Consider the following 55,284-nt stretch of genomic DNA (forward strand, 5'->3'; position numbering starts at 1 on the left):
GCTCGCGGCGCACGGCGCGTCCTGGCGGCCCAGCAGCAGCCCCTCCGGTCGCCGGGCGGCGGCCGGCGCGCAGGGTGGCGCGTCGGGGCGTAGGTACGCGGGGCGGGCGACGGGACCCGGTGCGCGCGGGACGGCGCCGGGCCGTCAGGCGGCCGCGAGCCGGCGGTCGAGAACGGCGAGAATCAGCTCCTCGATCCGGCGCGCCACCGCCCCGCTGTCGTCGTCGGGGCCGGCCAGCAGGTCGAAGGTCTCGAAGCTGGTCAGCATGAAGAGCAGTTCCACCAGCTCGTCGAGCTCGGCCTCGCCCACCTCAGCGTCGCGGTCGGCGAGCAGCCGGCCGAGCACCACCTGGAGTCCGCCGCGCCGCCGCTCGCCGCGGCTCTGCAGCGCGGTGTCGAGTTCCGGGTCGAGGATGCCCAGGCCGCGCAGCCGCCGCAGGGCGATCCGGCCGGAGGCGTAGAAGCCGGTGAGCACGTCGAGGACGGTGGAGAGCGCCTCCCGGCCGCTGGGCGCCATGAAGGCCGCGGGCATCCCGGCCATTCCGCCGCGCTGGGCCAGGTCGTCGAAGAGTGCCTCCAGCAGGCCGGTCTTCGAGTCGAACTGGTAGTAGACGGTCATCCGCGCCACTCCGGCGGTCTTGGCGACGGCGTCCATGCTGAACGAGGCCGGGCCCTTCTCCCCGGTCAGCAGCTCGCAGGCCGCCTCCAGAATGCGGGTGCGGGTCTGTTCGGCGGCTACCTGGCGTTGGCCGGCTCGGTACTGGCGTGGGCTCATGGGCTGTTGACGTCTCCTGAGGCGGGTGCTATGACATTCATTGTACACTCAGTCTATATAAAAATACGGGGGCAGGGAACGGTCCGGCACGGACCGTCTCCCGGGCCCGCCCCCGTGGAGGACCGGCGCCACTCCCACACACGACATCTCTCCACGCGGAGGCCACGATGAGGTATCGCCATGTGAGTGTGCCGAGGCTCGGCGGAGCCGAGGTCCTGCGGCTGTCCAGCGACGAGCTCCCGGCCCCGACCGTCGGTCAGGTCAGGGTCCGGGTGCTCGCCGCCGGTGTCTCCTACGGTGACATTCTGCTCCGTGCCGGCGTCATCCCCGGCGGACCCAAGCGCCCCTTCACCCCCGGATACGACCTGGTGGGGGTGGTGGACCAGGTCGGACCCGGCACCAGGGCCCCCGAGCCGGGCCAGCGGGTGGTGGCGCTGGTGCGCAGCGGCGGTTACGCGGAGTACGCGCTGGTCGCCGCCAACCGGCTGGTCGCGCTGCCCGACGGGGTCGATCCGGTGGAGGCCTCGGCGCTCGCCCTCAACTACTTCATCGCCCAGCAGATGCTGCACCGGGTGGCCGAGGTCCGGCGCGGCGGGACGGTGCTGGTGCACGGGGCGTCCGGCGGCGTCGGCACCGCCTTCCTGGAGCTGGCCGCGCTGGCCGGGGTCACCGTGTACGGCACCTGCTCCGCCGCCCGGGCCGAGCAGGTGCGCGCGCTCGGCGGGCACCCCGTCGACCGGGCCGGGGACTTCCTGCGGGTGGTGCGCGGACTGCCGGGCGGCGCGGTGGACGCGGTCTTCGACCCGATCGGCGGCCGGCACTTCCTGCGCTCGTACCAGGCGGTGCGGCGCGGCGGCGTGATGGTCGGCTTCGGCCAGAACGCCGCGCTGCGCGGCACCGACCAGCGGGACCTGCTGACCGGCGCCCAGGGGTTCCTGGGCGGCATCGTGCTGCCCAAGCTCATCCCGGACGGGAAGCGGACCCTGTTCTACAACGCCTGGAGCCTGGAGAAGTCCCATCCGGCCGCGTACCAGCAGGACCTCGCGACCGTGCTGGAGCTGCTCCAGAAGGGACAGGTCCACCCACGGGTGGGACGCACCATGCCGCTGGACGAGGCGGCGGACGCGCACCGCGCGATGGAGAGCGCGGCCGTGACCGGCAAGATCGTGCTCGTCACGGCCGCGGCGTAACCGGCCGCGACCCGGCGCGCGCCACCGGACGCGGGGCGTGCGCCGGCCGCCGTGCTTCCGTCCCCGGGGTACGGCACCGTGACCGGGGACGGGGCAGGAAAGGTTCCCAGCGTGTTGGGGATTCCCGACCCATGACGGTGGGACGGCCGGTCCGCAGGATGGCCGTAGCACCGCTTCCCCCCGCTGCCGTCCCGCCGGAGGTCCTCCGATGCGAACCGCCCTGCGCCGTGCCCACCGCCGTCTCCTGCTGCGCCGGTGGGCGCGACTGACCGGCCGCTACCTGGCGGACGGACTGATCTGGCTGGGGCTGGCGATGGGGGCGCTCGCCGCGCCCTCCGCCCTGCCGGGGGTGCGGAAACCGGAGGACGTGCTGCCCCCGCCGGGGGTGCCGGAGTGGCATCCGGAACGGGCCGGGGCGCGGCCCGCGCCGCTGACCCGGCACGAGGAGGAGCTGTGGGCGCACCTGCTGGAGCGCTGAGCGGCCCCCGGCTCCGGCGGCTCAGCTGCCGAGGCCGGCCCGCCGGGCCCGGACGGCCGCCTCGGCGCGGTCCGCGACCTGGAGCTTGCTGAAGATCCGGGAGAGGTAGTTGCGCACCGTCTTCATCGAGAGCCCGAACTCATTGGCGATGTGCGCGTTGTTGCGGCCGTCCGCGAGCATGGTGAGCACCGCCATCTCCCGGGGGGTGAGGTCGGGGAACGGTTCGCGCTCGGGGGCCGGCCGGCGGACCTGCGCCAGCAGGTGGGCGGCGGCCTCCGGGCCGAACAGCGCCCCGCCCTGGCTGACCGCGGTGATCGCCCGGCGGACGTCGTCCAGGCCGGCGCCCTTGACCAGGTAGCCCCGGGCACCGGCCCGGACCGCCGCGACGATGGAGTCGTCGTTGTCGTCGGCGGTCAGCATCACCACTGCGACCCGCGGGTGGCGGGCGAGCAGGGTCCGGGTCGCCTCGATGCCGTCGGTGCCGGGCATGCCGATGTCCATCAGCACCACGTCGGGTGCGAGCCGTTCGACGGCGGAGAGCACGTCGGCACCGTCGGTGGCCTCGCCGACCACCGTCAGTGAGTCGATCCGGTCCAGGAGTTGGCGTAATCCCGCCCGAAACAGCTCGTGGTCGTCGACGACCAGGATACGGAGGTTTCGAGGCACGACGGGGTCCATGGGGGCTCCTAGGGGAGGGTGAGGAAACGCGTGGAACGCGCGGAAGACCGGGGGTTGGCGCGGGTCGGTCGGGCACGGACTCCGCGACGGCCCCAGGACGGGGAGGAGGGGCCGGGGGGTGGGTCAGTCGAGCCGGCCGCTGTCGCCGGCCGGCGCCGCGTGCGGCAGTCGGATTCGGACCGCGGTGCCGTGCGGGGCCCGGGCCGCCACCGAGAAAACGCCGCCGAGTTCCTTGGTGCGGACGCACATGGACGGAAGTCCGATTCCGCGGACGGCGTCCGCGGAAATACCGATCCCGTCATCCTCGATCCACAGGTCGAGGCCGTTCCGGCCGACCGAGGCGGAGATCCGGCAGACCGACGCCCGCGCGTGCCGGGCGACATTGGCGACGGCCTCGCCGGAGATTTTCTTCAATTCGGTCTGGACGTCCTCCGAGAATTCGTCCAGGACGGTCGGCAGCTCGGTGACGAAGCGCAGCCGGCCGGCCCCGGCCTCCTCGAAGGCCCGGACCTGCCGGTCCAGGAACTGGCGCAGGGTGCCGGCGGACTCGACGGTCCTGGGCTCGGAGCGGTCGAGGTCCCGGATCACCCGGCGGACGTCGGCGATGGCGGTGCTGACGTCCTCCCGGGCCTGCGCCAGCAGGGCCGGGGCCTGCTCGACGCCGTCGTCGAGGTCGAGGCCGGCCAGCTCCATCCGCATGTGCAGCGCGGCCAGCCGGGGGGCCAGCGAATCGTGCAACTCCCGCCGGAGGCGGCGGCGTTCGTCGAGCCTGGCGGCGGCGTCCGGACAGCCGGACTCCGCGTCGGCGGCCAGGGCGGCGGCCGTGGCGGGGGCCGTCCGGCGCGGCTGGGCCGGCGGCAGACCGGCCGCTCCGAGGCCGGTGACCAGTCCGAGCAAGGTGCTCACGAGCCGGCCGATCCGGTCGGAGGTGTTCCGTTCACCGCGCGTAGTGAGCGCCGCCGCGCCGCCCGTGGCCAGGTTGGTCGGTCTTCGATCGGCCCTGCCGGAGGATTTTATTATCTGGTCCAGCATGGTTCCTGAGATCCCCCCGTCGCTCGCGTCTGACCCACTGTGCACGGGCGTTTCCTGGCGCGGGGAAATGGAATTCCTCGGGCATGTCCGAAAAACGGCACGGCGGACCCCGCACTATCGGTCCGTCGCGCGTTTCAATGCCGTGATCCCAATCCACCCGGGACAAGACCTTAGGCGCGCCGTTGCACAGGGCGCAAGGGTGGGAGAGCCGGGTGGGGGAGCGGGCCCTGACGGATTCGGACACTTGGTTGCACCCATGTGAGTGAGCACTTACCCTCATGGAGTCGGGCCACGAGCACGACCGGCGAACGAGGCGCGCGGCGCCCCGCCGGCGTCCCCCGGAGAGCCGAGGAGGCGACCCCATGGGCACATCCCGCACCACCGATCTGACGCTCGATCAGATCGCCGAGATCTACCGGACGATGAGCGTGATCCGGGCCTTCGAGGACCGCCTGCACGGCCTCGCGAAGAACCTCCCCGGCGCGGTCCACCTCTACAGCGGGCAGGAGGCCGTCGCCGCGGGCGTGTGCGCGGCCCTCGCCCCCGACGACTACCTCGCCAGCACCCACCGCGGCCACGGCCACGCGATCGCCAAGGGCTGCGACGTCGAGGCGATGATGAAGGAACTGCACGGCCGGCCCGACGGGCTCTGCGGCGGCAAGGGCGGCTCGATGCACATCGCGGACTTCGACCGCGGCATGCTCGGCGCCAACGGCCTGGCCGGCGGCGGCGTCCCGCTCGCCTGCGGCGCGGCGCTGATGGCGCGCCAGCAGGGCACCGGGCAGGTCGCGGTGGCCTTCACCGGCGACGGCGGCGCCAACCAGGGCGCCGTCCTGGAGAGCCTGGTGCTGGCCCGGATGCTCGACCTGCCGGTGATCTTCGCCGTCGAGAACAACGGCTACGCCCAGGCGACCCCCGCCGACCGGCACTTCTCCGGCACCGACATGGCCCAGCGCGCGGCCGGCTTCGGGATCCCCGGCGCGGTGGTCGACGGCTACGACGTGCTCGCCGTGCACGCCGCCACCACCGAGGCCGTGCGCCGCGCCCGGGCCGGCGAGGGCCCGACCGTGCTGGAGTTCCGGGCCGAGCGCTTCCACGGCCACATGGAGCTGTGGGACGACCAGTCCTACCGCCCGGGCGCCGACCCGGAGCGGCTGCGCAACGAGTCCGACCCGCTGCTGCTGCTCCGCTCCCGGATCGCCGACGGCACCGTGGCCGGGCCCGCCGCCTTCGAGCTGGACCGGCTCGACCGGGACGCCACCGCGCTCGTCGAGGCCGCCGTCGCGGCCGCCGCCGAGCCGTTCACGGCCGACCCGGGCAGCCTGCTCGACCACGTCTACACCCGCTGACCCGCCCCGGAGGAGGGATCCACGTGCGCACCATCACGTACCAGCAGGCGATCGGCGAGGCGCTGGCCCAGCAGATGCGCTTCGACCGCTCGGTGGTCCTCATGGGCGAGGACAGCACCAACGCCTGGGGCCCGACCAAGGGCCTGCACCGCGAGTTCCCGGACCGGGTGCTCGACATGCCGATCACCGAGGCCGCCTTCGTCGGCGCCGCGGTGGGCGCCGCCGCGACCGGTCTGCGCCCGGTGGTCGACCTGCTCTTCGTCGACTTCGCCACCGTCTGCTTCGACCAGATCGCCAACCAGGCCGCCAAGCTGCGCTACATGGCCGGCGGCCGGGTCTCGGTGCCGCTGGTGCTGCGCGCGATGTGGGGCACCGGCCTGCGCCGCGGCGCCCAGCACTCGCAGGCGCTGCACCCGCTCTTCGTGCACCTGCCCGGCCTCAAGGTGGTCGCGCCGTCCAGCCCGTACGACGCCAAGGGGCTGATGGCGCAGGCCCTGGTGGACGACGACCCGGTGCTGTTCCTGGAGCACAAGATGCTCTACTTCGTGCCCGGCGGCGTTCCCGAGGAGCCGTACGCGATCCCGTTCGGCTCGGCCAAGGTGGTCCGGCCCGGCACGGACTGCACGGTGGTCGCGATCGGCCGGATGGTCTCGGTCGCGCTCGCCGCCGCCGAGCAGCTCGCCGCCGAGGGCGTGCAGATCGAGGTGATCGACCCGCGGACGCTGTCCCCGCTGGACACCTCGACCATCTACGGCAGCGTGGAGCGGACCGGGCGGCTGGTCGTGGTGGACGAGGCCCACCCCCGCTGCAGCCTGGCCACCGACATCGCCGCCCAGGTCGCGCAGGACCGTTTCGCCGCGCTGCGCGGACCGGTCAGGATGGTCACCGGGCCGCACGCGCCGGTGCCGTTCAGCCCCGAGCTGGAGGACGCCTTCGCCCCCGGACCGTACCAGGTGGCGGCCGCCGTGCGCGCCACCGGGCTGGTGCGGAGCACCGCCTGAGCATCCGACCGACGACCGATCAGTTTCCGTACCGCTGTGCTGCCGGGCCCGGGTGCGGGCCCGCCGACCGAGGAGGAACCGAGTGACGTCCCAACCGTTCGTGAAGCAGCCCGACGAGGGCCGCGCCATCTGGCACGTGGGCGCGCTGCTCAAGTTCAAGGCGACCGGCGCCGAGACCAACGGGCAGTTCTGGCTCGCCGAGCAGCTGTCCCCGGCGGGCTACGCCTCGCCGGTCCACCTGCACACCCGCGAGGACGAGTTCTTCATCGTCCAGGAGGGTGAGATGGTGCTGCGGATCGGCGACGACGAGCACAAGGTCGGCCCCGGCGCGACCGTCTTCGCCCCGCGCGGCATCGCCCACCAGTACCGCGTGGAGACCGAGGGGACCCGGTTCCTGGTGCTGGGCACCCCGGCCGGGTTCGAGGAGTGGTTCTTCCAGACCGGCGAGCCGGCCACCAGCCTGGAACTGCCGCCGCCGCTCCAGGGCCCGCCGGACTTCGCCCGCCTGCTCGGCGCGCTGGAGCCGCTCGGCGTGCAGCTGGTCGGGCCGCCGCCCGGGCTGGGCGGGCCCGCCGGGCCGCCGCGCTGACCGGTGCCGCTGATCCCTTCGCCGGCCCCGCCGCCCTCCGCGGGCGGTGGGGCCGGCGTGCTGGTCGAAACCGGTGAGCGGGCACTCACCTGCACGCTATTCTTCGGGTACCCCTCCGCAGCCGCGGTCCGGTCAGGAACCGGCCGCCCCGTCCCCTCGGAGCCTTCATGAGTATGCGCGAGCAGATCGTCGACGCCGCAGAGCGGGTGATCCGGGACCTCGGCCTGGCCCGCTGCACCACCAAGGAGATCGCCGAGGTGGCGGGCTGCTCCGAGGGCACCATCTACCGGCACTTCCGCAGCAAGGAGGACGTCTTCCTGGCGGTCCTCGCCGAGCGGCTGCCCGGCCTGCTGCCGGTGCTGCGGGCGCTGCCGGAGGAGGTCACCAGCGAGGGCGAGGTGCGGGCGGCCCTGCAGCAGGTGGCCGAGGAGGCGCTCGCGTTCTACCGCGAGTCGATGCCGATGCTGCTGTCGGTCTTCGCCGAGCCCAAGCTGCTCGACCGCCACCGCGAGTGGATGCGGGCCAACAACGCGGGGCCGCACCGGGCCGCCGAGCTGCTGGCCGACTACCTGCGGCGGGCTCAGCGGGCCGATCTGGTCAGCCGGGACGCCGACCCGGTGGCGGCGGCCCAACTCCTGCTCGGAGCCTGCTACCTGGCCGCGTACGGGGGCGTCTTCGCCGCCCCGTCGGGCGGGTCGGAGGCGCTGCGCGAGGCCGAGGCCTTCGTCCGGCAGCTCTGGCGGACGCTGGCTCCGGCCGACCGGCCGGCGACGCCCGCGAGGAGCCGCGCCAAGGCCCGCTGAGCGGGCGAAGGACCAGCCCGCCGCCCGGTGAGCAGTACCGGGCGGCGGGCTCTCGCGTCCCGCCCCGAGCCCCGCGCGGGAGGCGAGCGGGGCGAATGGCAGGGGGCGGACGGCCTGTGCGGCCGTCCGCCCCCCTTGGTGCCCCGGTTCAGCCCTGGAGGCGCAGGACCTGGGCCGCCGCCGTGACCTGGCCGAGGTCCCCGGCGCACGGCATCAGCAGCAGCTCGTCGCAGCCCGCCTCGGTGTACTTGCCGACCAGCCCGCGCAGCTTGCCCGGGTTGTCGGCCGCGCCGCGCAGGATGTGGTCGACGAACGGCCCGGCGTCCCGGTAGTACGACCGCAGGTAGCCCTCGGTGTGCTTGCCGGCGTCCTCGCCGAGCGCGAAGTAGGCCAGCGCCACCAGCCGGGGCGCCTCCGTCCGCCCCTCCGCCGCCCACTGCTCGCGCAGCGCCTGGGCGCCCTGGGCGAACATCACCGGCCCGGTGCCGCCGCCGATCCAGCCGTCGGCCAGCCGGGCCGCCCGCCGCAGCGCGGCCGGCGAGTGCCCGCCCAGGATCAGCTCCGGCCCGTCCGTCCGGACCGGGGCCGGGCCGACCGCCGGCTCCCGGCCGGACTGCGCGTCGGCCCAGTGCCGGCGCAGCTCGACCACCTGGGTGCCCGTCCGGGCGCCCCGGCCGGTCTTCTCGACCTGGCCGACCTCGAAGTCGTCCTGGCGCGAGCCGACCGCCAGGCCGAGGGTCAGCCGACCGCCGGAGAGCCGGTCCACGGTGGCCGCCTGCTTGGCGAGCAGCGCGGTGTTGCTGCGCAGCGGCGAGATCAGGATGCTGGTCGCCAGACCGATCCGCTCGGTCACCGCCGCGGCCGCGGCGAGCGTGGTGAGCGGCTCCCAGCTGGTGTGCACCAGGCGGTCGATGGTGCCGAGCGTGGAGAACCCGGCCTCCTCGGCGAGCCGGGCCCAGGCGACCACGTCGGCGCCGGCCGCGCCGGCCAGCGAGGTCGGCAGTCCGATTCCGACCTTCATCTCACTCACCCTCGATCGGCTGGTCGTGACGGCGGGAGAGCACGTTCTCCATCGAGGCCAGCCGGAAGAAGGCCTGCGCGCCCTCCCGGCTGGTCATGTCGCGCGGAACGGCGAGGTGCTTCTCCAGCTCCCGCTCGAAGTCGCGGACGGCGGGCTGCTGGCTCATGTGCGCGGCCACCAGCGGCAGCGGGCCCTCGATCTCGATCACCCGGACGGCCAGCTCCTTGCCCACGAAGGCCTGGGTGCCGAGGAGCTTGCCGACCACCGTGCCGTCGGGCGTCTTGACGTCGAAGTCCGGGCGGCCGCTCTTGCGGAACAGCTCCTTGACGATGTCCTCGCTGCCCGGCAGCAGCGGGTAGTACAGCGCGTGCCACGTGCTCATGGTCGTCTCCTGACGGTTCGGGGCCGGGCTCGGCCCGTCGGTGGGTGCGGGGGACCGCGGGGCGGGTGCCGTCACTGGCTGGCGGTGACGCCGCCGTCGACGTACAGCACCTGGCCGCTGATGAAGCCGGCCCGCGGCGAGGCGAGGAAGGTGACGGCGTCCGCCACCTCGTGCAGCTCGGCGGTGCGGCCCAGCGGGATCCGGCCGAGCACCATCCGCATGAACTCCGGGTTGGCGGCGTTCTCCTGGACGAAGTCGGTGCGCACGAAGCCGGGGGCGACCGCGTTCACCGCGATCCCGTGCCGGCCCCATTCGGCGGCCAGCTGCTTGACCAGCAGGTCCAGGCCGGCCTTGCTGGCGCCGTACGCGCTGAAGCCGCGCCGGGCGCCGAACTTGCCGCGCACCGAGGAGAGGTGGACGATCCGGCCGCCGCCGGCCGCGATCATCGCCCGGCCGACCGACTGGGAGAGCCAGAAGGCGCCCAGCAGGTTGGTGTCGACGATGGTGCGCCAGTCCTCCTCGGAGATGGTCTCGGCGCCGACGGTGACCAGCGCGCTGGCGCAGTTCACCAGGACGTCGACGCCGCCCCAGTCGGCCGTCACCGCGTCCACCAGCCGCTCGACGTCGGCGCGGTCGGCGACGTCCACGGCGTACGGCGCGACGGTGCCGCCGCGGGCGGCCAGCGGGGCCAGCCGTTCGGCGGCCTCCTCGGCCTTCTTCAGCGAGCGGCCGGCGACGGCGACCTTGGCGCCCTGCGCGGCGAGGTCCTCGGCGACGGCGGCGCCGATGCTGCCGTAGCCGCCGACCAGCAGGACCCGGCTGCCGAGGAACTCCCGTTCGGCGGGGACGCGTTCGGGCGCGGGCCGGGGCGGGGCGCCGGCGCCGGGCGGGCCGCCGATCCCCGGGGGCGGGCCGCCGAGGCCCGGAGGCGGTCCGCCGAAGCCCTGGGGCGGACCGGCGACCCCGGGGGGCGGGCCGGCGCCCGGGCGTCCGCCGGGCGGGCCGGGCGGTTGGGTCGGTGCGGCTGCCGTCATGGCAGCACCTCCCTGTCGCGTGTCGGTGTATGCGGACGTTCTGATGGCGGTCGGGACCGCTCAGGCGGCGGGCAGGCCGAACAGCTCGGCGGCGTTGCCGTGCCGGATCCGGGCGACGGTGGCGGCGTCCAGGCCGAGGCCGTCCAGCCGGGCCAGCGAGGCGTCCAGCGGTGCGCTCATCGGCGGGGAGTCGGTGCCGAACATGACGTTGCCGGCCCCGAAGGCGTCGACGGCGGCGGCCACGGCCCGCAGGCTCGGGGTCGCGGTGTCGACGTACACCCGGCGCAGCGCCTCGGCGAGCGGCGGGACGGCGGGGCCCTGGGGCCCGGCCGTCCCCGGTCGGCCGGGACCGCCCGCACCGGGTCCGCCGACCCCCGGCGGCGGCCCGCCCGGAGCGCCGCCCGGAGCGCCGCCGGGAGCGCCGCCGGGGGCGCCGCCCGGCCGCCCGAAGGTGACCGGCATCCGCCGGGCCAGCTCCAGCCGCTCCAGCAGCAGCGGCAGCCCGCCGCCGCAGACCGGGGCGACGATCCGCAGCTCCGGGTACTTCTCCAGCCACCCGGCGAACAGCACCGCCGCCGTCCCGAGCGTGACGTCGCACGGCCGGGCGATCTGCTCGACCAGCCGCAGGTCGTCCAGCTCGCCGGCCCCGGCCGGCTCGGCCGGCGGGTGCAGCATCACCGGGGTGCGGTACTGCGCGGCCATCGCGAAGAAGGCGTCGGCCCGCAGGGTGTCCAGGAACCGGCCGGCGATGCTGGAGTTGACCATCAGCCCGACGAATTCTTCCTGCTCCAACCGCTTGGCGGCGGCGGCGAGTTCGGCGTCGGAGCCGAGCGGGTTGGTGTAGACGTAGCCGCGCAGCGCGGCGGGCCGGGCGCGGACCTGCTCGCCGAGCCAGTCGTGGAACCGTTCGAGGGTGTCCAGCGGCTGGCGGTAGTTGTCCAGGCCGGGCGTGCGCACCATGGTGCCCGCGCCGACGGGACTGCCGACCAGGGACATGGTGATCCCGGCCGCCGCCTTGAGCTCCACCATGCCGTCGACGTCGGCGAGGCTCGGCGGCATGGGGAAGCGGCGGAAGAGTTCGGGCGACGTGATGTGGCCGTGCACATCGATCGTCATCGGCTCGGCACCTCCTGGGACGGCCGCCGGCCGGTGGCGCGGCGGGGTGGTCACGGGCCTCGGACGCTCGGTGAGTGAGTGCCCGCTCGCACCGTAGGGCGCGTCCGGTGGGCGCGTCAACACGGCATGAGGAACGCCGGGTTGGTGCAACGAACGGGCTGGGAGAACGGCCCGGGACGGCCGGGACGCGGTCCGTGGGTGCCCGGGCGACGTCCCAGCCCGGTGGAGACGGATGCCTCCTGACACTGGGACCGCCCGGCGGCAAGGATGAGGCCGCGGGGCCGCCCCGGGGGCCGAGATGCCCCGGCCCCCGGGGTCCCGCCCTTCCGCATCGGGCGACCCCGCCCCGGTCCGCCGCGTTCCGTCGCGGCGGACGTCCCGCGATCCCGGATCGATTCGAGGAATCGATATGAAGGACTTGAAGAGCAACTCGGACGTCTGGCTGGTGACGTCGTCCAGCGTTCAGCTCGGCACGCTGTGGATCATGAAGACCTCGATCCTGCCGATGCTGAACTCGCTGCCCTACGACCGGTACGTCAACACCTGCCAGCTCATCGACATGCACGTGTTCCACCCGATCGCCTTCTGGAACGGCCTCGCCACCGCCGCCGTCGGCGCCACCAAGGCCGTCCGGACGGAGAGCAAGGTGGCCAAGGTGCTGTACGCGGCCGGCACCGTCGGCATGGCGACCGTCGCGGTCGCCTCCGAGGGCGTCAACCGCCCGATCTGGCGCCAGATCGAGCGCTGGAGCCCGTACCGGGACAGCGACGCCGCGTGGCGCGGCAAGCGCCGCCGCTGGCACCTGGCGCACGAGACCCGGACCATGGGCGCGATCGGCGCCGCGGCCTGTTTCGTGCTCGCCTCGCTGCTCTGAGCCGCGCCCCCGCCTCTCCTCCGTCCGTCCCCGGACCCGCCCCGGCCGTGTGCCGGCCGGGCCGTCCGCCGAGCAAAGGACTGTCATGACCTCGTCCATCGAGAGCGCGGTGGAGGCCAACAAGGCCCTCATCCGCGACCTGACCGAGCGGGCCTTCAACGACGGCGACCTCTCCGCCATCGGCGACCGCTTCGCCGAGGACTACGTGGTGCACGCCCCCGGCCTGCCCCCGATGCCGCCCGGCCCGGACTCCTTCCGCCAGGCCGTGCTGCTGTGGCGCAACGCCTTCCCGGACGTCCACGTGACCGTCGAGGACGTGGCCGGCGACGGCGACCGCGTCTACGCCCGCTTCACCACCCGCGGCACCCACCAGGGGCAGCTGTTCGACATCCCGCCCACCGGCAAGCCGGTCACCGTGCACGAGATGTCGTGCCACCGGGTCGTCGACGGCCGGGTCGTCGAGTCCTGGATCGGCGACAACGTGCCCCGGATCCTGCTCGACATCGGCGCCATCCAGCCGGTCGGCCGCCCGCGGCACTGAGCAGTCCAGCCACCCGAACCAGCCCGAGGGGAGCCCGCATGCACCGCACCCTGATCATCGCCCGGATGCTGCCCGGCGCGGAGGGCGACGTCGCCCGCGTCTTCGGCGAGTCGGACGAGACCGAACTGCCCCGGCTCGCCGGCGTCACGCACCGCTCGCTGTACCTGCTCGGCGACGCCTACGTCCACCTGCTGGAGACCGACGACCCGGGCCCGGCGGCGGTCGAGGCCGCCCGCCGGCACCCGGAGTTCGCCCGGGTCAGCGAACGGCTCACCCCGTTCATCTCCCCCTACCTGCCCACCTGGCGTTCGCCGCAGGACGCGGTCGCCCGGTGCTTCTACAGCTGGGAGCCCGGCGCCGGCGGTCGGTGAGCCCGCCCTCCGCCGCCGGCCACGGCCGACCCGGGGCCCGTTCACCCCGGCCGGCCGTGCGGCCCAGGAGCAGTCCCCAACACCGGAGAAAAGAGGCAGCACCATGACCGACCACCAGGCCGGCGGGACGACCACCGTCGTCACCGCGGAGGAGATCGAGAGCGTCCTCATCACCAGCGCCGGCGCGGCGCCGGACGTCTTCGACGGCTCCCGGCACGTCCCCCTGGAGGAGCTCGGCCTCGACTCGCTGGCCGTGCTGGAGCTGGAGGCGGTGATCGCCGACCGCTACGGCCTGAAGGTCCCGGACGGCGCCGTCGCCCTCAGCGTCGACCAGATCGTCGCCGAGCTGCAGTCCGCCGGGGCGGTGGGCTGAGCGATGGCCGGGCACACCGAGAACAGCATCGTCATCCAGGCCCCGCTCAAGCTCGTCTGGGACGTCACCAACGACGTCGCCGGCTGGCCGGAGCTGTTCACCGAGTACGCCTCCGCCGAGATCGTCGAGCGGCGCGGCGAGACCGTCCGGTTCCGGCTCACCATGCACCCGGACGAGGAGGGCCGGATCTGGAGCTGGGTCAGCGACCGCACCGTCAACGCCGCCGACCGCACCGTCCACGCCCACCGGGTGGAGACCGGGCCCTTCGCCTACATGCAGATCCACTGGCGCTACGAGGAGCTGCCCGGCGGCGGCACCCGGATGACCTGGATCCAGGACTTCGCGATGAAGCCCACCGCCCCGGTCGACGACCAGGGCATGACCGACCGGCTGAACACCAACTCGCCCATTCAGCTGGAGGTCATCAAGAGCAAGGTCGAGGCCCTCGCCGCCGGCCCCGACGCCGCCGACCCCAGCACCGCCGAGAAGGAGTGAGCGCCGTGGCCGCCAGGAACATCCGCATCATCGCCGTCGACGACGTCCCCGCCAACCGCAAGCGCGGCGGCGAGACCCGCGCGGTGCTGTCGCCCGGCACGGTCGGCTCGACCTCCGGCTTCATGGGGATCGCCCGGCTCCAGCCGGGGGAGCGGATCAGCGAGCACTACCACCCGTACAGCGAGGAGTTCCTGCTCCTCATCCGCGGTGAGCTGACCCTCGACCTCGACGACAAGCCCTTCGAGCTGTTCGCCGGCCAGGGCCTGGTCATCCCCAAGGACGTCCGGCACCGGCTGCGCAACACCGGCTCCGAGGAGGCCTTCGCGGTCTTCCACCTCGGCCCGCTGGCGCCGTCCCCCGAGCTCGGCCACGTCGACACCGAGGACGGCCCGGGGACCACGGCGGACGCCCACATCGTGCTGGGGGAGCGATGACCGCCTTCCCCGCCACGGGCGCCCGCCGGGTGGTGGTCACCGGGATCGGCGTGGTGGCGCCCGGCGGCACCACCCGGGAGACCTTCTGGGACCTGATCACCTCGGGCCGCACCGCGACCCGCCGGATCTCCGCCTTCGACGCCTCGGCGTTCCGCTCGCAGATCGCCGCCGAGGCCGACTTCGACGGCGCCGCCGCCGGGCTCACCCCGCTGGAGCTGCGCCGCGCCGACCGCTATGTGCAGTTCGCGCTCGCCGCCTCCCAGGAGGCCGTGCTGGACGCCGGCCTGGAGCTCGACGAGCGCACCCGGGAGGCCACCGGCGTGGTGCTCGGCTCGGCGGTCGGCGGCACCATCGTGCTGGAGGACGAGTTCGTCGTCGCCAGCGACTCCGGCCGCAACTGGCTGGTCGACCCGGACGTCACCAGCCCGTTCCTCTACCAGGGCCTGATCCCCAGCAGCCTGGCCGCCGACGTGGCGGTGCGGCACGGGGCGCACGGCCCGGCGGTGGTCGTCTCCACCGGCTGCACCTCCGGCATCGACGCCATCGGCCACGCCTACCAGCTGCTGCTGGACGGCGAGGCCGAGGTGATGATCACCGGGGCCTCGGACTCGCCGATCTCGCCGGTCACCGTCGCCTCCTTCGACGCCATCAAGGCCACCACCCCGGACAACGACGACCCGGAGCACGCCTCCCGGCCGTTCGACCGGGACCGGCACGGCTTCGTGCTCGGCGAGGGCTGCGCGGTGCTCGTCCTGGAGGAGCTGGAGCACGCCCGCCGGCGCGGCGCCCGGATCTACTGCGAGGTGGTCGGCTACGCCAACCGCGGCAACGCCTTCCACATGACCGGTCTGCGCCCGGACGGCCTGGAGATGTCCGAGGCCATCAACGACACCCTGCGCCAGGCCCGGTTCAACCCCGAGGACGTCCGCTACATCAGCGCCCACGGCTCCGGGACCCGGCAGAACGACCGGCACGAGACCGGCGCCTTCAAGCGCTCGCTCGGCCACGCCGCCTACGGGGTGCCGATCAGCTCGATCAAGTCGATGGTCGGCCACTCGCTGGGCGCGATCGGCGCGATCGAGATGGCCGCCTGCGCGCTGGCCGTCGAGCGCGGCGTCGTCCCGCCGACCGCCAACTGGCAGAACCGCGACCCGGAGTGCGACCTCGACTACACGCCCAACACCGCCCGCGAGGTGCGGGTGGAGGCGGCGCTCTCGGTCGGCAGCGGCTTCGGCGGATTCCAGTCCGCGATGCTCTTCGCCAAGCTGGGGAGGGGCCGATGAGCGCACGGCGCGCCGTCATCACCGGCATCGGCGTGGTCGCGCCGAGCGGCATCGGCAGCGAGGCGCACTGGAAGACGGTCTGCGGCGGCGAGAGCCGGATCGGTCCGATCACGCTCTTCGACGCCACCCCGTACGAGACCACGCTGGCCGGCGAGGTCCCGGACTTCGACGTCAACCGGTACGTCGAGCGCCGGCTCCAGGTGCAGACCGACCGCTGGACCCACCTCGCCTACGCGGCGGCCGAACTGGCCCTCGGTGAAGCGGAGTTGGACCCGTCCACGGTCGAGCCCTACAAGTTCTCGGTGGCCCTGGCCAGCTCCTCCGGCGGCAACCAGTTCGGCCAGCGCGAGCTCCAGCGGCTCTGGCAGCCGGACACCTCGCGGACCGTCGGCGCCTACCAGTCCATCGCCTGGTTCTACGCCGCGACCGTCGGGCAGCTGGCCATCCGGCACCAGGCCAAGGGCCCGTCCAGCGTCCTCGTCTCGGAGGGCGCCGGCGGCCTGGACTCGCTGGCGCACGCCGCCCGGCTGGTCCGCCGGGGCGCCGACGTGGTGCTCGCCGGCGGCACCGAGGCACCGCTCGGCCCGTACGCGCTCGCCTGCCAGCAGCGCAGCGGCCGGCTGTACACCGGCACCGACCCGGCCGCCGCCTACCTGCCGTTCGACGAGCGGGCCGGCGGCTACGTGCCCGGCGAGGGCGGCGCGGTGTTCGTCGTCGAGGACCTGGAGCACGCGCTCGCCCGCGGCGCCCGGATCCGCGCCGAGATCGCCGGCTGGGCCGCCACCCAGGACGCCGTCGCCGCCGGCCGCACCGCCACCGGCTCGGTCCGCCAGTACGCCCGCGCGCTCGGCACCGCGGTCGAACGGGCCGGCCTCACTCCGGGGGACGTCGACGTCGCCTTCCCGGACGCGGTGGGCGTGCCCGGCTACGACCGCACCGAGGCCGAGGCGCTGCGCGCGGTCTTCGGCCCGGACGGACCGGCCGCCGTCACCACCCAGAAGCCGCTCACCGGCCGGCTCTACCAGGGCGGCAGCGCCCTGGACGCGGCCACCGCCGTGCTCGCCATGGACTACGGCCTGATCCCGCCGTCGGCGGGCCCGGCCCGTCCGGCGGACGGCTGCGACCTGCCCTTCGTCCGCGAGGAGCAGGCCGCCGAGGTGCGCACCGCGCTGATCGGCGCCCGCGGCTTCGACGGCTTCAACAGCGCCGTCCTGCTGCGCGCCCACGCCTGATCCCGATCACCCACCGACCCGGAAGGAGACCGCCATGCCGGTCGTCGAGGGCGCGGCACAGGGCCGCGTGCTCTTCCTCATCACCGTGAAGGAGGAGCGCCGGGAGGACTTCCTCACGGCGTACGAGCAGATCCGCCACCTGGTCGCCGAGGGCGTCCCCGGTCACCTGCGCGACCAGGTCTGCCAGTCCTCCACCGACCCGGAGCAGTGGCTGATCACCAGTGAGTGGCGCTCGCTGGACGACTTCGTCGCCTGGGAGCGGACCGAGGAGCACCGGGACCTGGTGCGCCCGATGCGCGAGTGCTTCAGCGACGCCAAGTCCATCCGTTTCCACATCAAGGCCGAGACCTCGCGGGACACCCCGCGGGCGGGCCTTTCCACTCCTACCACCGCGGGGTGAGGTCATGACACGGACAGTGATCATCGGTGGCAGCGTCGCCGGCCTGGTGGCCGCGCTGGCGTTCGCCGACCTGGGACACGACGTCACGGTGCTGGAACGGGACGCCAACGAGGCGCCGGACACCGTCGACGACGCGCACGGCGACTGGCAGCGGCCGACCGTGCCGCAGCTGCACCACTCGCACGCGTTCGGCTCGCTCGGCACCAACCTGCTGCGCGACCGGCTGCCGTCGGTCTACCAGGCGCTGGTCGCGGCCGGCGCCCGGGAGATCGAGCTGGGCAAGGCGATGCCGCCGACCCTGGCCGACAAGACGCCGCACCCGGCCGACGCCGAGCTGCGGATGCTCGGCTGCCGGCGGACCACCTTCGAGCTGATCCTGCGCCAGGAGGCGCTGCGCAAGCCGGGCATCTCGCTGCGCCGGGGCGAGACGGTGCGCGGTCTGACCGTCGCCGAGCGCGGCCCGGCCCGGGTGACCGGCGTGGTCACCAAGGACGGCCGCACCGTCGAGGCCGACCTGGTGATCGACGCCGGCGGCCGGCGCTCGCAGGGCCACGAGTGGCTGCGCGAGCACGGCCTGGCCGAGCCCGAACTGGTCGCGCACAGCGCCGACATCACCTACTACACCCGCTACTACCGGGCGCTCGGCCCGCGCCCGGTGGGCCCGCTCAACCGCGGCTTCGGCGCCGGCGGGCTCTGGGACCACTACACCGGCGTGATGTTCCTCGGCGACAACAACACCTTCGCCATCTCCTTCGGCATCCTGCCGGACGACGCCGAGCTGAAGCAGATGCGCGCCGAGGACGTCTTCACCGCGGTGGTCCGGGCCACCCCGCTGCTCGCCCCCTGGGTGGCGCCGGAGGCCTCCGTGCCGATCTCGCCGGTGCACGCGATGGGCGGCCTGGACAACTCGCTGAAGCTGTACGCCCAGGACGCGCAGCCGGTGCCCGGCTTCCTGCCGGTCGCCGACGCGGTCTGCACCACCAACCCGGCGTTCGGCCGGGGTGTCTCGCTCGCCATCGCGCACGTGCTCGGGCTGGCCGACCTGGTGCGCGAGCACCCGGAGCCGGACGCCGAGCAGGCCGCGCTGGCGGCCGGCCTGGCCGGGCGGACCTTCCGCCCGTGGTTCGAGGACGCCGTCCGCAACGACGCGGGCCGCGCCCGGCTCTGGCGGGCCACGGTGGCCGGCCAGCAGCTGCCGCCGCTGCCGCCGGACGTGCTCACCTTCGGGACGGTCGCCGAGGCGGCCGCCACCGACGAGGTGGTCTGGCGCCGGCTGGTCCGCACCATGATGTCGCTCGACAACCCGGCCGGCCTGTACGAGGACGAGGAGATCCGGCTGCGGGTCAAGCAGGCGGTCGCCGGCTCGCCGCCGCCGTTCCCCGCGCCGGACCGGGCCACCCTGGTCGACATCGTCCGCCGCGCCGCGGTCTGAATGACCTGACGCTCCGTCATCACCGTTCCGCCCCGCCCCGCATCAGCCACAGGAGGACAGTCATGAAGGTCGTCGACCACCCGAACGCCAAGCTCATGGAAGCGGTCTACGCCGCGTTCACCGTGGGCGACGTGCAGAAGGCGGCCAGCTACTGGACCAAGGACTGCGTGCACTACTACCCGGGCACCAGCGAGCTGTCCGGCGCGCACGAGGGCATCGAGTCCGCGCTGGCCTTCGCCGGCCGGATGTTCGAGATCTGCCAGGGCCGCATCCAGATGGAGATCCACGAGATCGGCGCCAGCGACTCGTTCGCCTTCGCCACCGTGTTCACCCGCTACGAGCGCGAGGGCAAGAGCCTGGAGATGCCCTTCGTCAACGTGGCGCGCATCCAGGACGGCCTGATCGCCGAGTTCTGGACCTACCCCGAGGACCAGTACGCCGTCGACCAGTTCTGGGCCTGACCGCCCCCGACGATTGAGAGGTCGCATCACCATGGCAGGCATCATCAGCAGTTGGGGTGACAACACCAACGGCCAGCTCGGCGACGGCGGCACCGTCAACCGGGCCACCGCGCAGGAGATCAAGGGCCTGGAGAACGTCGTCCGGGTCGCGGCCGGCAGCGGCCACGCGCTGGCCGTCACCGGCGACGGCGAGCTCTGGGGCTTCGGCCGCAACGCCTTCGGCCAGCTCGGCGACGGCTCCACCGAGAACCAGGCGACCCCGGTGCGGACCGTCGGCCTGCCCGGCCGGGTCCGCACCGCCGGCGCCGGCGGCGGCCACAGCGCCGCGCTGCTGGAGGACGGCACCGTCTGGGCCTGGGGCGCCGGCTTCTTCTGCGCGCTCGGCGAGGCCAACTTCGGCGTGCAGCCCGTCCCGGTCCGGGTCGAGGGCCTGGAGGACGTCGTGGACCTGGCGGTCGGCGGCGCCCACAACCTGGCGCTCAAGGCCGACGGCACCGTCTGGTCCTGGGGCCGCGACGACCGCGGCCAGCTCGGCGACGGCCCCGGCTCGATGCGCGAGGGCCGGATCGTCCGCTCCTACATGACCGCCTCCTTCGACTGCCGGCCGCGCCCGGCCGTGGTCGAGAACCTGGAGCCGGCCGTCCGGATGAGCGCCGGCGGCGGCCACAGCCTGGTCGTGCACGCCGACGGCACCGCCTCGGTCTGGGGCTTCAACGACCGCGGCCAGCTCGGCGACGGCACCACCGTCGACCGCGCGGCCCCGCAGAAGCTCACCGGCCTGCACGCGGTCGCCCAGCTGGTCGGCGCCTACCACCACACGGTGGCGCTGCTGGCCGACGGCACCGTCTGGGCCTGGGGCCTCAACGACGGCGGCCAGCTCGGCGACGGCACCACCGTCGACCGCGCGGTGCCGGCCCCGGTGCCCGGCCTGACCGGTGTCAAGGCGATCGCGGCCGGCGGCGGCGGCACCGACGCGGCCCCCGGCAACGGCGGGCACGCGCTGGCGCTGCTGGCCGACGGCTCGGTGCAGGGCTGGGGCTGGAACAACTGGGGCCAGCTGGCCGCCGGGCAGGTCCAGATCGTCCCGACCCCGACCCGGATCGCGCTGACCGGCCCGGCGGTGGGCGTCGCCGCCGGCGGCGAGATCCCGCCGACCAACAAGTTCATGGCCAACCCGGGCGGCGGCTTCGGCTTCGCCCTGCTGGGCTGAGACCCGGCCCCGTGCGAACGCCGGGCGGCCCCGGCCCGTCCAGGGCCGCCCGGCGCGGGCCCGTCCGGCCCGCCCACCCATGACCGCTGACCTCGGGCCGGGGCGCCGTCCGCCCCCGGCCCGGTCCCCGCAGGGAGGCCTCACCCCAATGACCGCCGTTCCCCAGACCGCCCCTGCCTCGGCCGGCGCGGTGTTCCTCTCCGAATTGATGTTCCCGTCCACCCCGCGCTGCCTGGCGCTGGCCGCCGAGTTCAGGATCGCCGAGCTGCTCGCCGAGGGCCCGCTGCCGGCCGCCGAGCTGGCCGAGCGCGCCAACGTGGCCGCCGGCCCGCTGGCCAAGGTGCTCGCGCTGCTCGCCGAGGACGGCGTCTTCGAGGAGACCGAGCCCGGCGTCTTCGCCAACACCGAGCTGTCCGAACTGCTCCGCCCCGGTGTGCCCGGGTCGATGGACGCGATGGCCCGGATGGTCGGCGCCGAGTGGCTCTGGTCCTCCTGGGGCGCGCTGGACCACAGCCTGGAGACCGGCAAGCCCGGCTTCGAGAAGGTGCACGGCACCGCGCTCTGGCCCTGGCTGCAGCGCAACCCGGCCGCCGCCGCGACCTTCAACCAGGCGATGACCGACTTCACCGACGCGCTCGCCGACGCCCTGGTCTCGGCGTACCCCGAGTTCGCCCGGGCCGGCACGGTCTGCGACCTCGGCGGCGGCCAGGGCACCTACCTGGCCGCGATCCTGCACGCCTACGACGCCGTCACCCGCGGCGTGCTGGCCGACCTGCCGAGCGTGATCGAGCAGGCCCGCACCCAGCCCGACGTCGCCAAGCTGGCCGAGCAGGGCCGGCTGGACTTCCAGCCGGTCGACTTCTTCGCCGGGGTCCCGGCCGGGATCGGCGCGTACGTCACCAAGCAGGTCTGGCACTCCTGGCCGGACGAGGCGCTGGTCCGGCTGCTGCGCCGGTGCCGCGAGGCCTCGCCGGGCGCCCGCTTCGTCGCGGCCGAGCTGGTGCACCGCGAGGGCGTGCCGCGGTTCGTGAAGAACTTCGACCTGGTCATGCTGGTCACCATGAGCGGCGAGGTGCGCACCGAGGAGCAGTTCGCCGAGGTCTTCCGGCGCGGCGGCTTCCGGCTGAACCGGGTGGTCCCGACCGGGACGGCCTTCTCGCTGCTGGAGGCCGTGCCGGACCCGGACCCGCTGGACTGAGCGCGGCCGGTTCCGGGGTCCTGCTCCGGAACCGCTCCGGCGGAATTCCGGAGAAGCACGGAAAAGGGCCCGGATCCCTCACGGATCCGGGACCTTTTCGGATTTTCCCCGGGCCGCCCCCGGGGATTTCCCCCGGGGGCGGTGCCGGTCATTCGAAGCGGAATTCCGCGAGGCCGCCGGACGGCCGGAACCCGAACGACTCGAAGAGGTTCCGAATGGCGCTGTTCCCGTCGGCGGTGACGGCCAGGCCGACCGGCGGCCGCTCCCCTCCGTGCACCTCGGCCAGCACCTCGGCGAGCAGCGCCCGGCCGTAGCCGCCCCGGCGGTTCTCGGGCCGGACGTACATCGGGTTGTACCGGACGACGCCGGCGACGGTGGCGGTCCGGCCGAGGATGGCGACCGGGCGGCCGTCGTCCTCCCAGACCCGCAGCAGACCGCCGGTGATCTGCCCCTGGACCGATCGTGCGGCGGTCTCCCGGCTGAGCCCGGCGCCGTGCGCGGCCTCCAGGCACCAGTCGGTGAACAGCTCGGACTCGTCGGCCGCGGCGGCCCTGGTCTGCCCGGACGGCACCGGGCGGCCGAGCGGCAGCGGGGCGCCGTCCAGCCTGAGCACCTGCTCGCACCGGCCCGGGCGGGCGGGCCGGCCGGTGGCCTCGGACCAGGCGGCGGCGAAGGCCGCGGCCGCCGTGTCCGGCCCGATCACGCCGGGCAGAAGGTCCGGTCCGGCGCCCAGTTCGGCGCCGAGGGCGGCCGCCGCGGCGTCCGGCATCCCGCTCAGCACGACCAGATGCGGCGCCGTGAAGGCCGCCACGCCGACCACCGGCGCCGTGCCGGAGTCAGGATCCTCGACCCGGCTCCAGGCGATCGGCGGGGCGGTCGGCGGGCGGAACTTCGCCCCCGCCATCATCGTCAGCAGGATGGAATTCTCGACGGGGTTGCCGGCAATCCACTCACCGGTTTCCGAGACGAACTCTTCGGTGTTTCTCGTGGTTTTTACGAGCATGTCGAAAAAGTATCCCGGGGGTGGTTCGCTGGCAATGGTGCGCGCCCGGCCGGGGCGATGTTCCGGTCAGTTCGCGCCGGGCCGGCCCGCACCCGGAGCGCCCGGGCCGCCCGCACCCGGACGGCCGGGGCCGCCCGCGCCGGGACCGCCCTGGCCCGGACCGCCGCCCTGACCCGGGGCGCCGCCGGGGCGTCCCATCGTCCCGGCCGTGACGCCGGCCGTCATGCCGCCCTCCAGCCCGAACAGCGAGCCGGTGACGAAGCTGGCCGCGTCGCTGCCGAGGAAGACCACCGCGTTGGCGACCTCCTCCTCGGTGGCGATCCGCCCCAGCGCGGTGGCCGCCCCGGCCCGCTCCAGCGCGCCCGGCTGGCCGCCGACCCGCTGGCGGAAGTCCTCGGTGTCCACCGGCCCGGTGATCAGCGCGTTCACCCGGATGCCGGCCGGGCCGGCCTCCAGCGCGGTGGCCCGGGTCAGGCCGACCACCCCGTGCTTGGCCGCGGTGTACGCGCCCAGGCCGAAGGCGGTGCCCTGGACGCCGGCGGTGGAGGCGTTGTTGATGATGCTGCCGCCGCCGTTCGCCCGCATCGCGGCGATCTCGTGCTTGAGCGAGTGGTAGGTGCCGATCAGGTTGACGGCGATCACCTGGCCGAAGGCCTCGGCCGGGACCCGGTCCAGCGGGCCGAACGCCCCGCCGCCGCCCGCGTTGTTGAAGGCGATGTCCAGCCGGCCGTGTCGCTCGACCGTGGTACCCACCAGCCGGGCGACGTCATCCTCGACGGTGACGTCGGCGGCGATGAACTCCGCCTGCCCGCCCTTCTCGCGGATCCGCTCCACGACGGCGTTGCCCAGCTCAGCGCGCCGGCCGGAGACCACCACGTGCGCTCCCGCCGCGGCCAGCGCGGCCGCCGCGGCCGCGCCCATGCCCGACGTCGAACCGGTCACGAGTGCGATCTTCCCCTGGAGTTGACTCATCGTTAGCTGCCCTTCCGGGCGGCCGGTGGCCACCCTTGACGTTGGCTCTTGACGGCTTATTTTGATTGTATAGTCTATACGAATTCAAGCTCGGAGCAAGGACTCCGAGCCGGCGAGCGCCTCCTCGAGGAGTACCCCATGAGCGCCCCGTACGCTGCACCCGCCCCGGAAGTGCCACGTAAAACCTTCTTGACGATCTTCGCCGCCCTGGTCCTTGCCATGTTCCTGGCGGCCCTGGACCAGACGATCGTGGCGACGGCCCTGCCGACCATCGCCGGTGACCTCGGCGGCGTGACCCATCTGGCCTGGGTCGTCACCGCCTACATGCTGGCCGCCACCGCGGCCACGCCGCTCTGGGGCAAGCTGGGCGACCTCTACGGCCGCAAGCTGATGTTCCAGTCGGCCATCACGATCTTCCTGCTCGGCTCGGCGCTGTCCGGGATCTCCGGCAACATCGGCCAGCTGATCGGCTTCCGCACCCTCCAGGGCCTCGGCGCGGGCGGTCTGATGGCGCTGGCCATGGCGCTCATCGCGGAGCTGGTCCCGCCGCGCGAGCGCGGCAAGTGGCAGGGCTACGCGCAGTCCTGCTTCGTGCTCGCCGGTGTGGTCGGCCCGCTGATCGGCGGCGCCTTCGTGGACCACCTGTCCTGGCCGTGGATCTTCTACATCAACCTGCCGATCGGCGTGGTCGCGCTGCTGATCGTGAGCTCGGTGCTGAAGCTGCCGGTCAACAAGCAGAAGAAGCAGCTGGACTACCTCGGCTCGGCGCTGCTCAGCGGCGCCATCGTCTCCGTGCTGCTGGTCTCGGTCTGGGCCGGTGACCAGTACTCCTGGGGCTCGGTGCAGATCATCGGCCTGCTGGTGCTCGCGGCCGTGCTGCTCGCGGGCTTCGTCTGGCAGGAGAACCGGGCCAGCGAGCCGGTCGTCCCGCTGGCGCTGTTCAAGGACCCGGTGGTCCTGGTGGCCACCCTCGGCCTCTTCCTCACCTCGGTCTCGCTCTTCGTGGCGACCGTCTACACCCCGCTCTTCCTCCAGGTCGCCAACGGCGACAGCGCCACCGAGTCCGGCCTGCTGCTGGTCCCGATGATGCTCGCCACCGTGGCCAGCCTGACCCTGTCCGGCAAGGTGGTCGAGAAGACCGGCAAGTACAAGCTCTTCCCGATCGTCGGCCTGCTGATCATGGCGGTCGGCCTCTACCTGATGTCGACGCTCAAGGCGGACTCCTCGCAGGTCGCCGCAGGTGTCTTCCTGGCGGTCTTCGGTATCGGCTTCGGTCTGGTCACCCAGGTGCTCATCGTGGCGGTGCAGAACTCCGTCGAGATGCGGCAGCTGGGCGTGGCCACGGCGGCGGCCAACTTCTTCCGCTCGCTCGGCGGCGCCATGGGTGTGACCATCTTCGGCGCCATCCTCAACTCGCAGCTGCGCGAGTGGCTGCCGAAGAAGGTGCCGGCCGACGCCCTGGCGCGGCTCGGCACGGACGGCCTGCTGACCGCTCCGGCCAAGGTCCGGGCGCAGCCGCCGGCGGTGCGCGACGGCGTCTCCGCCGCGCTGGCCGAGTCGCTGCACGTGGTCTACCTGATCGGCATGGTCATCGCGGTGATCGGTGCCCTGGTGGTGGTCTTCCTCCAGGAGCGGCCGATGCGGGCGCCGATGGGCGCGCCCGGCGGCAAGGGACCCGGTGGCCCCGGCGGCCAGCAGGGCCAGGGCGGCCCCGGCGGCGGCCAGTGGCAGGGCCAGGGTGGCCAGGGCGGCCAGGACGGCCAGGGCGGCCAGGGCCAGGGTCAGGGCGCCCCGGGCGGCGGCCAGTGGCAGGGGCAGGGCGCCCCGGGTGCCCCGGGAGCCCAGCCCGGACACGCCGGTCCCGCGGCCGGCTGACGGGCCGCCGGGCCGCCCGGTCCTCGGGCAGGCGTCGCCCCCTCGACTCCTCCTCCCCCATCGTTACCCCCGGCGATGGGGGAGGAGGCCTTTCCGGACCAGGGGCTGACGCAACATCAACGACCGGAACGGCTCGAAACGGACGCCGGAAGCCATCGCGGAGTGAGTGTTCACCCGCTAGGCTGGACGCGCAGTCGGCACCCCGGCCGCGGTGGGGCGGGGTGTCTGGCACGGCCTTCCCCGCCGCACTCCGAGCGCCGGGATCCCCGGCGCGACCAGCCACCAGGAAGCGGGTCGACTCCATGGCCGACATACCCAGCCAGCGGCGTGCACTCTCCCGGGACCTCCCGCCCGCCGCCGCCCCCGGCATACCCCCGGCGACCAGGATCGGTGTCATCGGTCTCGGCGTGATGGGCGGCGGGATGGCCTCCCGGCTGCTCGACCAGGGCCACCGGATCGTGGTCCACAACCGCACCCCCGAGCGCACCGCCCCGTTCGCCGCCCGCGGCGCGGAGGTCGCCGCCACCCCGGCCGAACTGGCCGCGAGCGTGGACGTGGTGCTGCTCAGCCTGGCCTCCGAGGCGGCCGTCGAGGAGCAGTTGTTCGGCGCCGGCGGGGTGTTGGAGACCCTGCCCGCGCACGGCATCGTGATGGACACCAGCACCGTCTCCCCGGACTTCGCCCGCTCGGTGGCCGAACGGGTCGCCGGGCGCGGCCGCAGCTCCGTCGACGCCTGCATCATCGGCAACGGCCAGCACGCCAAGGACGGCGAACTGCGCTTCATGGTCGGCGGATCCGCCGAGGCCTTCGATCGCCTGGGCCCGGTGCTGGAGCCGCTCGCCAAGGAGATCCGCCACCTCGGCCCGAGCGGCCTCGGCGCCACCGCCAAGGTCATGCTCAATGTGCTGATGGGCGTCGAGATGCAGGTGCTCGCCGAGTCCGTGACGCTGGCCCAGCGGGCCGGCATCGACCGCGAGCTCGCCCTGTCGATGATCAGCGAGAGCGGCTTCAGCTCGCCGGTGATGCGCTACAAGGCCGGTGTGATGCGCCGCCGGGCCTACGGCGAGCCGCAGTTCCGGCTCGACCTGATGCGCAAGGACCTCCGGCTGGCCACCGCCGAGGCCGGCCGCCTGGGCGTCGCCACCCCCGTCTGCGACGCCACCCACGAGACGCTCGTCGCCGCTGCCGAGGCCGGCCTCGGCGAGCTGGACTGCGCCGCCGTGCTCTCCCACGCGGAGGCCGCCGCCGGCCTGGCCGGCACCCCGGACCGTACGTGAACCACTCGACCTCATCGAGGAGTTGATCCACGTGTCCCAGCCCAGACGGCCCCGGGCAGCCGGTTTCGGCACCGGCCTGGTGGCCCTGCTCACCGCTCTCGTGCTGCTCGCCGCCACCAACGGCGCCGGCGCCGAGGACACCGAGGCCCGCCCGCGCTCCGGCAACTGGACCAGCTGGCAGGCCGATCCGGCCGGCAGCCGGTTCAACGGCCAGGAGCACCGGATCACCCCGGCCACCGTCGGCAACCTCGACCTGAAGTGGGCCTTCGGCCACGCCAAGGTCCCCGGCGTCTACCTCGGCAGCCAGCCCGCCGTCGCGGACGGCGTCCTGTACGTCGGCGGCGCCGAGGGCACCTTCCACGCCCTGGACGCCCGGACCGGCGCGGCCCGCTGGACCTTCGACGTCGCCCCGGTGGCCGGCGCCCACTCCACCACCAGCCCCGACCCGGTGCGCAGCAGCCCGGCCGTCGAGGGCAACACCGTCTACTTCGGCGACAACCGCGGCTACCTGTACGCCCTCGACCGCTGGAGCGGCGCGCTGCGCTGGTCGCTGAAGCTCGACACCCACCCGCAGGCCCAGATCACCAGCTCGCCGCTGGTCTACAACGGCCAGGTCTACATCGGCATATCCAGCAAGGAGTCGGGCGCCACCTTCGACCTGACCTACCCCTGCTGTACCTTCCGCGGCTCGGTCGTCGCCGTCAACGCGGCCACCGGGCAGCTGACCTGGCGGCACTGGACCACGCCCGAGCCGCAGCCGGCCGGCACCTGGCCGAACGGCGCCAACCGCTACGAGCCCTCCGGCGTCGCGGTCTGGAGCTCGCCGGTGGTCGACCGGGAGACCGGCACCATCTTCGTCGGCACCGGCCAGAACTACACCGGCGCGGCCGGCGACACCGACTCGGTGCTCGCCCTGAACGCCGCCACCGGCGCCGTGCGCTGGCGCTCCCAGGAGGTCTTCCCGGACACCTTCACCGTCGCCTGCGGCATCCCCGGCGCCGACGCGTACTGCCCCAGCAAGGCCAACGGCACCGACCACGACTGGGACTTCGGCGCCAGCGCCAACGTCTTCAGCATCGGCAACCGCCGGGTGGTCGGCATCGGCCAGAAGAACGGCGTCTACCACGTCTACGACGCGCTGACCGGCGCCAAGGTGTGGGACCGCGCGGTGGTCGCCGACCCCAACACCAAGGGCGGCAGCTCCGGCATCCAGTGGGGCACCAGCTACGACGGCAACCGGCTCTACGTCGCCACCTGGTTCGCCAACCCCGGCACCCTGTACGCGCTGGACCCGGCGACCGGCGCGATCCTCTGGCAGACCGAGAGCCCGGCCGACGGCTGCCAGTGGGGCGGCGCGGCGGCCAACCCGGAGCTCTGCCAGCGCGCCTTCACCCCCGCGGTGAGCGCCAGCCGCGGCCTGGTCTACGAGGGCGGCGCGGACGGCAAGATGCGGGTCTTCTCGGCGAGCACCGGCGCGGTGCTCTGGCAGTACGACGTGGTCCGCGACTTCACCACGGTCAACGGCGTGCCGGCGCACGGCACGGCCCTGTCCGGCGGCGGTGGCGCGGTGGTCGCCGACGGCATGCTCTACGTCCAGGCGGCGTACTACCCGCAGTACCCGAGCGCATCGGGCGGCGCATTGCTCGCCTTTTCCCTACGGTAGGACCCGTCGGCGTAAGCGAAGGTCAACTCATGGCCGGCGGCGCTCAGTTGCCGCCGGCCCCGGCAAGGAGGAAAGTCATGGAGATCGTCGTGGTGGGAGCGGCCGGCCGGACCGGTCGGCTGCTGGTCGAGAAGGCCCTGGAGAACAAGCACGGCGTCACCGCCCTGCTGCGCGACCCGGCCAAGCTGCCGGTGGAGCACGAGCGGCTGGCCAAGGTGCGCGGCGACGTGTTCGACGTCGACTCGCTGACCGGCCCGCTGGAGGGGAAGGACGCCGTGGTGGTGGCGCTGGGCGTGACCAGCCGCACCACCACGACGGTGTTCTCCGAGGGCGTGCGCAACGTCATCGCGGCCGCCCGGGCGGGCGGGGTGCGCCGACTGGTCACGATGTCCTCGGCGGGCCTGGAGACCAAGCACCTGCCGGCGATGCAGCGCTTCGTCGCCGAGTTCGTGGTGGACCGGGTCTACCGCAACATCCACCTCGACCTCGGCCGGATGGAGGACGAGGTCGAGGCCAGCCCGCTGGACTGGACGATCGTCCGGGTACCGATGCTCACCGACGGCCCGGCGACGCCCAACTACCAGGCGGTGGTGGGCGGTCACATCGCCAAGGCGTCGCGCATCGCCCGGGCGAACGTCGCCGACTACATCGTCACCCATCTGGATGACACGGCCACCTACGGCCGGCGCGTCGAGGTGGCCAACTGATGACCCCCGGCGGAGGCCGGCCCGCCCGCGGCACGTCCGCGGCGCGGGCCGGCCGCGCGCCGGAAGGCCACCGCCGCCGCTGATCGAGGGGGAAACGCACCGTGAACATCGTCGTCTTCGGCGCGACCGGCGGCACCGGCCGCCACTTCCTGGAGCTGGCCGGCGCGGCCGGACACTCCACCGTCGCCTTCGCCCGCGACCCGCTGGCCCTGGTCGACGCCCGGCCGACCACCATCCGGCAGGGCGACGTCCTCGACCCGGAGGCGGTGGCCCGCGCCGTCGAGGGCGCGGACGCGGTGGTCTCCGCGCTCGGCATCGGCTACAGCCGGGCCGCCACCACCGTCTACTCGGCCGGCACCGGCCACATCCTCAAGGCCATGCACGCGGCCGGGGTGGCCCGGGTGGTCTGCGTCTCCACCACCAGCATGAGCCCGGCGCCCTGGCACGCCGCCCCGTTCCAGCGGGCGCTCACGTCCTGGGTGCTGCACCCGATGCTCCGCCGGCCGTACGCCGACATGGCGCGGATGGAGCGCCTGGTGCTGGCCGACACCGAGCTGGACTGGACGCTGGTCCGGGCCGCCCGGCTCACCGGCGGCCGGGCCCGCGGCCGCTACCGCACCGCGGCCGGGCGGCGGCTGCCCGGGGCCTGGTCGATCTCCCGGGCCGACCTCGCGCACTACCTGCTCGGCGCGCTCGACGACCCGGCCGCCCGTCGCGCGGTCGTCGAGATCGCGTACTGACCGCTCGTCCACCGACCGCCGACCGCCACCGCCCGCCGTCCGTACTCAACGAGGGGTACGGCCGGCTACTCCCGCGGTGCGATGCCCGGCCCCCGCGGACCGGGCAGAGTGGGGGGTGATCCCGCGGATCACCCAAGCCGTGGGCCGGCGGCCGCACACCATCCACCCCGGTGGCCGCCGGCCCGTGGCCCGCGTCGCCCCTCGCCCCTCCGGAGCACAGCCGATGCCCACACCTCCTGGTCCGCCCGCCGCCGGCACCCCGGCGCCCCCGTCCGCGGCCCCGACGGCTCCCGACGGGCCCCCGGCCGACCGCGCCGGGCGCCTGCGGCTGCCCCGGCACGCCCGCCGGGTCTGGCTGGTCGTGCACGTCGCCTGCTCGGTCGGCTGGCTCGGCCTGACCGCGGGCGTGCTCGCCCTCGGCATCGCCGGCCGCTTCTCCGACGACCCCGACACCGTGCGCGCCGCCTACCTGGCCCAGCGGATCTTCGCCGACTGGCTGCTGATCCCGATCAGCCTGCTCTCGCTGCTCTCCGGCGTGCTGCTGTCGCTCGGCACCACCTGGGGCCTGCTGCGCCACTACTGGGTCGCCGCCAAGTTCTGGCTGACCCTGGCCGCCACCCTGGCCTCGATCTTCGCGCTGCGCGCCTTCATCCACGACGCGGCCGGCCAGGTCGCCGCCGGCACCGTCCCGCCGGACGGCCGCGCCCCGCACGTCCTGGTCATCGCCCCCTCGGTGGCGCTGCTGATCTACCTGACCGCCACCGTGCTCTCCGTGGTCAAGCCCTGGGGGATGACCAAGCGCGGCCGGCGCCTGGCCGCCGAGGCCCGCGCCGCCCGCACCGGCCGGGCCGCCGCCCCGGCGCCGGGGCGGTGACCCTCCCCTGTCCATGAGCACCGATCACGACCCGTACGGCGGCCCGCCCTGGACCAGGCCGGCCTGGACGCGGTTCTCCGCGCTCCTGGTCGCCCTGGTCCAGCTGGTCGGCTCCACCGCCGCCGCCCACCAGCAGCCGGACCGGGCCGCGCTGGACGCCGCCGGGTACGCCCTGCTGCTGCTCGGCCCGGCCCTGCTGCTGCTGCGCGACCGCTACCCCGGCCCGGTGGTGGCCGCCGTCACCGCCGTCACCACCGGCTACCTGCTGGCCGGCTACCCCTACGGCCCGGTGTTCTTCAGCCTCGGCGTCGCCGTCTACGGCGCACTCGCCCGGGGCCGCCGCCGGTGGGCCTGGATCTCGCTCGGCGTCGGCTACCTGGTCCACCTGTCCAGCTCCCACCTGCTGCCGCACTCCTGGCAGCGCGCGCCCGGGCCCGGCCCCAGCTGGTGGCAGGAGGCCGGCGCGGCGGCCTGGCTGCTGCTGATCCTGGCCGGCGCCGAGATCATGCGCGCCCGCGGCGAACAGCTCGCCGCCCGCCGGATCGCCCGGCGGCAGGCCGAGGAGAACCGGGCCGCCGAGGAGCGGCTGCGGATGGCCCGCGAACTGCACGACATCCTGGCCCACTCGATCTCGGTGATCCACCTCCAGGCCGGGGTCGCCCTAGAGCTCATCGACGAGCACCCCGACCAGGTGCGCGCCGCGCTGACCGTCATCAAGGCCACCAGCAAGGAGGCGCTGGGCGAGGTCCGCCAGGTGCTCGGCACCCTGCGCGGCCCGGACGGCCAGGCCCCGCGCACCCCCGCCCCCGGCCTCGCCCGGCTGCCCGAACTGGTCACCCAGGCCGGCCACGCCGGGCTCACCGTCACCCTGGAGACGGCGGGCCCGGCCCGGCCGCTGTCCGCCCAGGTGGAGCTGGCCGCCTTCCGGATCGTCCAGGAGGCGCTCACCAACGTCATCCGCCATTCGGCCGCGCGCACCGCCACGGTTCTGATGGACTGGTCCTCCCCGGACGGGCTGCTGCTCCGGGTGGACGACCCGGGCCCGGCCGCCGGCGGCGACGGCGGCGGCTCCGGCAACGGCCTGATCGGCATGCGCGAGCGGGCCGCGGCCTTCGCCGGCGAGCTGACCGCCGGACCGCACGGCGGCGGCTTCCGGGTCCGGGCATGGCTGCCCGACCCGGCGGGGTCGGGCACGGTGGGCGAGAAGGGGCGGTCGGGATGATCCGAGTACTGCTGGCGGACGACCAGGTCCTGGTCCGGGCGGGCTTCCGGGCCCTGCTCGACGCCCAGCCTGACATCGAGGTGGTCGGCGAGGCCGACGACGGCGAGGCGGCCGTCCGGCTGGTGGAGGAGCTGCGGCCGGACGTCGTGCTGATGGACATCCGGATGCCCGGCACCGACGGCCTGGAGGCCACCCGGCGGATCTGCGCCCGGCCCGAGCTGGCCGGGGTCCGGGTGGTCGTGCTGACCACCTTCGAGCTGGACGAGTACATCTTCGAGGCGCTGCGGCTGGGCGCGGCCGGTTTCCTGGCCAAGGACACCGAACCGGCCGACCTGCTGCGGGCGGTGCGGGTCGCCGCCGTCGGCGACTCGCTGCTCTCCCCGGGCGTGACCCGCCGGCTGATCGACGAGTTCGCCAGCCGCTCCCGGGAACCGTCCGCGGGCGGACGGCGGTTGGCCTCGCTCACCGACCGGGAGCGCGAGGTGCTGACCCTGGTGGGCATGGGCCTGAGCAACGACGACATCGCCCGCCGCCTGGTGGTCAGCCCGCTCACCGCGAAGACCCACGTCAGCCGCGCCATGGTGAAGCTCGGCGTCCGCGACCGGGCCCAACTGGTCGTCCTCGCCTACGAGTCCGGCCTGGTCCGCCCCGGCTGGCTGGGATAGGAGCAGAGCGGTCGGCGGGGGAGGAGCAGGACGGCCCCCACTCCGTACTCCCCGCGTCGTACCCCCGGTGCCGCTCCCCGGAGGACGCGCCGGACCCCTCCTCGGCGGGACGCTCGTGGTGGCCTCGGGAAGCGTCCGGGGCCGGCGCGCGGCCCCCCGTCCGAACCCGCGGGGCTCATCGAGGAGTTGACCGACATGCAGAGCACCGCACTACTCGCGGACACGATCTGCCGGGACGGCTGGGGGCCGTGGAACGGGGGCCCGGGCCCGTGGTTCCTGCTCTTCCCGCTGTTCTGGCTGCTCGTCCTGATCACCCTGTTCACCGTGCTGCGCCGCCGCGGCTGGGGCCGTCGCGGGCCGTGGGGCCCGCCGTGGGCCGGCCAGTGGGGCGGTCCGTGGAACGGCGGCGGACCGGGCTGGCGCGGCGGTTGGCCGGGCGGTCCCGAGGGCCCGCTGGCGAACCTGGCCCGCCGGTACGCCGAGGGTGAGATCGGCGAGGAGGAGTACCGCACCCGCCGGGACACCCTGCTGGAGCACCTGCAGGGCCCGGACGACACCAAGCCGGGCCAGGGCGGCGCCAAGTGACCACCTTCCCGCTACTCGAACTGGTCGACACCGACCGGATGGCCGCCCGGGTCACCGAGGCGGTGAAGGTCTACGGCGTCGGCCGCACCGAGGTGCGCGCCCTGGACCACGTGACCGTCGGCTTCCCGGCCGGCCGGCTCACCGCGATCATGGGGCCGTCCGGCTCCGGCAAGTCCACCCTGCTGCACTGCGCGGCGGGACTGGACCGGCTGACCGCCGGCACCGCGATGATCGGCGACACCGAGCTGGAGAACCTCAGCGACCGCCGGCTGACCCTGCTGCGCCGGGAGCGGATCGGCTTCGTCTTCCAGTCCTTCAACCTGGTGCCGGTGCTCACCGCCCGGGAGAACATCACGCTGCCGGTCGACCTGGCCGGCGGCGAGGTGGACCGCCAGTGGGTGGAGACCCTGATCGACGCGGTCGGGCTGCGCGAGCGGCTCGACCACCGGCCGAGCGAGCTCTCCGGCGGCCAGCAGCAGCGGGTCGCGCTGGCCCGGGCGCTGGCCGGCCGCCCCGAGGTGGTCTTCGCCGACGAGCCGACCGGCAACCTGGACTCCCGCACCGGCGCCGAGGTGCTGGAGTTGATGCGCCGGGCGGTGGACGAGATGGGCCAGACCGTGGTCATGGTCACCCACGACCCGACCGCCGCCGGCTACGCGGACGAGGTGCTCTTCCTCGCCGACGGCCGGCTGGTGGACCGCATGGAGCGGCCCACCCCGGCCGGGGTGCTGGACCGGATGAAGGCCTTCGACCACGTCCCCGCGGCCGGGCAGGGAGGCGTCCGGTCATGAGCAGCAGCGCCACCGCCACCCTGCGGATCAGCCTGCGCTCGCTGGCCGCGCACAAGCGGCGGCTGGCCGGGACGTTCACCGCGATCCTGCTCGGGGTGGCCTTCCTGTCCGGCACGCTGGTGCTCGGCGACACCCTGCGCGGCAGCTTCGACACCCTGTTCGCCGACGCCAACCGCGGCACCGACGCCGTGGTGCGCAGCGCCGACGTGATGGACACCGAGAACACCTTCGGCGGCGTCCGGGCCCCGGTGGACCTGGCGCTGGCCGACCAGCTGCGCCAGGTGCCCGGGGTGGCGGCGGCCGAGCCGGCGATCCAGGGCTCCGGCCAGCTGATCGGCAAGAACGGCAAGGCGGTGGGCGGCCAGGGGCCGCCCACCCTGGCCGGCTACTGGCAGACGGACAGCGGGCTCAACCCGTACCGGCTGGCCGAGGGCCGGGCGCCGCAGCGGCCGGGGGAGGCGGTGATCAACCGGGGCGCGGCCAAGGCCGGCGAGCTGAAGATCGGCGACACGACGATCCTGCGCGCCCCCGACCCGGTGACGGTGACGATCGTCGGCATCGCGACCTTCGGCGCCAAGGCCGACGGCATGGGCCAGAACACCTGGACCGGGCTGACCCTGGAGGACGCCGAGCGCTATCTGACCCCGAAGGGGCAGGGTCAGGCCACCTCGATCCAGTTCCGGGCCGCCGGCGGGGTCTCCCAGCAGGAGCTGGTGACGGCGCTGTCGGCGAAGTTGCCGGCCGGGCTGGAGGCGGTGACCGGGACGAAGGTCAGCGAGGAGGCCACCAAGCAGGTGTCCAGTCGCTTCCTGACCATGTTCACCACCCTGCTGCTGGTGTTCGCGGGCATCGCCCTGCTGGTGGCGACCTTCACCATCCACAACACCTTCGCCATCGTGGTGGCCCAGCGGACCAGGGAGAACGCGCTGCTGCGGGCGCTGGGCGCGGCGCGCGGCCAGGTGCTGGCGGCGACCCTGGCGGAGGCCGTGGTGGTCGGGGTGGCCGCCTCGGTGGCCGGCCTGCTCGGCGGGATCGGCGTGGCGGCGGGGCTGAAGTCGCTGTTCAAGGTGATCGGCTTCAACCTGCCGACCGGCGGCCTGGTGATCGGCGCGGTCTCGGTGGCGCTGCCGCTGCTGGTGGGCACGGTCACGGCGGTCGCCTCGGCCGTCGCCCCGGCGGTGCGGGCGGGCCGGACGGCGCCGCTGGCCGCGATGCGGGCGGTGGCGGTGGACGGCGCGGCGGCCGGCCGGGCGGGCCGGGTCCGCTGGATCGCCGGCGCGCTGCTGGTGGCGGCCGGGGTGGCCGGCACGGTGGTCGGCGCGACCGACGGCCCGTCGGTGGGGCTGACCGCGGGCGGCGCCGTGACCACGCTGCTCGGCGTGGTGGTGCTCGGCCCGGTGTTCGCGACCTTCGTGGTGCGGCTGCTGGGCGCCCCGCTGCCGAGGCTGCGCGGCATGCCGGGCGTGCTGGCGGAGCGCAACGCGGCGCGCAACCCGAAGCGGACGGCGGCGACGGCCAGCGCGCTGATGGTCGGGGTCACGGTGGTCTCGCTGTTCACCGTCTTCGGCGCGTCGATCAAGGCGACCATGGACGACACGGTGAGCCGGACCTTCGCCGGCGACCTCGCGGTCTCCACCGGGGGCTTCCGCGGCGGCGGGCTGAGCCCGAAGCTGGCGGACGCGGTCGGCGCGCTGCCGGAGGTGCGCCAGAGCGTGGGCCTGGGCCGGGGCGTGGCCCGGGTGGACGGCCACGGCCGGACCCTGGACGTCACCGATCCGGCCCGGCTGGCCGGCATCGTCGACCTCGGCCGGGTGGACGGTTCGCTGGAGCTGGGCACCGACGGCCTGGCGGTGTCCCGCACCGAGGCCGAGAAGCAGGGCTGGCGGGTCGGCACGACGGTGCCGGTGCGGTTCAGCGACGGCGCCGAGGCGCCGTTCACGGTGAAGGCGCTCTACCAGGGCGGCGAGCTGGCCGGCGACTACCTGGTCACCCGGGAGGCCTGGGCGCCGCACCGGGGCCAGGACGCCGACTCGCTGGTGGCGGTCGCGCTGAAGGACGGGGTGTCGCTGTCGGCCGGCAAGGCGGCGGTGACGGCGGCGGTGGCGCCGTTCGGCGACCCGAAGGTGCAGACCCGGTCGGAGTACGCGAAGAGCGCCGCCTCGGTGGTCGACATCATGCTCTCGGTGGTCTACGCGCTGCTGGCGCTGGCGGTGCTGATCGCGCTGCTGGGGATCGCCAACACGCTGACCCTGGCGGTGCACGAGCGGACCAGGGAGCTGGGGCTGCTGCGCGCGGTCGGCCAGACCCGCGGCCAGCTGCGGGCGATGGTGCGCTGGGAGTCGGTGCTGGTGGCGATGTTCGGCACGGTCGGCGGCCTGGGCCTGGGGGCGTTCCTGGGCTGGGCGCTGGTACGGGCGGCCGACACCGAGGGGACCGGCAGCTTCGCCGTCCCGCCGCTGCAGCTGACCGTGGTGCTGGTGGCCGGACTGGTCGCGGGCGCGGTGGCCGGGCTGCGGCCGGCCAACCGGGCGGCCCGGCTGGACATCCTGCGGGCGATCGCCTCCGGCTGAGCCGCCGCGGACGCGCGGACGTACGGACGCGCGGACGCGCCGGACCCGCACCGGACGCACCGGAGCCCGGGCCCCCCGACCAACGGGGCCCGGGCTCCGGACGTCTGCGGCGGCGGTGCGGCCTCAGGCCGCGGCGGGCAGCTCGTCCAGGCCCTCGGCGACCAGCTTGGCCAGGCGGTCCAGGGCCTGGTCGGCGCCCTCGGCGTCGGAGGCCAGCACGACCTCGTCACCGCCCTGCGCGCCGAGCGCGAGCAGGCCGAGCATGGAGCCGGCGTTGACCGGGTTGCCGCCGGGCTTGGCGATGGTGATCGGCACGCCGGTGGCCGCGACGGCCTTGACGAAGACGGAGGCGGGACGGGCGTGCAGGCCCTCGGGCCAACCGATGGTGACGCGGCGCTCAGCCATGAGACGTGCCTTTCCGGTAAAGCTGGTCACGGCCGTGATGGGGAAGACGGACGTGTTGTCTAGACCAGTGTTGCACGCAGGCGACCCCTCGGAGCCGTCGCGTTCGGGACTTGTGATTGTTTCTTTCAGGGCCATAAACGGCGCATAATCCCCGTTCAGCGGCCCTGTCCACCCTGCCGTGAACGCACGTCCGGCGCCATTCGGCTCGCCGCCGGATAATCTGACGGTCGTGGACGACTCTGCGGTACCGCGACCCGAGCCGGAGTACCCCCAGCACTGGGAGGCCGACATCCTCCTGCGCGACGGCGGTACGGCCCGGATCAGGCCGATCACCCCCGCCGACGCCGGCCGCCTGGTCGAGTTCTACGAACAGGTCTCGGACCAGTCCAAGTACTTCCGCTTCTTCGCGCCCTACCCCCGGCTCTCCGACAAGGACGTCCGCCGCTTCACCCACCACGACTTCGTCCACCGGGTCGGCCTCGCCGTCGTCGTGCGCGACCGCTTCATCGCCACCGTCCGCTACGACCGGATCGACCACGACGGCCGCCCCTCCGAGACCGGCACCGACGCCGAGGTCGCCTTCCTGGTCCAGGACGCCCACCAGGGCCGCGGCGTCGCCTCCGCGCTGCTGGAGCACATCGCCGCCGTCGCCCAGGAGCGCGGCATCCGCCGCTTCCAGGCCGAGGTGCTGCCGGAGAACCGCAAGATGGTGAAGGTCTTCACCGACGCCGGCTACGTCCAGCGCCGCAGCTTCGCCGACGGCGTGGTCCACCTGGAGTTCGACCTCGAACCCACCGCCGCCTCGCTCGCCGTGATGCGGGCCCGCGAGCACCGCGCCGAGGCCCGCTCCGTCCAGCGGCTGCTCACCCCGCGCTCGGTGGCGGTGATCGGCGCCTCCCGCCGCCCGCAGACCGTCGGCCGGGCCCTGCTGCGCGACCTGCTCGCCGGGTTCGCCGGCGACGACCGCCCCGTCCACGCGGTCAACCGCAACGCGGCGCCCGGCACCGAGCTGGACGGCGTCCCGGTGCACCGCTCGATCCTGGACATCCCCGGCCCGGTCGACCTCGCGGTGATCGCCGTCCCCGCCTCCGCCGTCCCCGAGGCGGTCGCCGAGTGCGGCGCGCACGGCGTCCAGGGCCTGGTCGTGGTCACCGCCGGCTACGCCGAGACCGGCCCCGAGGGCCGCGACCGCCAGCGCGCCCTGGTCCGCCAGGCCCGCGCCGCCGGCATGCGGGTGATCGGCCCCAACGCCTTCGGCCTGATCTCCACCGACCCCGGGCGGCCGCTCAACGCCTCGCTCGCCCCCGTGCTGCCCGCGCGCGGCGGCTTCGGCGTCTTCTGCCAGTCCGGCGCGATCGGCGTCGCCCTGCTGGAGGCCGCCCACCGGCGCGGCCTCGGCATCTCCTCCTTCGCCTCGGTCGGCAACCGGGCCGACGTCTCCGGCAACGACCTCCTCCAGTACTGGGAGGAGGACCCGGCTACCGACGTCGTGCTGCTCTACCTGGAGTCCTTCGGCAACCCCCGCAAGTTCACCCGGATCGCCCGCCGGCTCGCCCAGGCCAAGCCGGTCGTCGTGGTCAAGGGCGCCCGTCACACCGGCAGCCTGCCGCCCGGCCACGCCGTCCCCGCCACCGCCACCGGCCTCAGGGACGCCACCGTCGACGCCCTCTTCCAGCAGGCCGGCGTCACCCGGGTGGAGACCATCACCGAGCTGTACGACACCGGCGAACTGCTCGCCCTCCAGCCGCTGCCGCCCGGTGACCGGGTCGCCGTGATCGGCAACTCCGACTCGCTCGGCCTGCTCACCCACGACGCCTGCCTCTCGGCCGGCCTGCGCCCGCGCACCCCCGTCGACCTCACCACCGCCGCCACCGGCGAGAACTTCCGGATCGCGCTGGACACCGCGCTGAGCGACCCCGGGGTGGACGCGGTGATCGCCGTCGCCATCCCGCCGATCGGCACCTCCGCCCATGCCTTCATGGGCGGCCGGCTCACCGCCCCGGACGACCCCGAGCTCGGCTCCGACGACCCGGAGATCGCCGCCGCCCTGCTCGACGCCGGCGAGCGCGCCCGCGCCGCCGGCAAGCCGCTGGTCCTCGCCCACCTGGCACTCACCGACCTGCCCGGCCGGCTGCGCCCCGGCGGCATCCCCGCCTACCCGGCGCCCGAGCGGGCCGTGCGCGCCCTCGCCCACGCCGTCCACTACGCCGACTGGCGCCACCGGATGGCCGCCGCCGAGGAGACCGCCCGGGTCCCCGAACTCGACCGGATCGACGAGGCCGGCGCCCGCACCCTGGTCGAGGCCGCGCTCTCCACCCGCACCGCGATCGCCGCCCGCACCCAGCCCGGCGGCGCCCGGATCACCCTGCCCGACGCCGACGCGGCCGCGCTGCTCGCCCGCTACGGCGTCGACGTCTCGCCGACCCTGCCCGCCCCCGACGAGGAGAGCGCGGTGCGCGCCGCCGCCACCCTCGGCTACCCCGTCGCGCTCAAGGCCACCGCCCCCCACCTGCGCCACCGCCCCGACCTCGGCAGCGTCCGGCTGGACCTGACCGGCGAGCCGGGCCTGCGCCGCGCCCACCGCGAGCTGGACGCCCTGCTCGGCGGCGCCGCCCAGGCCCAGCTGGTGGTCCAGCGGCTCGCCCCGCGCGGGGTGGACACCGTGATCGGTGCCACCGTCGACCCGGCGGTCGGCGCGATCCTCTCCTTCGGCCTGGCCGGCGCCCCCGCCGAACTGCTCGGCGACGTCGCCCACCGGCTGGTTCCGGCCACCGACCAGGACGTCGCCTCGCTGGTCCGCGAGGTCCGGGCGGCGCCCCTGCTGTTCGGCTGGCGCGGTGCCGAGGCGGTCGACACCGACGCCCTGGAGGAACTGCTGCTGCGGGTGTCCCGGCTGGTCGACGACCTGCCAGAGGTGGCCTCGGTGGATCTCGAACCGGTGGTCGTCGCCCCGCACGGACTGGCGATCCTGGGGGCGCGCGTACGCATCGCACCCCTGCCGGTCCGCAGTGATCTGGGCCCGCGCGCCATGAGCACGCTGTAACCTTCCTTGGTTGCGTCCGGACCGCGGGCGCCGTTGTCCGAAGCTCGGCGCCGCGCCGCCCGCTTCGTCGGCGGACCATGCCAGGATGGAGTTATGGCGAAGACCGGTACCACCACCACGCAGGACCTGCGTTCCGCGATCGAGCGCAGCGGCTACTACCCGGCCCTGGTGTCCGAGGCGGTGGAGTCCGCGGTGGGTCCCGAGCCGATCACCTCCTACCTGGTGCACCAGGAGACCACCTTCGACGCCAACGAGGTCCGCCGGCACGTCACCGTGCTGGTGCTGACCCCGACCCGCTTCGTGGTGAGCCACACCGACGAGCAGACCGGCGACGCCAGCAGCCCCGCCGTCCCGCTGGCCACCACCTCCACCGAGAGCGTCCGCCTGGACCGGATCAACTCCGTCGTGGTGAGCCGGATGGTCGCCAACCCGGAGACCTACACCCCGGGCACCCTGCCCCGCGAGGTCGTGCTGACCATCGGCTGGGGCGCCGTCCAGCGTCTCGACCTCGAACCGGCCGGCTGCTCCGACCCCAACTGCGAGGCGGACCACGGCTACACCGGCTCGGCCACCGCCGACGACCTCTCCCTGCGGGTCAGCGAGGCCGGCGACGGCCCGGAGACGGTCGCCCAGGCCCTGGTCTTCGCCCGCGCCCTGTCCGAGGCGACCATCACCGACGGCCCCCGGGTCTGATCCGCGGCGCCGCCGGCCGCCCCGCGCGCCGGCCGCCCACCGTCCCGCCCGCCTCCCGCCCGCCGACCCGTACCGCCGTCACGCCCGCCGCCGTCGCCGCCGCCACGCACCGACCCGCGCCGTCCGGACGCCGCCCCCAATCGCCCGGACCGTACCGGCCAGCCAGGAAGCCACCTCCGCCACCATGCCCTTCGCCCCCGACGGTCACGACGCCTTCGAGCTCCTCGACCCCGCCGCCGCGCCCGCGCCCCCCTACGGCACCGGCTCGCTCTGCGACCTGCTGCCCTCGGTGGCGGCCGGCCTCGGCGTCCCCGGCTTCGAGGCGGCGCTGCCGCTGGCGCCGGCCGACCGCGCGGTGGTCTTCCTCGTCGACGGCCTCGGCTGGGAACTGCTGCTGCGCCACCCCGAGTACGCGCCGTTCCTCTCCTCGCTGACGGCCGGCTCGCTCGGCGGCACGGGCCGCCCGCTGACCGCCGGCTTCCCGTCCACCACCGCCACCTCGCTGGCCTCGGTCGGCACCGGCACCCCGCCCGGTCTGCACGGCCTGGCCGGCTACACGGTGGCGGTGCCCGGCGCCGGCCACCTGATGAACCAGCTCCGCTGGCAGCCGCACACCGACCCGGGCACCTGGCAGCCGTACCCGACCGTCTTCCAGCGGGTCGACGCCGCCGGGGTGGCCACCGCCCAGGTCTCCTCCCCGCTGTTCGCCCAGACCCCGCTCACCCGGGTGGCGCTCTCCGGCGGCACCTTCCTCGGCCGCACCACCGGCGAGGAGCGGATGGACCGGGCCGCCGCCTGGCTGGCCGAGCACGACCGCGCGCTCGTCTACACCTACGTCAGCGAGCTGGACGGCGCGGGCCACCGCTTCGGCGTGGACTCCGACGAGTGGCGGATGACCCTGGACGCGGTCGACCGGCTGGCCCGCCGGCTCGCCGAACAGCTGCCCCCGCGCTCGGTGATGTACGTCACCGCCGACCACGGCATGATCGACATCGCCCCCGAGGACCGGATCGACTTCGACGAGGACTGGGAGCTCGGCGCCGGCGTCGCCCTGCTCGGTGGCGAGGGCCGGGCCCGCCACGTCTACGCCGTGCCCGGCGCCGCCGCCGACGTGCACGCGGTGTGGAGCGAGGTGCTCGGCGACCGGATGTGGGTGGCCACCCGCGACCAGGCGATCGCGGCCGGCTGGTTCGGTCCCACCGTGGACGAGCGGGTCTACCACCGGATCGGCGACGTGGTCGCCGCCGCCCGCGACGACATCGCGATCACCGCCTCCCGCAACGAGCCCGGCGAGTCCGCGATGATCGGCCTGCACGGTTCGATGACCCCGGTCGAGCAGTTCGTGCCGCTGCTCGAATTCCGCCGCTGAATTCCCTTGATGCGAAAGGCCTTTGCACCACCCATGGCTGAACTGGTGTTCTTCTCCGGCACGATGGACTGCGGGAAGTCGACGCTCGCGCTCCAGATGGACCACAACCACGCCGCCCGCGGCCGGCAGGGGATCATCCTCACCCGCAACGACCGGGCCGGCGCGGCCACCATCTCCAGCCGCCTCGGCCTGCGCGCCGACGCGGTCGAGGTGGCCGACGACTTCGACTTCCACGCCCATGTGGTGCACCGGCTCTCGGCCGGCGGCCGGGTCGACTACCTGATCTGCGACGAGGCCCAGTTCTTCACCCCCGGCCAGATCGACCAGCTCGCCCGGGTCGTGGACGAACTCGACATCGACGTCTACACCTTCGGCATCACCACCGACTTCCGCACCCGGCTCTTCCCCGGCTCGCAGCGGCTGATCGAGCTCGCCGACCGGGTCGAGGTGCTCCAGGTCGAGGCGCTCTGCTGGTGCGGCGCCCGGGCCACCCACAACGCCCGCACCGTCGGCGGGGTGATGGTGGTCGAGGGCGCGCAGGTGGTGATCGGCGACATCTCGGTCCGCGAGGACGAGGTCGGCTACGAGGTGCTCTGCCGCCGCCACCACCGCCGCCGGCTGACCGCCGCCACCGCCCGCGCCGCCGTCCTCTCCCCGGACGTCCTCCCCTTCGAGGAGCAGCAGGCCTAGACCGTCTCCAGCACCGAGAAGTGCCCGCCGCGCGGGTCCGCCAGCCGGACCGCGCGGCCGCGCGGCGTCGGGTGCGGTCCGACCAGCACCCGGCCGCCCAGCTCCACCGCCCGGCGGGCCGTCAGTTCCGCGTCGGCGACCGCGAAGTGGGTGCGCCAGCGGGGCGGGTGGCCGCGCAGCTCGGCGCCGCGCCGGATCCCGGCCACCGGCCGGCCGCCGACCAGCAGCGCCGACCCGCCCTCGTCCTCCGCCACCGGCACCCCGAGCACCGCGCGGTAGAACACCGCCGCGCCGTCCGCGTCCGGGGTGAGCAGCTCCGCCCAGGCCGGTCCGCCCGGCTCGGGGCCGGCCTCCCGCCCGAGGTGCTCCTCGCCCTGCCAGAGCCCGAAGACCGCCCCCGAGACGTCCGCGGCGATCGCCAGCCGCCCGGCCCGCTCCGCCTGCAGCGGTCCGACCGCGACCGTCCCGCCGCACTCCCGCACCAGCTGGGCCGAGCGGTCCGCGCTGTCCACCGCGAAATAGGTGGTCCACTGCACCGGGAAGCCGGTCACCGAGGACACTCCGAGCCCGGCCACCGGCGCCTCGCCGAGCCGGGCCCGGACGTACGCGCCGAGCTGTGTGGGCCCCTGGGTGAACGTCCAGCCGAGCAGTTCGCCGTAGAACGCCCGGGCACCGGGCAGATCGTCGGTCATCAGGCTGACCCAGCACGGGGTGCCCTGGGCCAGCCTAAGTGTCAGCGCGGACATGACAGGTCTCCTCGGGGGCGGACGGGCGCACGAAACGGCGCAGTGAGGGTGATGCTTCCACCGTGGCGCGCGTCGAACCCTCGGGCCGCGCGGAAAGTCCGGCAAAGACCGCACAAAGAGCACCGGTGCGGTGGCACTGCGCCAGAATGACCGCCATGACCACCCTTCACGATGACTCCCCGCTGGTGTCGGCGGCCGGACTCCGGGAGGCGCTCGCCTCCGCGAACCCGCCGGTCCTGCTCGACGTGCGCTGGCAGCTCGGCGGCCCGCCCGGCATCGAGGACTACACCGCCGGCCACCTGCCCGGCGCCCATTTCGTCTCCCTCGACACCGACCTCGCCGCCCCCGCCGGCCCGCCCGGCCGCGGCGGCCGCCACCCGCTGCCCGACCCGGAGGAGTTCGGGGCCGCGCTGCGCCGCTTCGGGGTCTCGGCCGACCGCCCGGTGGTGGTCTACGACGGCGCCACCGCGCTGGCCGCCGCCCGCGCCTGGTGGCTGCTGCGCTGGGCCGGCCACCCGGACGTCCGGGTGCTGGACGGCGGGTACGCGGCCTGGCGGGAGGCCGGAGGGCCGGTCACCACCGAGGTGCCGCCCGCCGGGGAGGGCGACTTCAAGCCGGTGCCCGGCCAACTGCCGGTGACCGACGCGGACGGCGCCGCGGCCTGGGCGCGCGAGGCGCTGCTGCTGGACGCCCGGGCGGGGGAGCGGTACCGGGGCGAGACCGAGCCGATCGACCCGCGGGCCGGCCATATCCCCGGCGCGCTCTCCGCGCCGACCACCGAGAACGTCGGCCCCGACGGCCGCTTCCGGCCCGCCCCGGAACTCGCCGCCCGCTTCCGGGCGCTGGGCGCGGGCGAGCGGGAGACCGCGGTCTACTGCGGCTCCGGGGTGACGGCCGCCCACCAGATCCTGGCCCTCGCGGTCGCCGGCCTGCCGGCCACCCTCTACCCGGGCTCCTGGAGCGAGTGGTCCGGCGACACGACCCGCGCGGTCGCCGTCACCGAGCAGCCGGGCTGAGCCCGCACACGGCGAAGGGGCGGACGGCCGTAGCCGTCCGCCCCTCTTCGCGGGTCGCTCCCGCTACTCCTGCTTCTTGCGCCGGCTGCCGAAGACGATCTCGTCCCAGCTCGGCACGGTGGCCCGGCGCCCGGGCCGGACGCCGTCCGCCTCGGCCTGCCGGTCGGTGGTGCCGACCAGTCGCTCCCGGTGCGGCGCGACCGCGCGCGGCATCAGGATGTCCGCGTACGCCGAGCCCGCGCCGACCGCCGGGGCGGCGGCCGCCGGCTCCTCCGCCTCCTCGGCCACCTCGGCGGGCACCGGCTCGATCGGCGGCGGCGCGCCGACCGCGAGGTCGCCGCGGAAGGCGGGCACCACGTCCAGCAGACTGGTCAGCGAGTCGCGGGACTCGGCCGTCGCCTCACGGGACTCCCGCACCTCACGCGCCGACATGATCCGGTCCGCGGAGGGTCGGTCGATCATCGGACGCGGCGGCCGCTCCTGGGGGAGCCGGGCGATCCGCGGGATGAACGGGAAGACCGACTCCTCCTCGCGCTCGACCGTTTCTCCGATCAGCGCGCGGGCCTCGTCGTCGTTCGGCTGGACCAGCCGCCGGGGCGGGTCGTACGTCCAGCAGGCGCTGCGGCCCTCGCCGTCGGCCCGGTAGGAGAGGATGACCTCCCAGGTGCCGTCGTCGCGCCGCCAGGAGTCCCAGCGCTCGGTCTCCTTCTCCGCGCCGCGCAGCGCCAGCCGTTCGGCCACCGCCTCGCCCAGCTGCGGGCCGGGGGCCTCGCCGTGCCGGCGGATCGCGGTCTTGCGGGCCCGCTCGGCCATGAAGGCGCGCTCGGCCAGCACCGGACCCTCGAAGCGGCGGACCCGGTCGACGGAGATGCCGGCCGCCTGCGCGACCTCCTCGGCGGAGGCACCGGCTCGTATCCGCGCCTGGATGTCACGGGGGCGGAGGTGGCTCTCGACCTCGATCTCGATCTGGCCGAGGCGCGGCCGGTCACCACGGATGGCGGCACGCAGCCGCTCATCGATGGGAAGGGTGTACTCCGTGCTGTCGGCAGCCTTGAGCACCAGCCGTGTGCCGTCGTTGCTGACGGCCACAACCCGCAGTTCGGGCACGGTTACCTCCCGGGTGGTGCCTGCCGACGTCACCTGCGTCGCTGCTCCCGTACTGAGTGTGGCCTGCCCGCTCGCGACTGGCCACAACCTTGCTGAGTTCCCCGGCGTGTCGGGCTCACGCCCGGCCACGCCGCTGTGGCACGGTTGCCTTTTTGCCACGTCATCCGTCGACGTCGCGCCTGGGTGTCCCGGCCGTCCTCGCACGCGCAGTGAACGCGACGGTCCGGGACGGGCGTCGCCGTGCGTGCCTGCGCCATAGCTCTTCGTCAAGCTGCCGGTTGATGGGCAGTCGACAAGTCGACCCGGGCCTCAGGCTTTACGAACAGTACTCCATTCGTGGCATCCAGAGCGGCGGCTCGCCGCTCAAGTCTCCCGCGATTCACGGGAATCTCAAGAGCACGCGACCCCAATGGCCGAGGATCGGCCGATGAACGGTGATCATCTTCACATATATCTTCCGAGAAGAACCGCATTTTCGACCCTTGTGTCCTTCTTTGGGCAAGATGGAGTGACTTGTTCGAAGGACAGTCGTACTGACGCGAGGGATGTTGATGCCGCAGGTGAAGCCCGACCAGGACGGAGCCGAGGAAGGTCGCAGGCGAATTGATCTGAGTGTGGCTCAGGTCGCCGCCAGCGCACTGGCGACCGTGGTGGGGGCGGTGCTCGCGTCCGAACTCGGGGTGTACGGCACCATTCTCGGCGCGGCGGTGGTGAGCATCGGCGCGACCACCGGCGGCGCGGTGTTCCAGCACCTCTTCAAGCGCACCGGCGAGCAACTGCGCGGCGCCGTCGACCGGACCGCCGGGCCGGGGCAGCTGGCGAACGGGCTGCGGCAGGCGCCGGAGCCGGCCCCGGCGGCGGACCCGCCGGTCCCGGCGCAGTGGAGCACCCCGCGGGTGGTCCGGGCGCGGCGGCGGTGGACCTGGAAGTCGTACGCGGCGGTCTCGGCGCTGGTGTTCACCCTCGCGATGGTGCCGATCCTCGCCTTCGAGCTGGCGACCGGGCAGCCGGTGTCGGCGACGGTCAAGGGCGAGTCGGGCACCGGCACCTCGATCGGCGGCCGGGTCGACCGGAAACCGACCGTCCCACCGGGTGACGCGCCGTCCTCCGGACCCGCCTCGGTGCCCTCGCCGTCGGCCGGCGGGGACGGCGGGGCCTCCGGGCGGCCGAGCCCCGGCACCCGTCCGGGTTCCGGGGGCGACGAGCCGTCGTCCTCCCCGTCGGCCGGGTCCGGCGCGGGGGCGAGCACGGCGCCGTCCGCGACACCTTCCGAGCGCCCCGGCGGCGAGCCGTCCGCGCCTCCCGCGCCGTCCGCGTCCGGCAAGCCCTCCGCGCCGTCCGGCGACGGGGCCGCCTCCACGAAGCCGTCCGGCGCCGCGACCCCCAGGCCCCCGGCCCCGAGCACCGCCGTCGAGCCGCCCAAGCCCCCGGCCCCGGCCGCCCCGGAGGCTCCGGCCGGCTCGGCGGGCTCGGCGGGCTCGGCATCGGAGCAGGGCTAGGCCCCCAGCACCCGGCGCAGGTAGTCGTTGCCGAAGCGGCGGTCCGGGTCCAGCTCGTCGCGCAGCGCGGTGAAGTCCGCGAAGCGCGGGTAGACGCCGGCCAGGTACTCGGCGTCCCGGGTGTGCAGCTTGCCCCAGTGCGGGCGGCCCCCGTGCTCGGTCATCAGCCGCTCGACCGCCGTGAAGTACCCCTGCTCGGCGGTGCCCCGGTAGAGGTGGACGGCGATGTAGGCGGTGTCCCGGCCGTGCGCGGTGGAGAGCCAGACCTCGTCGGCCGGCGCGAACCGCACCTCGACCGGGAAGCTGATCCGCCAGCCGGAGCGCTCGACCATCGCCCGCAGCTCGCGCAGCACCTCGCCGGCCGCGGCGCGCGGCACCGCGTACTCCATCTCGATGAAGCGCACCCTGCGGGGGCTGGTGAACACCTTGTACGCGGTGTCGGTGTAGCTGCGGTCCGACCAGGCGCGGCTGGCCAGCGCGGCGATGGCCGGCACCGAGCCGGGGAAGCGGCGGCCGACCCGGCAGGCGCCCTCCCAGACGGTGTTGGAGAGGAAGTCGTCCTCCAGCCACTCCTTGAACCGGGGCAGCGGCGCGGCCGGGCCCTGGCTGCGGTTGTTCCGCTTGGTGGAGCAGCGGTCGGTGTGCGGGAACCAGTAGAACTCGAAGTGCTCGTTGACGGCGGTCAGGTCGTCCAGCCGCTCCAGCACCTCGTCGAAGCGCATCGGCTGCTCGTGCGCGGTGAGCAGGAAGGACGGCTCGACGGCGAGGGTGAGCGCGGTGATCACGCCGAGCGCGCCGAGGCCCAGCCGGGCGGCCTCGAAGAGCCGCGGGTCCTCGGTGGGGGAGCAGCGCCGGACGCTGCCGTCGGCGAGCACGATCTCCAGGCCGCGGATCTGGGCGGCGAGCGAGCCGGAGTCCCGGCCGGTGCCGTGGGTGCCGGTGCTGGTGGCGCCGGCCACGGTCTGCACCTCGATGTCGCCCATGTTGGTGAGCGAGAGGCCGGCGGCGGCGAGCACCCGGTTGAGCCGGTGCAGCGGCAGCCCGGCCTCGACGGTGATCGTGCCGTTCTCCCGGTCGATCTCCCGCACGGCGGTCAGCGCGTGCGGCCGCACCAGCACGCCGTCCCCGGCGGAGGCGATCGCGGTGAACGAGTGGCCGGACCCGATGGGCTTGACGGTCCGGCCCTGGTCGCCGGCGCGCAGGATCTCCTTGGCCAGCTCCTCCGCGGTGCCGGGGGTGATCACCCGGGCGGGCACGGTGCTCTGGTTGCCCGCCCAGTTGGTCCAGCGGGTGCGGGTCGCGGTACTGGCCTGGGGCATTGCGGCGCCTCCTGCTCCGTGGCCGAACGGCGTCGGCTCACCTCGGTCCCTACCCGTGGGTAGGCCACGGGTAGGGAGGAGGGTAAGTCAGGTCACCGTTCGAGGTCCACGGTTTCGGCCGCGGCCGGCGCGCTCTCCCCGGTGGTCACCCCGGCCCGGAGCCGGCCGAGCCCGCCGAGCGCGGCCACCACGCCGAAGACCCCGGCGGTCAGCGGCACCCAGTAGCCCGCCGCGGCCCCGCCCGCGTCGACCACCCAGCCGCCGGCCGAGGAGCCGAGCGCGACGCCCAGTGCCAGGCCGGTGGTCGTCCACGTCATGCCCTCGGTCAGCTGGGCGGCCGGCACCAGCCGCTCGACCAGGGCCATCGCGGTGATCAGCGTGGGGGAGATGGCGATGCCCGCGATCAGCAGCGCGCCGCCGACCGCCATCAGGCCGCCGACCCCGTTCACCGTCTCGGCCAGCAGCAGCAGCGGCACCATGCTGACGGCCATGAGCACCACGCCGGCGAGGAAGCGCACGGCCATCGACCCGGCCGGCTTCAGCGCGCCGAAGACCATGCCGGCCACACAGGAGCCGAGCGCCCAGAGCGCCAGGATCGGACCGGAGGTGGCGCCGTGTCCCTGCGCCTTGGCGAAGGCGACGGTGACCACCTCGACCGAGCCGAAGATCGTGCCGGTGGCCACGAAGGTCATGATCAGCACCTGGAGCCCCTGGTTGAGGATCACCGGGCTGCCGGTGTGCCGGGCGGCCGGATGGACCGGCGGCTCGGTGGAGCGCTGGGCGGCGAACAGGGCCACGCCCACCGCCAGGAAGACGCCGGCGAGCAGCACGCCCGCCTCCGGGAAGACCGCGGTGGCCAGCGTCACCGAGAGGATCGGGCCGACGATGAAGCAGATCTCGTCGACCACCGCCTCGAAGGAGTACGCGGTGTGCAGCTTCGGTCCCTCGTCCCGGTACAGGTGCGCCCAGCGGGCCCGCACCATCGCGCCGGTGCTCGGCATCACGCCCAGCCCGGCCGCGAACACGAACAGCGTCCAGTCCGGCGCCTCGAACCGGGCGGACAGCAGCAGGCCGATCGCGGCGACCACGGCGAGCGCGGTGGCCGGCAGGACGATCCGGCGCTGCCCGTGCCGGTCCACCAGCCGGGAGACCTGGGGTCCCAGGATCGCGGCGGACACCGCCATCGTCGCCGAGACCAGACCGGCCACGCCGAACGAGCCGCGCAGCTCGGAGAGCATCGTGACGATGCCGATCCCCGTCATGGAGATCGGCAGCCGGGATATGAACCCGGTGGACGAGAAGGCCAGACTGCCGGGGGCGGCGAAGATCTGGCGGTAGCTGGACAGCACAAGGGCTCCGCGGGGGTAAGGAACGTCGCTGGCAAAGACAGCTTACGAACCTTGGCAAACGTTATTTTCCGGGCACCGGGTGCGGCCCCGGCACCGGCCCCCCTGTTCACAGTGGCAGGATCGGTTCCATGTCCGACGCGCGCAACACAACCGTCACCGGCGCCACTCCCTACGACGCCCTGCTGCTGCTCTCCTTCGGCGGGCCCGAGGCCCCCGAGGACGTCGTCCCGTTCCTGGAGAACGTCACCCGCGGCCGCGGCATCCCCAAGGAGCGGCTCCAGGAGGTCGGCAAGCACTACTTCCTGTTCGGCGGCGTCAGCCCGATCAACGGACAGAACCGCGAGCTGCTGGCCGCGCTGCGCAAGGACTTCGCCGAGCACGGCCTCGACCTGCCGGTCTACTGGGGCAACCGGAACTGGGCGCCCTACCTGATCGACACCCTGCGCGAGATCGCCGCCGACGGGCACCGCCGGATCGCCGTCCTCGCCACCAGCGCCTACGCCGGCTACTCCGGCTGCCGCCAGTACCGGGAGAACCTCGCCGACGCGCTGGCCGCGCTGGCCGCCGAGGGCCTGCCGGAGCTGACGGTCGACAAGCTGCGGCACTTCTACAACCACCCCGGCTTCGTCGAGCCGATGATCGACGCCACCGTGGCCGCCCTGGGCCGGCTGCCCGAGGAGGTCCGGGCCGGCGCCCGGCTGGCGTTCACCACCCACTCGATCCCGGACACCATGGCCGAGACCTCCGGCGCCCCCGACGACCCGGCCCGCGGCCGCCCCGGCGGCGCCTACGTCGCCCAGCACCTGGACGTGGCCCGGCTGGTCGCCGCCGCCGTCGCCGAGCGCACCGGGGTCGCCGACCGCCCCTGGGAACTGGTCTACCAGAGCCGCAGCGGGGCCCCGCACATCCCCTGGCTGGAGCCCGACATCTGCGACCACCTGGAGGCGCAGCAGACCGCCGGCGCCCCGGCCGTGGTGATGGTCCCGATCGGCTTCGTCTCCGACCACATGGAGGTCAAGTACGACCTGGACACCGAGGCGGTGGCCAAGGCCGCCGAGCTCGGCCTGCCGGTCGCCCGGGCCGCCACCGTCGGCACCGACCCCCGGTTCACCGCCGCCGTCCGCGAACTCGTCCTGGAGCGGGCCGCCGCCGAGCGGGGCGAGCCGGTGACCCGCTGCGCCCTCGGCACGCTCGGCCCCAGCCACGACGTCTGCGCCGTGGCCTGTTGCCCCAACCCGCGCGCCCCCCGCCCGGCCGCCGCCGAGCGCTGACCCGTTCCGCCTCCCGAGGAGAACCCCGTGTCCAGCCCCGCCGTGCCCGATCCCGCCCTGCTCGACGAGCTGCTCGACGTCGCCCTGGACGCCGCCCGCCGGGCCGGCACCCTGCTGCTGGAGGGCCGGCCCGCCGACCTCGGTGTCGCCGGCACCAAGAGCAGCCCGGTCGACGTGGTCACCGAGATGGACCTGGCCTCCGAGAAGCTCGTCCTGGAACTGATCACCACCCGCCGGCCCGAGGACGGCTACCTGGGCGAGGAGGGCGCCGAGCGGCCCGGCACCAGCGGCGTGCGCTGGGTCGTCGACCCGCTCGACGGCACCGTCAACTACCTGTACGGCCTGCCCTCCTGGGCGGTCAGCGTGGCCGCCGAGCTGGACGGGCGCGCGGTGGTCGGCGTCGTGTACGCCCCGGCGCGCGGCGAGCTGTTCCACGCGGTGCTCGGCCGCGGCGCCCGGCTGGACGACCGCCCGCTCGCCGCCCGCCCGGCCCCGCCGTGGGGCCAGGCGCTGATCGGCACGGGCTTCGCCTACGTCCGCGAGGTGCGGGTCCGGCAGGCCGAGGTGGTGCTCGGGCTGATGCCCGAGGTGCGCGACATCCGCCGGGGCGGCGCCGCCGCCGTGGACCTCTGCGACGTCGCGGCCGGCCGGCTGGACGGCTACTACGAGCGCGGGCTGGCCCCCTGGGACCGGGCGGCGGGCTGCCTGGTCGCGGCCGAGGCCGGCGCCCTGGTCGGCGGCCGCCCCGGCCGCGGCGCGGACGGCGAGCTGACCGTGGCCGCCGCCCCCGGCGTCTACGAGCCGCTCCAGGAGCGGCTGGCCGCGCTGAACGCCTGGGCGGACTGAGCACGCGAAGGGCCCGCCCTCCCCGCCGCCGCAGCGGTCGGGAGGACGGGCCTTCCGGGCGACGAAGAGCCCTGACATACGGGGGATGCCAGGGCCTGGTGTTTCGCGCGGCCCCCACAGGGCCGCTGGTGCCGGAGGTCCGGCGACGGGTCGGGCTGGGCTGGGCTCAGGCGGCGGTGCGGTGGCGCTCCAGCACCGTGTCCACGCCGTGCTCGGCGGCGAGACGGCGCAGATCGTCCAGCTCGGACTGTTCCACCTCGGCGAGGAACTCGTCCCCGGCCTCGATCGCGCGGTGCAGGTCCTGCTCGGCATTGGCGATGCGCTGCAGGATTCCGGCGGTGAAGGCGTCCATACGGGCCCCCTTACTGTGTCGGACGTGCACGGTCGTGCGCCCCCCGCCCCGGGGTGACGGTAGCCAGCGGAAGCGTCCGGTCCGGGCCGTGAAGATCTCCGGACGGGCGCGGAGACGGCCCTCGGCCGCTCCCGGTGACGCCCCAGCCCCAGGGCCGGCGCGGATGAACGCACGGCGGGTGGGTGCGATCGGCTCAGAAACCGGATCGCGGGTGTGCAGCTGTCCTCCCCACCCCCGGGGCGCGGAAACCTCCCGGTGGAAGAAAGTTGCCCGCGTCACAGTCCAATCGGACTGCTTCCGCCACGAACCGCGGCCGCGGGCGACCGGCGCCGGCCGCGGGCAGCCCTGCCTCCGGGGCAGCTTATCGCTGCCTTACCGCCCGACCAGGCAGGATGGAGGCAGCGTCGGAGCCGCGCGTCCGCATCCGGGGCCGGCCTGAAGAAGGGACAACCACCGTGCGGGTTCTCGTCGTCGAGGACGAGCAGCTGCTCGCCGAGGCAGTGGCCACCGGTCTGCGCCGCGAGGCGATGGCCGTCGACGTGGTCTACGACGGGGAGGCCGCGCTCCAGCGCATCGCGGTCAACGACTACGACGTGGTGGTGCTCGACCGCGACCTGCCGCTGGTCCACGGTGACGACGTCTGCCGCAGCGTGGTGGACCAGGGCCTGGCCACCCGGGTGATCATGCTGACCGCCTCCGGCGACATCAGCGACCGGGTCGAGGGCCTGGAGATCGGCGCGGACGACTACCTTCCGAAGCCGTTCGCCTTCAGCGAACTCGTCGCCCGGGTCCGCGCCCTGGGCCGCCGCGCGACCGTCCCGCTGCCCCCCGTCCTGGAGCGGGCCGGCATCTCGCTCGACCCCGGCCGCCGCGAGGTCATCCGCGACGGCCGCACCGTCCAGCTCGCCCCCAAGGAGTTCGCCGTCCTCGAGGTGCTGATGCGGGCCGGCGGCGCCGTCGTCTCCGCCGAGCAGCTGCTGGAGAAGGCCTGGGACGAGCACACCGATCCGTTCACCAACGTCGTGCGCGTCACCGTGATGACCCTGCGCCGCAAGCTCGGCGACCCGCCGGTGATCGTCACCGTCCCGGGTTCCGGCTACCGGATCTGACCGGACGCGGCTCCGACCGGAACCCGCGGTCCCGGATCCCAGCTCCCACCACGCGCCCGCCCCGGCGGACGTCCCGAGAGGACCATCATGACCACCCCGCCCCCGGCCGGCGGGCCCTCCGGCGCGCCCTCCGGCGGGCGCGCCGTGCCCGACCGGCCCGTACCGCCCAAGCCGGCCCACCCGCCGCGCGCCCCCCGCCTGCACTCCTCGAACGACACCTACGTGCCCGGCGACGGCATGCTCGCCTGGCTGCCGTTCCGCCCCACCATCCGGATCCGGCTCACCCTGCTCTACGGCGGGATGTTCCTGATGGCCGGCGTGGTGCTGCTGCTGCTGATGTACGTCTTCGTCAAGCAGGCCCTGCGCGACGTCCAGCCGCCGCCCTTCGACTTCGGGCCGACCGGCGCCCGGGTCAACGGCGTCTGGATGAGCACCGAGCAGTTCAACCAGTACCTGGCCAACATGCACACCGTGAAGTCGGACAGCGCGCTCAACACCCTGCTGCGCAAGTCGCTCACCATGCTGGTCTGCCTCGCCGTGATCGCCTTCGCGGCCGGCTACGCGATGGCCGGCCGGGTGCTGCGCCCGCTCGGCCGGATCACCCGCACCGCCCGCGAGGTGGCCTCCTCCGACCTGCACCGGCGGATCGAGCTGGACGGCCCGGACGACGAGCTCAAGGAGCTGGCCGACACCTTCGACGACATGCTGGAGCGCCTCGACCGCTCCTTCGACTCCCAGCGCCGCTTCGTCGCCAACGCCTCGCACGAGCTGCGCACCCCGCTGGCGATCAACCGCACCCTGCTGGAGGTCCAGCTCTCCGACCCGCAGGCCTCGCCCGACCTCCAGCAGCTCGGCAAGACCCTGCTGGCCACCAACGAGCGCAGCGAGCAGCTCGTCGAGGGCCTGCTGCTGCTCGCCCGCAGCGACAACGAGCTGACCGACCGCCGCCCGCTGGAGCTCTCCGAGGTGGCCACCCGGGCGCTGGAACAGACCAGGGCGGAGGCCGCCAAGCGCGAGGTCGACCTGCGCGCCTCGCTGCACCCGGCGACGGTCGCCGGCAACGGCGTCCTGCTGGAGCGGATCGCGCTCAACCTGCTGCAGAACGCCGTCCGCTACAACGCCCCGGACGGCTGGGTCGAGATCACCACCGCCCCGGTGCCCGGCGGCGGCGAGCTGGTGGTCTCCAACACCGGCCCGGTCGTGCCCGGGTACGAGCTGGAGCACATCTTCGAGCCGTTCCGCCGGGTCAAGGGCGCCGACCGGACCCGCAGCGACAAGGGGGTCGGCCTCGGCCTCTCGATCGTCCGCTCGGTGGTCCGGGCGCACAACGGCACCATCGAGGCCACCCCGCGCGCCGGCGGCGGCCTCACCATGCGCGTGCGCATTCCGGGCGGGTGACGGCCCCCTGACGCGCCGGGCACCCTTCCCCTCCGGGCAGGGCGCCCTCCGGGCCCCCACGGCCCCGTCACGGCCCTTCCAGGGGCCGCGACGGGGCCGTTGCGCCGTCCGGGTGAGCCACGTCCGTGCGCGGACCATTCCCAGCCGCCCCCGCCAGGCCTGTCAAGACGACATAAGGCCTGGCGGGGGCGGCTTGTCATTTCCGGTCCGAGCAACTTACGGTGTCGTAACCTACGCGACCGTAAGTGCGGTCCGTACGGACTCCGGCGTACCCGTCCCCGCGCCCGTCCCGCGCGTGCCCGTCCCCCAGGAGCCAGACCCGTGACCATCGCCCCCGCGCAGCACAGCACCTCGCTCGGTTCGAGCGCCTGGACCGA

At 74.5% G+C, this 55,284-nt stretch carries 56 protein-coding genes (1 of these 56 only partly in view); 41 read left to right on the plus strand and 15 right to left on the minus strand.

Annotated features, from left to right (window positions below; genetic code table 11):
- Window positions 1–144 precede the first annotated feature (144 nt).
- Window positions 145–774, minus strand: a complete 630-nt coding sequence (locus tag ABTX81_RS35670; RefSeq protein WP_350554351.1) for a TetR/AcrR family transcriptional regulator — start codon at window positions 772–774, stop codon at window positions 145–147.
- A 182-nt stretch (window positions 775–956) separates the two neighbouring features.
- On the opposite strand from ABTX81_RS35670, the gene ABTX81_RS35675 reads away from it, so the two are divergent.
- Window positions 957–1,964: a medium chain dehydrogenase/reductase family protein gene (locus ABTX81_RS35675; protein WP_350554353.1), complete on the plus strand. Its 1,008-nt coding sequence runs from the start codon at window positions 957–959 to the stop codon at window positions 1,962–1,964.
- Between the two features lie 208 nt (window positions 1,965–2,172).
- A complete protein-coding gene (locus ABTX81_RS35680; RefSeq protein ID WP_350554355.1) occupies window positions 2,173–2,442 on the plus strand; it encodes a hypothetical protein in 270 nt (89 codons plus the stop codon).
- Window positions 2,443–2,463: 21 nt separating this feature from the next.
- Here the strand turns inward: ABTX81_RS35680 and ABTX81_RS35685 are convergent, their stop codons facing one another.
- Window positions 2,464–3,120, minus strand: coding sequence for a response regulator (locus tag ABTX81_RS35685; protein ID WP_350554357.1), 657 nt, complete (start codon window positions 3,118–3,120; stop codon window positions 2,464–2,466).
- A 123-nt stretch (window positions 3,121–3,243) separates the two neighbouring features.
- Window positions 3,244–4,026 (minus strand): sensor histidine kinase, encoded by a 783-nt coding sequence (locus ABTX81_RS35690; RefSeq protein WP_350554359.1) that lies wholly within the window; start codon window positions 4,024–4,026, stop codon window positions 3,244–3,246.
- Between the two features lie 488 nt (window positions 4,027–4,514).
- Here ABTX81_RS35690 and ABTX81_RS35695 point away from each other — a divergent pair, with 488 nt between their 5' ends.
- The 4 genes from ABTX81_RS35695 to ABTX81_RS35710 all read left to right on the plus strand — a co-directional run bounded on the left by ABTX81_RS35695 (window position 4,515) and on the right by ABTX81_RS35710 (window position 7,894).
- A complete protein-coding gene (locus ABTX81_RS35695) occupies window positions 4,515–5,501 on the plus strand; it encodes a thiamine pyrophosphate-dependent dehydrogenase E1 component subunit alpha (RefSeq protein ID WP_350554361.1) in 987 nt (328 codons plus the stop codon).
- A 23-nt stretch (window positions 5,502–5,524) separates the two neighbouring features.
- On the plus strand, window positions 5,525–6,502 hold the full coding sequence (locus ABTX81_RS35700; protein ID WP_350554363.1) for an alpha-ketoacid dehydrogenase subunit beta: 978 nt from the start codon (window positions 5,525–5,527) through the stop codon (window positions 6,500–6,502).
- An 82-nt stretch (window positions 6,503–6,584) separates the two neighbouring features.
- Window positions 6,585–7,091 (plus strand): quercetin 2,3-dioxygenase, encoded by a 507-nt coding sequence (locus ABTX81_RS35705; RefSeq protein WP_327681265.1) that lies wholly within the window; start codon window positions 6,585–6,587, stop codon window positions 7,089–7,091.
- Window positions 7,092–7,258: 167 nt separating this feature from the next.
- On the plus strand, window positions 7,259–7,894 hold the full coding sequence (locus tag ABTX81_RS35710) for a TetR/AcrR family transcriptional regulator (RefSeq protein WP_350554366.1): 636 nt from the start codon (window positions 7,259–7,261) through the stop codon (window positions 7,892–7,894).
- Window positions 7,895–8,042: 148 nt separating this feature from the next.
- Here ABTX81_RS35710 and ABTX81_RS35715 read toward each other — a convergent pair whose 3' ends face one another.
- The 4 genes from ABTX81_RS35715 to ABTX81_RS35730 all read right to left on the minus strand — a co-directional run bounded on the left by ABTX81_RS35715 (window position 8,043) and on the right by ABTX81_RS35730 (window position 11,447).
- Window positions 8,043–8,915, minus strand: a complete 873-nt coding sequence (locus tag ABTX81_RS35715) for an LLM class flavin-dependent oxidoreductase (protein WP_350554368.1) — start codon at window positions 8,913–8,915, stop codon at window positions 8,043–8,045.
- 1 nt (window position 8,916) lies between these two features.
- Entirely contained in the window at window positions 8,917–9,297 is a 381-nt protein-coding gene (locus ABTX81_RS35720) for a SchA/CurD-like domain-containing protein (RefSeq protein WP_350554370.1), read from the minus strand.
- Between the two features lie 71 nt (window positions 9,298–9,368).
- Complete coding sequence (locus ABTX81_RS35725) at window positions 9,369–10,331, minus strand: SDR family NAD(P)-dependent oxidoreductase (protein ID WP_350554372.1); 963 nt, start codon at window positions 10,329–10,331, stop codon at window positions 9,369–9,371.
- A 60-nt stretch (window positions 10,332–10,391) separates the two neighbouring features.
- Window positions 10,392–11,447 (minus strand): amidohydrolase family protein, encoded by a 1,056-nt coding sequence (locus ABTX81_RS35730; RefSeq protein WP_350554374.1) that lies wholly within the window; start codon window positions 11,445–11,447, stop codon window positions 10,392–10,394.
- A 409-nt stretch (window positions 11,448–11,856) separates the two neighbouring features.
- Between ABTX81_RS35730 and ABTX81_RS35735 the strand changes: the two genes are divergently transcribed.
- The 13 genes from ABTX81_RS35735 to ABTX81_RS35795 all read left to right on the plus strand — a co-directional run bounded on the left by ABTX81_RS35735 (window position 11,857) and on the right by ABTX81_RS35795 (window position 21,751).
- Window positions 11,857–12,321 (plus strand): anthrone oxygenase family protein, encoded by a 465-nt coding sequence (locus ABTX81_RS35735; RefSeq protein ID WP_350554376.1) that lies wholly within the window; start codon window positions 11,857–11,859, stop codon window positions 12,319–12,321.
- 85 nt (window positions 12,322–12,406) lie between these two features.
- Window positions 12,407–12,862, plus strand: coding sequence for an ester cyclase (locus tag ABTX81_RS35740; RefSeq protein ID WP_350554378.1), 456 nt, complete (start codon window positions 12,407–12,409; stop codon window positions 12,860–12,862).
- A 38-nt stretch (window positions 12,863–12,900) separates the two neighbouring features.
- Complete coding sequence (locus ABTX81_RS35745) at window positions 12,901–13,233, plus strand: TcmI family type II polyketide cyclase (protein WP_350554380.1); 333 nt, start codon at window positions 12,901–12,903, stop codon at window positions 13,231–13,233.
- Between the two features lie 103 nt (window positions 13,234–13,336).
- Entirely contained in the window at window positions 13,337–13,606 is a 270-nt protein-coding gene (locus ABTX81_RS35750; protein ID WP_350554382.1) for a phosphopantetheine-binding protein, read from the plus strand.
- Window positions 13,607–13,609: 3 nt separating this feature from the next.
- Window positions 13,610–14,101: an SRPBCC family protein gene (locus ABTX81_RS35755; protein ID WP_350554384.1), complete on the plus strand. Its 492-nt coding sequence runs from the start codon at window positions 13,610–13,612 to the stop codon at window positions 14,099–14,101.
- Window positions 14,102–14,106: 5 nt separating this feature from the next.
- The gene (locus ABTX81_RS35760) at window positions 14,107–14,535 is read left to right on the plus strand and encodes a cupin domain-containing protein (RefSeq protein WP_350554386.1); all 429 of its coding nucleotides are present in this window, start codon (window positions 14,107–14,109) and stop codon (window positions 14,533–14,535) included.
- Entirely contained in the window at window positions 14,532–15,818 is a 1,287-nt protein-coding gene (locus ABTX81_RS35765) for a beta-ketoacyl-[acyl-carrier-protein] synthase family protein (RefSeq protein WP_350554388.1), read from the plus strand. Before ABTX81_RS35760 ends, ABTX81_RS35765 begins: the two co-directional genes overlap by 4 nt.
- On the plus strand, window positions 15,815–17,050 hold the full coding sequence (locus ABTX81_RS35770; RefSeq protein WP_350554390.1) for a beta-ketoacyl synthase N-terminal-like domain-containing protein: 1,236 nt from the start codon (window positions 15,815–15,817) through the stop codon (window positions 17,048–17,050). Before ABTX81_RS35765 ends, ABTX81_RS35770 begins: the two co-directional genes overlap by 4 nt.
- A gap of 34 nt (window positions 17,051–17,084) precedes the next feature.
- Window positions 17,085–17,450 (plus strand): antibiotic biosynthesis monooxygenase family protein, encoded by a 366-nt coding sequence (locus ABTX81_RS35775; protein WP_350554392.1) that lies wholly within the window; start codon window positions 17,085–17,087, stop codon window positions 17,448–17,450.
- 4 nt (window positions 17,451–17,454) lie between these two features.
- Entirely contained in the window at window positions 17,455–18,882 is a 1,428-nt protein-coding gene (locus ABTX81_RS35780; RefSeq protein WP_350554394.1) for an FAD-dependent oxidoreductase, read from the plus strand.
- Between the two features lie 62 nt (window positions 18,883–18,944).
- Entirely contained in the window at window positions 18,945–19,343 is a 399-nt protein-coding gene (locus tag ABTX81_RS35785) for a nuclear transport factor 2 family protein (protein ID WP_350554396.1), read from the plus strand.
- A gap of 31 nt (window positions 19,344–19,374) precedes the next feature.
- Window positions 19,375–20,553 carry an RCC1 domain-containing protein gene (locus ABTX81_RS35790; RefSeq protein WP_350554398.1) on the plus strand — a complete coding sequence of 393 codons (1,179 nt, stop codon included), beginning with the start codon at window positions 19,375–19,377 and terminating at the stop codon, window positions 20,551–20,553.
- 148 nt (window positions 20,554–20,701) lie between these two features.
- Window positions 20,702–21,751 carry an ArsR family transcriptional regulator gene (locus tag ABTX81_RS35795; RefSeq protein ID WP_350554400.1) on the plus strand — a complete coding sequence of 350 codons (1,050 nt, stop codon included), beginning with the start codon at window positions 20,702–20,704 and terminating at the stop codon, window positions 21,749–21,751.
- 148 nt (window positions 21,752–21,899) lie between these two features.
- Here the strand turns inward: ABTX81_RS35795 and ABTX81_RS35800 are convergent, their stop codons facing one another.
- Entirely contained in the window at window positions 21,900–22,754 is an 855-nt protein-coding gene (locus ABTX81_RS35800; RefSeq protein ID WP_350554402.1) for a GNAT family N-acetyltransferase, read from the minus strand.
- 66 nt (window positions 22,755–22,820) lie between these two features.
- Window positions 22,821–23,726 carry an SDR family NAD(P)-dependent oxidoreductase gene (locus ABTX81_RS35805; protein ID WP_502892929.1) on the minus strand — a complete coding sequence of 302 codons (906 nt, stop codon included), beginning with the start codon at window positions 23,724–23,726 and terminating at the stop codon, window positions 22,821–22,823.
- Between the two features lie 189 nt (window positions 23,727–23,915).
- On the opposite strand from ABTX81_RS35805, the gene ABTX81_RS35810 reads away from it, so the two are divergent.
- From ABTX81_RS35810 to ABTX81_RS35860, 11 genes are all read left to right on the plus strand, one after another.
- On the plus strand, window positions 23,916–25,601 hold the full coding sequence (locus ABTX81_RS35810) for an MDR family MFS transporter (RefSeq protein WP_350554406.1): 1,686 nt from the start codon (window positions 23,916–23,918) through the stop codon (window positions 25,599–25,601).
- Between the two features lie 302 nt (window positions 25,602–25,903).
- Window positions 25,904–26,878: an NAD(P)-dependent oxidoreductase gene (locus ABTX81_RS35815; RefSeq protein ID WP_350554408.1), complete on the plus strand. Its 975-nt coding sequence runs from the start codon at window positions 25,904–25,906 to the stop codon at window positions 26,876–26,878.
- A gap of 31 nt (window positions 26,879–26,909) precedes the next feature.
- Window positions 26,910–28,541, plus strand: a complete 1,632-nt coding sequence (locus ABTX81_RS35820; protein ID WP_350554411.1) for an outer membrane protein assembly factor BamB family protein — start codon at window positions 26,910–26,912, stop codon at window positions 28,539–28,541.
- Window positions 28,542–28,618: 77 nt separating this feature from the next.
- Window positions 28,619–29,248, plus strand: a complete 630-nt coding sequence (locus tag ABTX81_RS35825; RefSeq protein WP_350554413.1) for an NAD(P)-dependent oxidoreductase — start codon at window positions 28,619–28,621, stop codon at window positions 29,246–29,248.
- A 101-nt stretch (window positions 29,249–29,349) separates the two neighbouring features.
- Window positions 29,350–29,988, plus strand: coding sequence for an NAD(P)-dependent oxidoreductase (locus ABTX81_RS35830; RefSeq protein WP_350554415.1), 639 nt, complete (start codon window positions 29,350–29,352; stop codon window positions 29,986–29,988).
- 223 nt (window positions 29,989–30,211) lie between these two features.
- Window positions 30,212–30,862 (plus strand): DUF2269 domain-containing protein, encoded by a 651-nt coding sequence (locus tag ABTX81_RS35835; protein ID WP_350554417.1) that lies wholly within the window; start codon window positions 30,212–30,214, stop codon window positions 30,860–30,862.
- A gap of 13 nt (window positions 30,863–30,875) precedes the next feature.
- Entirely contained in the window at window positions 30,876–32,084 is a 1,209-nt protein-coding gene (locus tag ABTX81_RS35840) for a sensor histidine kinase (RefSeq protein WP_350554419.1), read from the plus strand.
- Window positions 32,081–32,749 carry a response regulator gene (locus ABTX81_RS35845; RefSeq protein WP_350554421.1) on the plus strand — a complete coding sequence of 223 codons (669 nt, stop codon included), beginning with the start codon at window positions 32,081–32,083 and terminating at the stop codon, window positions 32,747–32,749. The genes ABTX81_RS35840 and ABTX81_RS35845 overlap by 4 nt, the downstream gene beginning before the upstream one ends.
- Window positions 32,750–32,944: 195 nt before the next feature.
- Window positions 32,945–33,334 carry an SHOCT domain-containing protein gene (locus tag ABTX81_RS35850; RefSeq protein WP_350554423.1) on the plus strand — a complete coding sequence of 130 codons (390 nt, stop codon included), beginning with the start codon at window positions 32,945–32,947 and terminating at the stop codon, window positions 33,332–33,334.
- A gap of 38 nt (window positions 33,335–33,372) precedes the next feature.
- Entirely contained in the window at window positions 33,373–34,125 is a 753-nt protein-coding gene (locus ABTX81_RS35855; RefSeq protein WP_350554464.1) for an ABC transporter ATP-binding protein, read from the plus strand.
- Entirely contained in the window at window positions 34,122–36,695 is a 2,574-nt protein-coding gene (locus ABTX81_RS35860; RefSeq protein WP_350554425.1) for an ABC transporter permease, read from the plus strand. Before ABTX81_RS35855 ends, ABTX81_RS35860 begins: the two co-directional genes overlap by 4 nt.
- A gap of 123 nt (window positions 36,696–36,818) precedes the next feature.
- Here the strand turns inward: ABTX81_RS35860 and ABTX81_RS35865 are convergent, their stop codons facing one another.
- Entirely contained in the window at window positions 36,819–37,100 is a 282-nt protein-coding gene (locus ABTX81_RS35865; RefSeq protein ID WP_350554427.1) for an HPr family phosphocarrier protein, read from the minus strand.
- Between the two features lie 229 nt (window positions 37,101–37,329).
- Between ABTX81_RS35865 and ABTX81_RS35870 the strand changes: the two genes are divergently transcribed.
- From ABTX81_RS35870 to ABTX81_RS35885, 4 genes are all read left to right on the plus strand, one after another.
- The gene (locus ABTX81_RS35870; RefSeq protein ID WP_350554429.1) at window positions 37,330–40,143 is read left to right on the plus strand and encodes a bifunctional acetate--CoA ligase family protein/GNAT family N-acetyltransferase; all 2,814 of its coding nucleotides are present in this window, start codon (window positions 37,330–37,332) and stop codon (window positions 40,141–40,143) included.
- Window positions 40,144–40,236: 93 nt separating this feature from the next.
- The gene (locus ABTX81_RS35875; RefSeq protein ID WP_350554431.1) at window positions 40,237–40,836 is read left to right on the plus strand and encodes a DUF5998 family protein; all 600 of its coding nucleotides are present in this window, start codon (window positions 40,237–40,239) and stop codon (window positions 40,834–40,836) included.
- Between the two features lie 184 nt (window positions 40,837–41,020).
- Window positions 41,021–42,205, plus strand: a complete 1,185-nt coding sequence (locus ABTX81_RS35880; RefSeq protein ID WP_350554433.1) for an alkaline phosphatase family protein — start codon at window positions 41,021–41,023, stop codon at window positions 42,203–42,205.
- A 33-nt stretch (window positions 42,206–42,238) separates the two neighbouring features.
- The gene (locus ABTX81_RS35885; protein ID WP_350554435.1) at window positions 42,239–42,895 is read left to right on the plus strand and encodes a thymidine kinase; all 657 of its coding nucleotides are present in this window, start codon (window positions 42,239–42,241) and stop codon (window positions 42,893–42,895) included.
- Here the strand turns inward: ABTX81_RS35885 and ABTX81_RS35890 are convergent.
- Window positions 42,892–43,641, minus strand: a complete 750-nt coding sequence (locus ABTX81_RS35890) for a VOC family protein (protein WP_350554437.1) — start codon at window positions 43,639–43,641, stop codon at window positions 42,892–42,894. The two genes, ABTX81_RS35885 and ABTX81_RS35890, sit on opposite strands and share 4 nt — an antisense overlap.
- 155 nt (window positions 43,642–43,796) lie before the next feature.
- Here ABTX81_RS35890 and ABTX81_RS35895 point away from each other — a divergent pair, with 155 nt between their 5' ends.
- Window positions 43,797–44,657, plus strand: a complete 861-nt coding sequence (locus ABTX81_RS35895) for a sulfurtransferase (protein ID WP_350554439.1) — start codon at window positions 43,797–43,799, stop codon at window positions 44,655–44,657.
- A 63-nt stretch (window positions 44,658–44,720) separates the two neighbouring features.
- Here the strand turns inward: ABTX81_RS35895 and sepH are convergent, their stop codons facing one another.
- Window positions 44,721–45,797 carry a septation protein SepH gene (gene sepH, locus ABTX81_RS35900; RefSeq protein WP_350554441.1) on the minus strand — a complete coding sequence of 359 codons (1,077 nt, stop codon included), beginning with the start codon at window positions 45,795–45,797 and terminating at the stop codon, window positions 44,721–44,723.
- 581 nt (window positions 45,798–46,378) lie between these two features.
- Between sepH and ABTX81_RS35905 the strand changes: the two genes are divergently transcribed.
- Complete coding sequence (locus ABTX81_RS35905) at window positions 46,379–47,263, plus strand: hypothetical protein (protein WP_350554443.1); 885 nt, start codon at window positions 46,379–46,381, stop codon at window positions 47,261–47,263.
- Here the strand turns inward: ABTX81_RS35905 and ABTX81_RS35910 are convergent.
- Window positions 47,260–48,582 carry a D-arabinono-1,4-lactone oxidase gene (locus ABTX81_RS35910; protein WP_350554445.1) on the minus strand — a complete coding sequence of 441 codons (1,323 nt, stop codon included), beginning with the start codon at window positions 48,580–48,582 and terminating at the stop codon, window positions 47,260–47,262. The genes ABTX81_RS35905 and ABTX81_RS35910 overlap by 4 nt on opposite strands.
- A gap of 92 nt (window positions 48,583–48,674) precedes the next feature.
- On the minus strand, window positions 48,675–49,931 hold the full coding sequence (locus tag ABTX81_RS35915) for an MFS transporter (RefSeq protein ID WP_350554447.1): 1,257 nt from the start codon (window positions 49,929–49,931) through the stop codon (window positions 48,675–48,677).
- Between the two features lie 128 nt (window positions 49,932–50,059).
- Here ABTX81_RS35915 and ABTX81_RS35920 point away from each other — a divergent pair, with 128 nt between their 5' ends.
- Complete coding sequence (locus ABTX81_RS35920) at window positions 50,060–51,202, plus strand: ferrochelatase (protein ID WP_350554449.1); 1,143 nt, start codon at window positions 50,060–50,062, stop codon at window positions 51,200–51,202.
- Between the two features lie 42 nt (window positions 51,203–51,244).
- Window positions 51,245–52,048: an inositol monophosphatase family protein gene (locus ABTX81_RS35925; protein WP_350554466.1), complete on the plus strand. Its 804-nt coding sequence runs from the start codon at window positions 51,245–51,247 to the stop codon at window positions 52,046–52,048.
- 166 nt (window positions 52,049–52,214) lie between these two features.
- On the opposite strand, the gene ABTX81_RS35930 is transcribed toward ABTX81_RS35925, so the two are convergent.
- Window positions 52,215–52,400 (minus strand): hypothetical protein, encoded by a 186-nt coding sequence (locus tag ABTX81_RS35930; RefSeq protein WP_030301315.1) that lies wholly within the window; start codon window positions 52,398–52,400, stop codon window positions 52,215–52,217.
- A gap of 455 nt (window positions 52,401–52,855) precedes the next feature.
- Between ABTX81_RS35930 and ABTX81_RS35935 the strand changes: the two genes are divergently transcribed.
- From ABTX81_RS35935 to ABTX81_RS35945, 3 genes are all read left to right on the plus strand, one after another.
- Window positions 52,856–53,509, plus strand: coding sequence for a response regulator transcription factor (locus ABTX81_RS35935; protein ID WP_238863910.1), 654 nt, complete (start codon window positions 52,856–52,858; stop codon window positions 53,507–53,509).
- Between the two features lie 87 nt (window positions 53,510–53,596).
- Window positions 53,597–54,907: a sensor histidine kinase gene (locus ABTX81_RS35940; protein WP_350554452.1), complete on the plus strand. Its 1,311-nt coding sequence runs from the start codon at window positions 53,597–53,599 to the stop codon at window positions 54,905–54,907.
- Window positions 54,908–55,228: 321 nt separating this feature from the next.
- Window positions 55,229–55,284 carry the 5' end (the start) of an acyl-ACP desaturase gene (locus tag ABTX81_RS35945; RefSeq protein WP_350554454.1) on the plus strand. It continues 925 nt past the right edge of the window, so only the first 56 of its 981 coding nucleotides appear in the window; the start codon lies at window positions 55,229–55,231; the stop codon falls past the right edge of the window.

The organism is Kitasatospora sp. NPDC097605, assembly GCF_040302725.1.
Lineage (GTDB): Bacteria > Actinomycetota > Actinomycetes > Streptomycetales > Streptomycetaceae > Kitasatospora.

Coding starts and splice junctions, on each gene's coding strand:
- ABTX81_RS35670 (WP_350554351.1), bottom strand. CDS start 774: ATGAGCCCACGCCAGTACCGAGCCGGCCAACGCCAGGTAGCCGCCGAA.
- ABTX81_RS35680 (WP_350554355.1), top strand. CDS start 2,173: ATGCGAACCGCCCTGCGCCGTGCCCACCGCCGTCTCCTGCTGCGCCGG.
- ABTX81_RS35685 (WP_350554357.1), bottom strand. CDS start 3,120: ATGGACCCCGTCGTGCCTCGAAACCTCCGTATCCTGGTCGTCGACGAC.
- ABTX81_RS35695 (WP_350554361.1), top strand. CDS start 4,515: ATGGGCACATCCCGCACCACCGATCTGACGCTCGATCAGATCGCCGAG.
- ABTX81_RS35710 (WP_350554366.1), top strand. CDS start 7,259: ATGAGTATGCGCGAGCAGATCGTCGACGCCGCAGAGCGGGTGATCCGG.
- ABTX81_RS35715 (WP_350554368.1), bottom strand. CDS start 8,915: ATGAAGGTCGGAATCGGACTGCCGACCTCGCTGGCCGGCGCGGCCGGC.
- ABTX81_RS35720 (WP_350554370.1), bottom strand. CDS start 9,297: ATGAGCACGTGGCACGCGCTGTACTACCCGCTGCTGCCGGGCAGCGAG.
- ABTX81_RS35725 (WP_350554372.1), bottom strand. CDS start 10,331: ATGACGGCAGCCGCACCGACCCAACCGCCCGGCCCGCCCGGCGGACGC.
- ABTX81_RS35730 (WP_350554374.1), bottom strand. CDS start 11,447: ATGACGATCGATGTGCACGGCCACATCACGTCGCCCGAACTCTTCCGC.
- ABTX81_RS35735 (WP_350554376.1), top strand. CDS start 11,857: ATGAAGGACTTGAAGAGCAACTCGGACGTCTGGCTGGTGACGTCGTCC.
- ABTX81_RS35740 (WP_350554378.1), top strand. CDS start 12,407: ATGACCTCGTCCATCGAGAGCGCGGTGGAGGCCAACAAGGCCCTCATC.
- ABTX81_RS35745 (WP_350554380.1), top strand. CDS start 12,901: ATGCACCGCACCCTGATCATCGCCCGGATGCTGCCCGGCGCGGAGGGC.
- ABTX81_RS35750 (WP_350554382.1), top strand. CDS start 13,337: ATGACCGACCACCAGGCCGGCGGGACGACCACCGTCGTCACCGCGGAG.
- ABTX81_RS35755 (WP_350554384.1), top strand. CDS start 13,610: ATGGCCGGGCACACCGAGAACAGCATCGTCATCCAGGCCCCGCTCAAG.
- ABTX81_RS35765 (WP_350554388.1), top strand. CDS start 14,532: ATGACCGCCTTCCCCGCCACGGGCGCCCGCCGGGTGGTGGTCACCGGG.
- ABTX81_RS35770 (WP_350554390.1), top strand. CDS start 15,815: ATGAGCGCACGGCGCGCCGTCATCACCGGCATCGGCGTGGTCGCGCCG.
- ABTX81_RS35775 (WP_350554392.1), top strand. CDS start 17,085: ATGCCGGTCGTCGAGGGCGCGGCACAGGGCCGCGTGCTCTTCCTCATC.
- ABTX81_RS35780 (WP_350554394.1), top strand. CDS start 17,455: ATGACACGGACAGTGATCATCGGTGGCAGCGTCGCCGGCCTGGTGGCC.
- ABTX81_RS35785 (WP_350554396.1), top strand. CDS start 18,945: ATGAAGGTCGTCGACCACCCGAACGCCAAGCTCATGGAAGCGGTCTAC.
- ABTX81_RS35790 (WP_350554398.1), top strand. CDS start 19,375: ATGGCAGGCATCATCAGCAGTTGGGGTGACAACACCAACGGCCAGCTC.
- ABTX81_RS35795 (WP_350554400.1), top strand. CDS start 20,702: ATGACCGCCGTTCCCCAGACCGCCCCTGCCTCGGCCGGCGCGGTGTTC.
- ABTX81_RS35800 (WP_350554402.1), bottom strand. CDS start 22,754: ATGCTCGTAAAAACCACGAGAAACACCGAAGAGTTCGTCTCGGAAACC.
- ABTX81_RS35805 (WP_502892929.1), bottom strand. CDS start 23,726: ATGAGTCAACTCCAGGGGAAGATCGCACTCGTGACCGGTTCGACGTCG.
- ABTX81_RS35815 (WP_350554408.1), top strand. CDS start 25,904: ATGGCCGACATACCCAGCCAGCGGCGTGCACTCTCCCGGGACCTCCCG.
- ABTX81_RS35825 (WP_350554413.1), top strand. CDS start 28,619: ATGGAGATCGTCGTGGTGGGAGCGGCCGGCCGGACCGGTCGGCTGCTG.
- ABTX81_RS35835 (WP_350554417.1), top strand. CDS start 30,212: ATGCCCACACCTCCTGGTCCGCCCGCCGCCGGCACCCCGGCGCCCCCG.
- ABTX81_RS35840 (WP_350554419.1), top strand. CDS start 30,876: ATGAGCACCGATCACGACCCGTACGGCGGCCCGCCCTGGACCAGGCCG.
- ABTX81_RS35845 (WP_350554421.1), top strand. CDS start 32,081: ATGATCCGAGTACTGCTGGCGGACGACCAGGTCCTGGTCCGGGCGGGC.
- ABTX81_RS35850 (WP_350554423.1), top strand. CDS start 32,945: ATGCAGAGCACCGCACTACTCGCGGACACGATCTGCCGGGACGGCTGG.
- ABTX81_RS35855 (WP_350554464.1), top strand. CDS start 33,373: ATGGCCGCCCGGGTCACCGAGGCGGTGAAGGTCTACGGCGTCGGCCGC.
- ABTX81_RS35860 (WP_350554425.1), top strand. CDS start 34,122: ATGAGCAGCAGCGCCACCGCCACCCTGCGGATCAGCCTGCGCTCGCTG.
- ABTX81_RS35865 (WP_350554427.1), bottom strand. CDS start 37,100: ATGGCTGAGCGCCGCGTCACCATCGGTTGGCCCGAGGGCCTGCACGCC.
- ABTX81_RS35875 (WP_350554431.1), top strand. CDS start 40,237: ATGGCGAAGACCGGTACCACCACCACGCAGGACCTGCGTTCCGCGATC.
- ABTX81_RS35880 (WP_350554433.1), top strand. CDS start 41,021: ATGCCCTTCGCCCCCGACGGTCACGACGCCTTCGAGCTCCTCGACCCC.
- ABTX81_RS35885 (WP_350554435.1), top strand. CDS start 42,239: ATGGCTGAACTGGTGTTCTTCTCCGGCACGATGGACTGCGGGAAGTCG.
- ABTX81_RS35890 (WP_350554437.1), bottom strand. CDS start 43,641: ATGTCCGCGCTGACACTTAGGCTGGCCCAGGGCACCCCGTGCTGGGTC.
- ABTX81_RS35895 (WP_350554439.1), top strand. CDS start 43,797: ATGACCACCCTTCACGATGACTCCCCGCTGGTGTCGGCGGCCGGACTC.
- ABTX81_RS35910 (WP_350554445.1), bottom strand. CDS start 48,582: ATGCCCCAGGCCAGTACCGCGACCCGCACCCGCTGGACCAACTGGGCG.
- ABTX81_RS35920 (WP_350554449.1), top strand. CDS start 50,060: ATGTCCGACGCGCGCAACACAACCGTCACCGGCGCCACTCCCTACGAC.
- ABTX81_RS35930 (WP_030301315.1), bottom strand. CDS start 52,400: ATGGACGCCTTCACCGCCGGAATCCTGCAGCGCATCGCCAATGCCGAG.
- ABTX81_RS35940 (WP_350554452.1), top strand. CDS start 53,597: ATGACCACCCCGCCCCCGGCCGGCGGGCCCTCCGGCGCGCCCTCCGGC.